Genomic DNA, 56,469 nt, shown 5'->3' with positions numbered 1-56,469 from the left:
AATCCTTTGAAGCGCGCCCCAGAGGGTTTGGAGGGCGTCTGTCTTCCTAAGCCGGAGGAATGGGTGGCCTTGTTCCGCGACGCTTCGTATGTGGTGACAGACTCCTTCCACGGCACTTGCTTCTCGCTCCTATTCGAGCACCCAATGATTGTGTTCGACCCGCCAAAATTCTCGGTACGTCTTAAAGATGTACTTGCTGACTTCGGTCTTGCTGACAGGCGCGTTACTGAGGACAACGATCCTATGCGCATTGCTGCAGAGCCTGTGGATTGGGTTTCTGTTAGGTCCAAGAAGGACGAATTCTCCGGCGAAGCCAAAGCTTTCCTTGATGGGGTTTTCGGGATCTCCGAGAGGGCTGACGCATGACGAGCCCTGACAAGACCTGCCTCGCTGCGATTGATGCAGATAAGGACGAACTCATGCTCTCTTCGTCTGGTGGCGCCTTCTCTGTTCTGGCTAGAAAGGTGATTTCGCATGGGGGCGTTGTGTACGGGCATGCGTTCGATGAGGGCCTGCATGTTGCTTGCGTGCGCGTTGATAGCCTCGACGGCCTAGCGTCCCTTCGAGGGTCAAAGTATGTTCAGAGCGACATGGGCAATGCCATGTCGCTTGTCAGGGATGACCTGAAGGCTGGGCGCGAGGTCCTCTTTAGCGGAACGCCCTGCCAGGTGGATGGGCTGCTTGCGTATTTAGGTGGCCCGCAGGATAGGCTGCTTACGGTGGATATCGTTTGTCACGGAGTTCCGAGTCAGCCATTTTTTAGCGATTGTCTGAAGTGGGAGTTCGCTGGCAGTCGGTTGGATAGCGTCAGATTTCGCGACAAGCGTGAGGGTTGGGGCTGCGGAGGCGGTACTACTACTACTACTACTACCCCTGTTTTTCATAGGCTTGTTACGAGGGAAAGGCCGTTTTCCCCAGAGATATCGTTCTATTACAGGCGTTTTCTTTCCGGTGACGTTTATCGCGAGAGCTGTTACCGGTGTCCTTATGCCGGCGGTGAACGTCCTGGAGACTTTACTATCGGTGACTTCTGGGGGATTGACGTTGACGCTTCGGGCCTTGATCCAAGGCATGGGATTTCCGTCATTATCGCCAATACTGATAAGGCCGAAGCTCTTGTACCGTACATAAAGGAAGAGGCGGCTTGGGCTGAACGACCGCTCGAAGAGGCTATCCGAGGCAACGACCAGCTTATGCACCCGACGCCGCGGCCCGAGGCGCGTGACATCGTGCTTGAGCGCTGGAAGAAGGAGGGCATCGGGGCCCTCGAGGAGGAGTATCGTCGCTCCACGTCGCTCTCCTCTAAGAAATGGATCACCAAGAGGGCCATCAAGAAGCTCGTGAAAGAGGTGTTTGGCAAATGAAGTCGCCTGAAGTATCCGTGATCGTGCCAGTCTACAATGCCGCGAGGTGGCTTCCCGCATCCTTCCGCTCCTTCGAGGGACAGACCTATACGAACACGGAGTGGGTGCTGATTGACGACGGTTCTGCGGACTCTTCCGCTGAGCTATGCTCCTCCTGGTGTAAGCGGGACCCCACCCATCGCCACTTGGTGCGTAAGGATAACGGTGGCGCCTCCTCTGCTCGCAACATTGGCCTTGCCGCCGCGACGGGCGACTACGTACTCTTCTGGGACAGCGATGACGAACAAGACCCAATGGCAATCGAGAAGATGGTGAAGGGTATTTCTGGTCCAGGCGATGTCGTCATCTGCTCCATACGTCGCGTGCTCCCCAACGGGTCTCACCGTGACCTCTTCAAATGCGAGCGCCATACGAGGAAGCCCGAGGGCGCTATTGATGAATGGTTGCGGGGGGGTGTCTTCCGGTCCGTACTCGAAGCTCATTCCACGAGCATTGCTTGTCGAAAACGGCATAAAATTCGAGGAGGGCGTCATCAACGAGGACGTGATGTGGACTGCGGAGGTGCTCGCAGCGGCAAGCACAGTCGTCTTCATCGGTGAGCCCCTCTACCGTTACATCGCACGTGAGGACAGCGTGACCGGGTCTTTCGACTCGAGATTCTCCGTTGTTTTCGACAATTGCCGCAAGCTTGAAAATTTTATCCAGGAGCGGTTCACGGAGCTTGAGGAGTCCTGCGCTTCCTACTGCGCGAATACCTGCTGGAGCGTCATCCTTGCTGCCTCGAGGGGCGGCAACAAGAGAAGATACCCAGATGTCTACGCGAGAGCCGTGAATGAGCTCTCCATTAGAGACAAGGACATCGCCAAATATTGCGCGACGCCCAAGGATCGCATACTCCGTCTTCTTGTGAAGTCTCGAGTATACGGCGTTTTGAAGAAATAACCGATTCGACCGCGAAGGAGGCCGAACAACCGTTGGAAAAGGAATTTCCCATACTCTACAAAAACGACTCGGAGTGCTGTGGCTGCAATGCCTGCTATACCGTCTGTCCAAAAGACGCTATCAGCATGGTACCGAACCGCCATGGTTTTCTGTATCCCAGGATAGACGAGGCTGTATGCGTGCGATGCGGCAGGTGCCTCAGGGTTTGTAATTTCAAAAAGAGGTTGACTTGATAGTTGTGTTTTATCATGCGATATGTGGTGTTGTATTGAGCGCCATAAGTGGCATGGCCGACGCTTGCGGCTCGTTGTTGATAAGGAAATCGGGTGGCTGGAGACGCTTTTTGTAGAAACCCGTTATTTTGGGTTTGAATGCGGCGGATATCGATACTTCTGTGGGCATGAGCCTGCGCGCATGGGGTCTTTCGATAGGGTTCATGTGATTTCGGGGCAAAACTCGGGAAGATTTTCCTTTGATTGCTGTGATTTACGGTGCTCGCCAAGCATCTCTTTCTGCGTTGATGTTGAGGCGATTAAGGAAAAGCAGGAGCCTTTATCCGGGTTCATCTTCGACAATCGTACGCCAGCGATTTCACCAAGTTATTCGTGGCAGGCGATTGCGTCGGATATGTTGCTGTAAGGGTGTCCCCCCAGCGCACGTTTAACGAAAACGGCCTTCGTTCTGGAATCTGAAAACACAATAACAACAGGTTCTAGGAAAGGACCAAGACTGCTATAGACATCAGGACTTCGTGGCCGATGAGGTGCTGCAGATGGTGTGGGACCGCGTCTACGAGGGCAAGCCGAAGCCGGTCGTGGGCGTGTACCGCCTGACGATGAAGTCGAACTCCGACAACTTCCGTGCGAGCTCCATCCAGGGCGTCATGAAGCGCGTGAAGGCCAAGGGCGTGCCCGTGGTGGTCTACGAGCCCACGCTGGACGCGCCGGAGTTCTTCGGCTCCGAAGTGACCCACGACCTGGAGGCCTTCAAGGCCGGCTGCGACGTGTTCGTCGCCAACCGCTGGAGCGACGATCTCGCGGACGTGGCGGACAAGGTATACACGAGGGATCTGTTTAAGCGGGACTAGGGGAGAGGATTCCCGACCGCGATTTTTAGCCTTATCTATGAGTCGCATTGTCAAGAAAGAGGTCATATCGGCTAACGCCGATATGACCTCTTTTGGTATAAGACTGATTCCTTTTGCAGCTGGTGAGCGATGCGTTGTATATAGCACGTTAAGCAACGAACTCCATTTTCCCTGCATTTAGCCTTGAGCATCAAGAACGGGACATCTCCCGTGCTGCAATCGACTGCGTCGGGCCTCTTGATCCAGTCCGACAGGCTTCCTCATGCGGGGCTTTCCTGAAGATTTACTCGGTGTCCTTGCAAAAGAATCGTATGCAATACCGAGAGGCGCAGGCTACTGTAATGTGTGCTGCTTTTCGTGTGTCCTCATTAAGCAAGTAGATACGAGAGTCGACTTAATTGAATTGCCCGATCCGGGCCTTGACCTTGGTCCATGGATTGTTGTTGTTGACAATCCCTGTGAACTTATATCTAGGCTTAGGACAGCCGTTCTGCAATTGGGTTATGACTTTGTAGCTGCTCCGGTTGAATATAGAGATAGCGTTCAGTTGAATCCCTCTGAAGTTGTTAAATCAACAATGGATTTAAAATCTCATGATCCATTACCTGCTTATATGGTTTTTCCAAATGGGATTCCACATTTTAATTCAGGAGTGTTTGTAAAGAATGTTCGTTATGCAAACCAAGCTGAATGGCGTATCGCCGTTAATAGGAATGAACGCTCATATGAGCCTCTAATTCTTAAGCTTGGCGATCTAACTGATATCGCTCATTTGACTAGGAGAACGGAGCTTGCTGAAGATTTGCAACGGGTGCGCGGTTGTTCGGTTCCCTATTTGACTCGGGGGTGCTTTGGAACGAAGATTTCTCAAGAACTATCTCAGGATCTCTTTGAGTTGGGAAATGATGAGGTCTTTATTACGCTGACGATTGGATAGCGCACAATAAGCGAGGATAGAGGTAATGGACTGGTGACCGCTCTTTGTTAAATAGACGCTAGGGGGTCGCCCCTACACCAACATTTTCGGCACGAATGCCTTTCACCGACTGGCAAAACGATTTACACCTAATTTTGGGATTCGTCTACAGGCAATTCGTTCGCCACTCGCCCGATCTCGCTACACTAATAACTGCTGCTACCAGGTAGTTTTCTGGCGCAGCTTCCATTGGCTCTTGCGAAGATCGGAGCGGTTATGTTTGCTGCCGCGTTCCACACCAGCCGTCACTACATCCTGTTTACTGTCATGGCCTGCCTATGCGTTTTGCTGGGCGGGCCTTCTTATGCCGCGGGCGCGGATAGCCTGTTCATCGCGGGCGCCACGTACTACGGGCCGGGCATATCGGGCCCCGGTTGGGCCTGGACCGATGACGAACATCTGGAGCTTAACGGCTACACGGGCGAGGCCATCGGCGCCGAAGGCGACCTGGTGGTGACGCTGACCGGGCAGAACACTGTTGTCGAGACGAGCGCGCTCGACGTGGACATCTCGCGTTGCGGTATGGAGGTGTGGGGCGATCTGACGCTCCGCGGCACCGGGTCGCTGGTGGCCACGGGCTCGCAGTGCGGGATCTACGTGTCGGGGACGCTCGCGGTGGACGGCTGCAAGGTTGACGCCCGGGCCGACGGTGCCGGCATCACGGATGCGCGGGTGGCCGGCGTGATCGCGGACAGTCTTGCCGTTCGCGGCCCCGGGCGCGTTGTCGCCTCGGGCGCGGGCTCCGGGGCGGGCGTGCACGCCTATGGCGTGTGTCTGCTGGGCGGGGCTGCCGGCGGAGGCGCGGCCGGGAAGCTTACCGTCGATGCGTCCTGGCTGGATGCGTCGGGCGCCGAAGGCGGCGTCGCCTGCCTGGGCGGGTCGCTTGCATCCGCTCGCTTTGTGGCGCCTACGGGCGGGGCCTTCGGCGCAGGCGGCGTGGTGGATTCCGGCGGGTCCGTGGCAGCGCATGTGACGATCGAGCCCGTAGATGCCACGGCGCCGGCGGGGGAGACCGGTGGGCCCGATGTGCCGGGCGATGGTCCGTCCGCCCCTGGCACCGACCCCGCTAACGGCGAGCCCGCTGCGGATCCCTCGGCAAACCCCACACAAAAGCCCGCAGCCGCGACTAAGGCGGTGACCACGCCCACAGTGACCGACACCACGGCCGCCAAGGCCTCTAGGCCCAAGGCCACCACCGCGACGACCGTCTCGCTCCCCAAGGCCGGTGATAACTGCTGGATCGCCGCATCCCTAACGCTAATCTTTCTCGGCATAGCGCTCCTATGTGCCGCGATTCGCTGCTAAGGCGCTCGATTTCCGGAAGCGAAGAGAAAATCGAACCGTCAAGCCCAAACCGATCCCTAGCAACATATCCGTGGCTAGATATAGTCCAGGCCGATGTTACCCTCCATAACTTCTGATTGTTGCCGTCTTGACGATTATGTATCTTTACATTACCTTCTGAAACATATGGCGCACCTTGTCCAGGCGGCTGTTTGGACGGCGGGGCTGGATGACCGGCTGACCGACAACGGCCTGATACCCTTTCAGTTCTGTAAGGCATACGCTCTGCCCGTTGGTGTAAAAGGCCAGATCAGTACGGTATGCCTGTATACAGCGGGCGGGAATCTCGCCAGTAAAGACAACTTCATCCTTTTTTACCTGGACCGTTTCGATGGTGGCACAGTATTTCGGTGCATCATGATAAGCCCTGGAAAGATATTCCCGGGGCGCATAGAGGGTGAAGGAGAGATAAGGTTCCAGCAGTTGCGTCCCTGATTCCTTCAATGCCTGTTCCAATACAATCGGGGCCAATGAGCGGAAGTCCGCCGGCGTGCTGACCGGACTGTAATAAAGCCCGTATTCAAAGCAAATCTTACAGTCCGTTACGTTCCAGCCGAACAAGCCCTGCTCCAGCCCGTAACGGATACCATCCCTGACAGCGTTTTGAAAACTCTGGTTCAAGTATCCCAGCGAAACCCGGCTCTCGTATTGTACACCGGAGCCAAGCGGGAGTGGTGTAACAGACAGTCCGATGGATGCCCAAAACGGGTTGGGCGGCACCTCGATATGGATGGTGTGGCTGGCTGCTTTGAGCGGCCGCTCCATATAAATGACGGTGGGTTCCTTTACCACTGTTTCAAGCTTGTATTTTTCCGACAGCAAAGCGGAAACAACCTCCAACTGCACCCGGCCCAAAAAAGAAAGAATGATCTCATGGGTGATGGAATCCACCTCGCAGCGCAAAAGCGGGTCAGTATCCGCAAGTTGCGTAAGAGCGTCCAGCAGCCGTTCTCTTTGCGCTGCCGTTTTCGGCGCAATCGACGTCCGCAGCATGGGGAGGGGGTCCTCACGCCACCTTTTACGAGGGAGCCGGGTTGGGTCCCCTAATACATCGTTTAACCTCACGCTGTCGCTGGGAAGGATAACAATTTCACCCGGATAAGCGGTGTCTGTCCGAACAATCTCCCCTTTGGATGGAATACGCATCTCTGTGATTTTCAGCTTTTCTCTCCCGGCCAGAGCCACCGTATCCCGCAGGCGCAGCGTTCCGCTGTATAGCCGCAAATAGATGAGCCGCTGGCCACAATCTGTATACTCCACCTTGAAAACGCTGCCGCATAGGGCGTCGCTCCCCTGTTCCCCAATCGGTTGGAACAGCCCTGTCACCGCATCCATCAACGGTTGAATGCCAAGGCCCTTTTTGGCGCTGCCATGATAGACCGGGAACAGGGAGGCGTCTTGAACCCGCCGCTGTTCCTCCTGCGCAAGTTCTTCCCGGCTGATTGGTTCTCCTGCGATATACTTTTCCAATAATTTATCGTTATTTTCGATGACCGCATCCCATGCTTCTATGTCGGTATTTTCCTCCAGGACTATTTCCGGGGACAGCGACACCGTCTGCTTGATGATAATATCGGCGGAGAGCTTATCCCGAACAGACTGATACACGCCCTGCAAATCAACGCCAGCCTGGTCGATCTTATTGATAAAGATAACGGTGGGAATGTCCATTTTCCGCAGGGCATGGAACAGAATACGGGTCTGGGCCTGCACACCATCTTTAGCGGAGATCACCAAGATGGCCCCATCTAAAACAGCCAAAGAGCGGTACACCTCCGCCAAAAAATCCATGTGGCCGGGCGTATCCACAATGTTGACTTTACATCTGTGCCACTGGAAGGAAGTGACTGCCGCTTGAATGGTAATCCCACGCTGCCGCTCCAAAAGCATGGTGTCCGTCCTCGTTGTCCCTTTTTCGACGCTCCCCGGTTCTGAAATGGCTCCGCTGGCATATAGCAGGCTCTCCGTCAAGGTTGTCTTTCCAGCGTCTACATGGGCAAGAATTCCAATATTGATTATTTTCATGTGATTGTCCTCCCTTTACTGCCCCGAAGGGCATAAAAATCCCCAGCAGTAAAATACTTTTACCGCTGGGGATGATAATTTGCGGACATACACATATACAGCATACACCTGTTTGTGAGTGCTGTTTTTGGGGATATGTCAAAATTGATAAGGCAAAAGTATTCTTAAATTGGGTACAAAAAACTAAGCCCCTACAAAAGGGACTATCATAATCCTTTGTTCCCACTATTTGATTATAGTTTTATTTAAGAATACCTTGCCGCATATTTTTTACTCCTTTTCTGGATTAAATCATTGTATCACATCAGTTTTTATCACATCAGTTTTAGGAAAGCAAGTACCTAAAAGAAATTTTTCTTCCCCTTATATGTAACAATCATACCGGCTTCCTAGCGTTCAGAATGTTTTCTGCTGTCTGCTGTGGTGTTTGGTTGGAATTGTCCAACCAAAAGCCGATCCGTGGTGTTGTCTGCATTTTACTAAATACAAATTCAATGTATACAGAAAGATATAAGGAGTGGGAGGGATTCCGCCGTAGTTGGCATTGTAGGAAAATCCAAAAGTTTAGATTTTCCCACAATGCTTATCTTTTGGTCTTTGGTTCGGAATAGTGTAGTGCTGGCGGTCTATCTCTTGTTTTCGGTTGCTTGCTTCCTTACCGTACATGAGCATTGTTGCAGGAATTATCCTGAAAGCATGCCCTAGCACCCTGTGCAGCAATGCCTACGACTTTGCGTTTTGTCCCGAGCCCTGCTACGACCGCTGGTTGACCTCGCCGATCCCGAGGACTGGGGTCCCAGTAACCGCATCCTCAAAAACTACCTGTCGTTTTCTTTTAGCCGCGCGGTGTTTTTAACCGAGCGCGACGCGGACCAGACCGCGCCGCAGCTAGCTACACGTTCGCGGTGCCGCAGTTCTATGGTGGCCGAATCCAGCTGCTCCTGCCGCTGTTCCTGACCGGCGACAGGCCCGAGCTGGCGCTGACCATCCAGCGCGAGGACGGCTTTTACGCCGCGCGCCCCTGCCTCAGACTCGACATGGCTTACAACACCGCGCGACTTATCTGCCGCCCCGAGACATCCTGGATTAAGCGATAAATGGTGGTTTAGCTGCGGGTTTGCCGGTTACCTTGGTTGCTTTGGTTTGGCTGGAGCCCACGAATTTAAAATCGAGGGCAAAAAGTTCTTGGTAAACCGCGCGCGGCTATGTTAGTATCTCTTTTGCCGAAAGGCGACGGGCGATTGGCTCAGGGGTAGAGCATATCCTTCACACGGATGGGGTCACAAGTTCGAATCTTGTATCGCCCACCATCAAAAGCACAGGTCAGAGGTGTTAAGCCTCTGGCCTTTTTCTTTTTGACACCAAGGATGACACCAAAACTGACACCAAAAATAAATCTTACTCGTCTAAGGCATCATTTTTGTCGCGCCCTTTTTGCTGATGCTATTGCATGTTTTGTATAAAACGCATGCGTACATTCATTGAATTCCCCATGTGATCCGCGCGCAAATGTGGAGACAGAGACCACACGCCCAGGGCTCCTTCCAGCGGATTTCTATCACACGAGGGATTTTCGGCAGAACTCGTCAAGCTATTGGTTTGCTTCCGGTACTTACCCGCATGATGGCCCAGTAGATAATCGGCCATGCCCGTGATCCGCACGGCCCGCGGCCGAAACCAGGGGAGGCGCAAATGGACGAAATCGTCTGCGCAAACACCGCATTCCGCTACTGGCGCTGCCCGCCGCAGGTGCGCGATCTCTACCCGCGCCTGCCCAACTCCGAAGACGACTGGCGAGCTCTATCCCAAGCCCCTTTCGTAACCGACGTCCTCAAGACCCCGATTATCGCTGTAGCTTCGCCAGGTTCTTGTAATCACCACTCGGGATTGCGCTCCACTATTCGCTGGGAAGGGGCATCGGATGCCGGCACAACAATCGACACTCATTTAGGCTTTAGTGTCACCAATCCGCTTAACACCTTATTTACTATGACGCGCTTCGTGTCTCAAATAGATCTCGTGCTGGCTATGTACGAACTATGCGGCTGGTTTTCTGTTTTCGAGCCAACTCCCGCTGCCGAAATGCAGCTAAAAATGGCAGAAGAGGAGAATCGCAATTCCTGCACGCAGGATCTGTTCGAACTTGGAGAGGGCGAAGACGAGGTTCCTTGGAAACGAGTTTATGCCCACGCAACCGTTAAGGTCCCAGATAATGAAGGCCAAACGAACAAGCGTGAGGATGGAAGAGAGGTTACGAAACTCAAAGGTACTTCTCTTTGGATGAGAAAGCCGCTTATCGAACTGAGCGACCTGCATCGATTCGCCGATAAGGTCAAAAGTCAAATGTGGGGAAAGCAGTTTTATGATGCCGCTCAACAGGTTATCGGCATTGCTGCATCTCCACTCGAGGTCGCGGGAGTCCTGCTCCTAAGTCGTTCTCGACGTCTAGGTGGTTCAGGTTTCAGATACGTGTACCTCAACGATTTAACCCCTCTATCCGAGGCAGCCCAAAGCATCGCAGGTCAAAAGGTCTGCTACGGCGACATCGTGATTGTAAACCCAATGCTAATGAAGGCAGTAATTATCGAGATTCAAGGTGAAGTCATCCATGGATCAGGCGCGGTACTTGACCACGATGCGGAACGTATGACTGCGCTCCAGAGCATGGGTTTCGACGTGTTCCTAGTAACCCACGATATGCTTAACGACAAAAAGCAGCTAGACACCATAGTCAAAAGCGTCTGCAGTCGTTTGGGGATTCGATATAAAGCCAAATCCGAGGCGATGAAGCGCGCCGAGACGCGACTGCGAGCAAATGTATTGTGCAACTGGTTGGAAATCGGGAATTAGCCGGCAACGAGATACTAGAACAACCTTGTTTGCCTGCCAGTGAACTGGTGCCATTTCAAAACCATGCCGGATTACGGGGCTGGACCCGGACCGGCCGTCCATACCCTGCATCTCACGAAATTCGCAAGTCGTCTACCTGCGGTTTTGATTTTACCGATTACGGCATGCCCGAGGGTTCCCGGCCTGGCCCCGTAAACCGGCATGGTTTTGAGATCGCCGGGTGGGCGGGGGCGCGATTGGTCCCGATAATGGGCCTGGTTGCGGCAGGATGGCCGTTGGGCGGGTGGCGGCCCGCGCCGCGGAAGCGAAAAAACGGCGGTCGGCGGGACTCGAGATGTCCCAAGGGCGCCGGAGAGGGGGCGGCGGCAACGCCGCCGCCCGCGGGGCGCGTCCCCGCGGGCCGGATCGGGCACCGCGGGCCCCTCGCTCCCGAGCCCGTCCCGCATCCCCGGCCCCGCAGCCGAAAGTTTTTCCGAGATTGTCCTTGCATCGGCGGGGGAGTTCCCGTATAGTACTTCTTCGCACGGGGGCGTAGCTCAGCTGGGAGAGCGCTTGACTGGCAGTCAAGAGGTCAGGGGTTCGATCCCCCTCGTCTCCACCCGAGCATTGAATAAGGCTCCAACGCAAGTTGGGGCCTTTTTTCATATCAATCGTCTTGCAGTTTGTCTTTACTTAGTGGCTGTTGAAGTAAATCCATCCTAAATTGCAAATATGAATGAAATTAACGCCCTACGCCATTGCAGGCCAAAATAAGGCGTCAACGCAATGTAAAGAGGCCAGGCGTGTTGCCCGGCCTCGAAATACTCTGGTGGGCCCTCCGGGATTCGAACCCAGAACCCAGGGATTATGAGTCCCCTGCGCTAACCGTTGCGCCAAGAGCCCTTATGTACTGTGATAATAATTTCAACAATGGAAATTCATTTCCCATCGGGTTAAATCACGATTTGAAATACTACCATGCACAAGCATGTCGCACAACGCACGATCAAGCCATGTTTTTAACACCCGGTATTCCCTGACAATCAAGATGCATCACAAGAAATATCACTGGATGGGAATTGTTCAAGCCATTATCCCAAGACTGCAAATAGAGTTAACCATCGGCGAACTGGTGCCATTTCAAAACCATGCCGGATTACGGGGCTGGACCCGGACCGGCCGTCCATACCCTGCATCTCACGAAATTCGCAAGTCGTCTACCTGCGGTTTTGATTTTACCGATTACGGCATGCCCGAGGGTTCCCGGCCTGGCCCCGTAAACCGGCATGGTTTTGAGATCGCCGGGTGGGCGGGGGCGCGATTGGTCCCGATAATGGGCCTGGTTGCGGCAGGATGGCCGTTGGGCGGGTGGCGGCCCGCGCCGCGGAAGCGAAAAAACGGCGGTCGGCGGGACTCGAGATGTCCCAAGGGCGCCGGAGAGGGGGCGGCGGCAACGCCGCCGCCCGCGGGGCGCGTCCCCGCGGGCCGGATCGGGCACCGCGGGCCCCTCGCTCCCGAGCCCGTCCCGCATCCCCGGCCCCGCAGCCGAAAGTTTTTCCGAGATTGTCCTTGCATCGGCGGGGGAGTTCCCGTATAGTACTTCTTCGCACGGGGGCGTAGCTCAGCTGGGAGAGCGCTTGACTGGCAGTCAAGAGGTCAGGGGTTCGATCCCCCTCGTCTCCACCCGAGCATTGAATAAGGCTCCAACGCAAGTTGGAGCCTTTTTTCATATAGGCACACAAGGTCAAAGGTGGCACCATGATCCTCCTGGTCGACAAGATCGAAAAAAGCTTCGGCGCGCGCGTCCTCTTTAGCGGCGCGTCCTTTCAGATCAACCCCGGCGAACGCTTTGCGCTCGTGGGACCCAACGGCGCCGGTAAAACCACCATGCTCAAAATCATCATGGGTATCGACAGCCCCGACGCCGGCCAGGTCCAATACTCCAAGGACTGTCAGGTGGGCTACCTCGAGCAGGAAACCAACCTAGAGCACAAGGACACGACCATCCTCGCCGAGGTCATGGCCGCCGCCAAGGAAATCCGCCGCATGGGTGAGCGCGCCAACGAGCTGCAAGCCCAGATCACCGAGCTCTCTGAGCAGGGCAAGGACGTCGACGCGCTCCTTAACGAGTACGGCCAGGTCCAGGACCGCTTTGAGCATCTGGGCGGCTACGAGCTCGAAAGCAATGCCCGTAAGATCCTGTCCGGTCTGGGCTTTAAGGTCACCGACTTTGAGCGCCCGTGTTCCGAGTTCTCGGGCGGCTGGCAGATGCGCATCGCGCTGGCCAAGCTCTTCCTGCGTCATCCCGACCTGCTGCTTCTGGACGAGCCCACCAACCACCTGGACCTCGAAAGCGTCCAGTGGTTGCGCGGCTTTATCGCCAACTACGACGGCGCCGTGCTCATCGTCAGCCACGACCGCGCCTTTATGGACGCCTGCGTCGACCACGTCGCCGCGCTCGAGAACCGCCGCGTGACCACCTACACCGGCAATTACAGCAGCTACCTCAAGCAGCGCGAGGACAATCTGGAGCAGATGCGCGCCAAGCGTGCCGCCCAGGAGCGCGACATCGCCCACATGCAGGTCTTCGTCGACAAGTTCCGCTACAAGCCAACCAAAGCCGCCCAGGCGCAGGAGCGCATCCGCAAGATCGAGCAGATCAAAAAGGAGCTCGTCATCCTGCCCGAGGGCCACAAGCACATCGACTTTAAGTTCCCCGACCCGCCGCGCTCGGGCGACATGGTCGTGGGTCTGGAGGGCGTGTCCAAGTCCTACGGCAACAAGCACATCTATAGCGATATCGCCCTCAAACTATACCGCGGTGAGCATGTGGCGCTCGTCGGCCCCAACGGCGCCGGCAAGTCCACCCTCATGAAGATCATCGCCGGCCTGGAGCCGCCCACTACCGGCGCGCGCGACCTGGGTACCAACGTGGGCGTGGCCTATTACGCCCAGCACGCGCTCGAGGGCATGACCGAGTCCAACACCGTCCTGCAAGAAATCGACACCGTCACGCCCAAGTGGACCGTGCCGCAGCAGCGCAGCCTGCTGGGCGCCTTCCTGTTTAGTGACAACGATTCTATCGAAAAGCAGGTACGCGTTCTTTCCGGCGGCGAAAAGGCGCGTCTGGCCCTGGCTAAGATGCTCGTGGCCCCCGAGGCACTTCTGTGCCTGGACGAGCCCACTAACCACCTGGACATCGACTCGGTGGACATGCTCGAGAACGCCCTACAAAACTTCCCCGGCACCATTGTTCTGATCAGTCACGACGAGCACCTGGTGCGAGCCGTGGCCAACCGCGTGATCGACATCCGCGATGGCAAGGTCACGGTCTATGACGGCGACTACGACTACTACCTCTACAAGCGCGACGACCTCGCGGCCCGCGCCGCCGCCGAGGCGGCAGGGGAGAGCACACCTTCCGCGGCCAAGCCCACCAAAGCCAGCGCCGCCCAGGCCGATACCCCCGCTGCGGCCCCCAAGCCTGCCGAGGGCAAAAAGACCAAGGAGCAAAAGCGCGCCGAGGCCCAGGCCCGCGCCGCGCTCAACAAAAAGCTCAAGGGCGTGCGCAACCAGCTCAAGAAGATCGAGGCAGAGCTGGACAAGAAGCGCGCTCGCTATGACGAGCTTATGGAATTGATGGCGAGCGAAGAGCTTTATGCCGATCAGGATAAGTTCAACGCCGCGCTGGGGGAATATAACGGCCTTAAGCAAGAGCTGCCCAAGCTCGAGGACGAATGGCTGGAGCTTTCCACCCAGATCGAAGAGGAGACCGCGCGTGAACTCTCGTAAGGCCGCTGCCGTGGCGATGAGCATCATCGCCATCGCTTGTCGCATCTGCGGCATCTTTATGAGCGCGATGACCGTGCTGCTGTGCTTTAGCGGCCTCACCGCCAAGCTGCAGATTGTGGGCTTTGTCGTCGAGCTTTCTCGCGCGCTGCCGAGCGCCATCGCCGGATACGGCGTCATCACATCGCCCTTTGGCGGCGTGTTCCGCCTGGATTACGCCATCGTGGCCGTCATCCTGTTTGTGGCCGACTACCTGCTCACGCGCGCCTCGCGCCGCGTCCGCTAGGGGAGCGCCATGTCCAGCAGCTACTTCATGAACCTGCTTGCCAGCGCCGTCGCCGTCATCGTGGGCATCGTGATCCACGAGAGCGCACACGCCGCCGCAGCCTGGGCGCTTGGCGACAAAACGGCCCGTTCGCGCGGCCGCGTCTCGCTCAACCCGCTCAACCATATTGACCCGTTTGGCACCGTCCTCCTGCCGCTGCTCATGCTCGCCGCCGGCGGCCCGGTGTTTGCCTTTGCCAAGCCGGTGCCCGTGTACCTCAACAACCTTAAGCATCCCAAGCGCGACGAGGTCTTGGTGAGCGCGGCAGGCCCCGCCTCGAACATCGCACTGGCATGCCTTGCGGCCGCCATCATGCACGCAGCATACGGCAACCTCTACACCAGCATGTCCTTTGCCGTAGCGTCCCAAATCATGAACTTTGGCGCCACCTTTATCGTGGTCAACCTGTCGCTCGCGTTCTTTAACCTCATCCCGATTCCGCCGCTTGACGGCTCGTCTATCATCGTGCCGTTCCTCAAAGGCAAGGCGCTCACCAACTACTACCAACTGCAGCAATACGCCATGCCCATACTCATCTTGGTGCTGTATCTGCTGCCCATGTGGACCGGCATCGATGTGATCGGCCGGTATTTCGACGTTACCGTGTATCCGCTCGCTGGGCAGCTGCTTAACTTCGCAATCGCCGGCATCTAGGGTAAACTTACAGGTCGACCGTGCAAAACGGTCGCAACATGCACCCAAACCGCGCCGCGAAGGCGCCGTCAAAGGAGGTCGAAGATGTCGTATCGCGTGTCGACGCAGGTCTACAGCGGACCGTTCGACCTGCTGCTGCAGCTGGTAACCCGCCAAAAAGTTGATATCGGTGCCATCTCGATCAGCGAGGTGGCCGAGCAGTACCTGGCCGAGGTCGAGCGTATTGAGGCGCTGGATCTGGACGTGGCGAGCGACTTTTTGCTGGTCGCGGCAACCCTTTTGGACATCAAGGCCGCCTCGCTGGTGCCCCAGGAGACCCCGCGCAAAGCCGACGACGATGACGAGATTGACGAAGACCTCGAAGAGCTCAGCGCGCTCGACGGCGACGCCCTGCGCGAGGTCCTGATCCAGCGCCTGATCGCCTACAAGCAGTTTAAGGGTGCGGCGGCGGCTCTTGGCGCGCGCATGCAGGCCGAAAGCCGCATGCATCCGCGCGTGGCCGGCCCCGACCCCGAGTTTTTGGGCCTTATGCCCGACTACCTGGCCGGCATTACCCTGCGCGGCCTCGCCGTCATCTGCGCCGACCTGGACGGCAAGCGCCAGACCTTCCTGCTGGAGGCCGAGCACGTGGCGCCGCATCGTGTGCCACTCGACCTGACGGTGGCCTCGGTCGACCGCTTTACCATGGCGCACCAAACCTGCACCTTCCGCGAGCTGCTGGACGGCGACGCCACCACCGAGCAACTCGTCGTCACCTTCCTGGCCATGCTGGAGCTCGCCAAGCGAGGCTCGCTCACCCTGAGCCAGGACGAGATCTTTGGAACCATCCGCATCAACCGCGTCGAGGGCGCCGAGGCCTACGTGCCCGGCGAGGGCCCCGAGCTCACCGAATAGGAGCGGCAACCATGTCAACCTTTTCTACGCTAGAGGCAAACAGCCTCAAAGGCGCCTTGGAGGCGCTCCTGCTGGTTTCGAGCGATCCCGTCAGTGCGCCCGCGCTGGCAGATGCGCTGGATATCGCCCCGGGCGAGTGCGCGTCGCTTTTGGCCGAGCTCAAAGTTGAGTACGAGGAGGCCAACCGCGGCTTTCAGCTGCGCGAGGTCGCCGGCGGCTGGCGCCTGTTTACGCATCCCGCCTACCACGATGTGGTCGAAGCTTATGTGCTGAGCTGGGATACGCAAAAACTGTCGCAGGCGGCACTCGAGACCCTGGCCGTCATCGCCTACCACCAGCCCGTTACGCGCGAGGTGGTCAAGGGCATCCGCGGCGTCAACTCCGACGGCGTCATCGCGTCGCTCGTTGACAAGGGTCTGGTGCGCGAGCTCGGTCGCGACCCCCAGCGCGGTCAGGCCATCATTTACGGCACGACCAACGCCTTTTTGGAGAAGTTTGGTCTGCGCTCCACCCGCGACCTGCCCGATCTGGAGCAGTTTGCCCCCGACGAGCAGTCGCGCCAGTTTATCCGCGAGCGCCTGAGCGGCCGCAGCATTCAGTCTACGCTCGAGGAGCAGGTCGAGGACCTAGACGAAGAGCGCGAGCTGCTGGATACCGATGTTGAGGATTTCGAGGCAGTCGGTGGCGAGGAAACACTTGCCACCGACGACGCTGCGGAGGATACGCATGACGAGGACTAGCGAGGCAGGGGAGACGCGTACCGCTGGCGCCACGGGCGCGCCCGCGATCGACCCCCAGCCCGTCTACCCGCACACCATGCGCCTGCAGCGCTTTTTGGCGCGCGCGGGCGTGGCGAGCCGCCGCGGCTCGGAGGACCTGATGACCGCCGGCCGCGTGACTGTCAACGGCCAGGTCGCGACCGAACTGGGCACCAAGGTCGATGTGGACCGCGACCATATCGAGGTTGACGGCATGCCCGTCAAGCTCAACCAGGGCGCCGTGTACCTGATGCTCTACAAGCCGACCGGCTACCTCACCACCATGAGCGATCCGCAGGAGCGCCCCTGCGTGGCCGACCTTGTCCCGCGCGACCGCTTTCCGGGCCTGTTCCCGGTGGGTCGCCTGGACCGCGACACCACGGGCCTTTTGCTCTTTACCACCGACGGCGACCTGTCGCAGGACCTGCTGCACCCCAGCAAGCACGTCTACAAGACCTACCAGGCGCTCGTGGACGGCCATCTGACCGATCGCGACTTGGAACCGCTGCGCCGCGGCATCGAGCTCGACGACGGCCTGTGCCAGCCGGCGATCTGCCGCGTCATTACCGCGCGCGAGGCCGAGGCCGTGGCTCCGCAGGGTGTGAAGCCTGGCACCACCGCCGTGGAGGTCATCATCCGCGAGGGGCGTAAGAACCAGGTCAAGCGCATGTTGAGCAAGATCCACCACCCGGTGATCCGCCTGCACCGCTGCAACTTTGCCGGCCTGGAGCTCAAGGACGTGGCCAAGGGCTCGTGGCGCGAGCTCACCGACCGCGAGGTACAGATCCTCAAGGCCGGCGGCATCCCGCCCAAGCAGGCAGGCGCCAAGCGCGGCGCTGCGCCGGCGACCAACACCGCGAGCCGCACGCGTCACCACGGCAGCCACGGCTCCGCGCCCAAGCGCAACACCTACCGCGAGCGCTACACGGGCTAGCCAGTCCGCCAAGCCGCAGCGCCCGCGTCCCACACCAGCACGTCAACCACCGAAAGGAAGCATTGCATGATCGTCGCCATCGACGGCCCCGCCGGTTCCGGCAAGTCCACCATCGCCAAGGAGATCGCCCGCCAGCTGGGCTTTAACAAGCTCGACACGGGCGCCATGTATCGCGCCGTCACCTTCGCCGCGCTCGACCGCGGCATCGACCTGAACGACGAGGCAGCCATCGATTCCCTCGCCGAGCAGATCGAGATCCGCTTTACTAACGGCACCGGCGAGGACACGCGCCTGACCATCGACGGCGCGGACGCCTCGGCTGCCATTCGCACCCCGCAGGTGGACGCCAACGTCTCCAAGGTCTCGGCCTACCCGGGCGTACGCGCGGCCATGCTCATCCATCAGCGTCGCGCCGCCGAGGACCGCGACATCGTGGCCGAGGGCCGCGACATCGGCACCGTCGTGTTCCCCAACGCGCAGGTCAAGGTGTTCCTGACCGCCGATCCGCGCGAGCGCGCCCGTCGCCGCGTGCTGCAGCGCCACCAAAACGACACCCAGCCGCTCACCGAAGAACAGCTCGAGGCCGAGGTCGACGAGACCCTCGACGCCCTCAAGCAGCGCGACAAACTCGACAGCAGCCGTGAGGTCGCGCCGCTCGTGCCCGCCGAGGACGCCGTGCATGTCGACTCCACCGCACATACCATCGACGAGGTCGTCTCGATAATCGAGGACCTCATCAACCAAAGGAGGTAGCTCATGCGCCTGTTTAAACAGACGCCCGAGGATTACTACAACGCGCCTTATGCCGAGTTCCCCGTGCTCATCCGTGGCACCGTCTTCGTGGTCATGGGCATCCTGTGGGTCTTCTCCAAGCTCATGTGGCGCTGGAAGGTAGAGGACAGCGACCTGCTGTTTGAGCGCCAGGAAGGCCGCGGCAGCGTGGTCATCTGCAACCACACCTCGATGGCCGAGCTCCTGGCTGTAGAGACGGCGCTGTTCTTTGGCGGCCGCCGCATTCGCCCCATTTTTAAGTCCGAGTTTGCCAAGAGCAAGATCGTGCGCTGGGCCTTTAGCCGCGTGGGCGGCATTCCCGTCGAGCGCGGCACCGCCGACATGAAGTGTCTGCGCGCCGCCCAGCATGCACTGCAACGCGGTGAGGACGTCCTGATCTTCCCCGAGGGCACGCGCATCCGCTCGCGCGAGATCAAGCCCGAGGTCCACGGTGGCTTTGCGCTCATTGCCCAGATGGGCAAGGCACCCGTCAACCCGCTCGCCATCTGCGGCTGGTCCGATATCACGCCTGCGGGCAAAAAGCTCATGCGCCCCAAAAAGTGCTGGATCCGCGCCGGCAAGGCCATCTCGCTATCCGATGCACCGGCCGAGCTCAAGCGCAAGGAGCGCCTGGCATGGTTTGAGTCCGAGGCCATGAGCCGCGTCTACGCCATGCGCGACGACCTGTGCGCCGAGCACCCCGGCAGGTTCTAGCCATGGGCGAGAACGTCATGAACACCGTCGAGGCTGCGCCCGGCAAGGCCGCCGCCCCCACCATCGAAATCGCAGCGCATGCCGGCACCTGCTACGGCGTGCAGCGTGCGCTCGACATGGCTCTGGCCGCCGCGCCGCAGGCAGGGGAGAGCGCTCAGGTCCACACGCTGGGCCCGCTCATCCATAACCCCATCGTGGTGCGCGAGCTCGCCGAGGCAGGCGTTGGTCTGGCAGACACCTTGGACGACGCCGCATCGGGCACCGTCATCATCCGCGCCCACGGTGTGGTGCCGCAGGTCATCGAGGCTGCTCGCGAGCGCGGCCTTACCGTGGTCGATGCCACCTGCCCCTACGTCAAGAAGGTCCATGTGGCGGCCGAGCGCCTGGTGCGCGAGGGCTACCGTGTGATTGTCGTGGGCGAGCCGGGCCACCCCGAGGTCGAAGGCATCCTGGGCCACGCCGGCGATGACGCGCAGGTCGTGAGTTGTGCCGCCGACGCCGACGCGCTACCACTCAAGGGCAAGGTGGGCCTGGTTGTGCAGACCACCCAAACCGCGCAGAACCTGGCCGAGGTAGTGGCCTCCATCACCCCGCGTGTGCAGGAACTACGCGTGATTAACACGATCTGCGCTGCCACGAGCGAGCGCCAGCAGGCGGCGGCAACTCTCGCCAACCGCTGTGATTGCATGGTCGTCGTGGGCGGCAAAAATTCGGGCAATACGCGCCGCCTGGCGCAGATTTGTGCCGATGTCTGCGAGCACACCCATCACATCGAGGAAGCTTCCGAGCTTGAGGCCGCATGGTTTGCCAACGCGCGCCGCATCGGCATCACCGCCGGAGCCTCCACCCCACAAGAACACATCGAACGCGCCGTTGCGCGCATCAAGGAGCTTTGTCGCTAATCATGGACCAGACCGTACCCGCATACGCCGCCGAGGTGGCCGATTACGGGCGCAGCCGCGACCCCGAGCCGGGTGAGGGCGCGCTCGTAAAGAACGTGCGTCCCGAATCGCCCGCATGGGATGTGGGTATCGAGCCGGGCATGCGCGTGCTCACGGTCAACGGCGAGCGACTCACCGACATGATCGTGTGGCTCTGGGAGGCCGACGAGGACACCGTCGAACTTGAGGTTCTCGACCCGCGCGACGGCACCGTCACCCCCGTTGAACTCGACCGTTTTCCCGGCGAGGACTGGGGCTTGGAGTTCGATGGCCCTATCTTTGACGGCATGCGTACCTGTGTGAACGCCTGCGTGTTCTGCTTTATGACCATGCTGCCCAAGGGCGGCCGCTCAACGCTGTATATTCGCGATGACGACTACCGCTTGAGCTTTTTACAGGGCAACTTTGTCACGCTCACGAACCTTTCCGACGAGGACGTGCAAAACGTTATCGACCGCAATATGAGTCCCATGAACGTGTCGGTCCATGCCGTAAGCCCCGACGTCCGCCGCCGCATGATGGGCCGCAACGCCCAGCGCGGCATGGACGTGCTCGAGGCCATCATGGCCGCCGGCATCGAGATCCACGCGCAGATTGTGCTGTGTCCCGGCATGAACGACGGCGAGGAGCTACAAAAGACCCTACGCTTTTGCGAGGAACACGAGCAGATCACGAGCCTGGGCATTGTGCCACTGGGCTTTACCAAGCATCAGAGGCGCTTTACCTGGTCATACAGCGACAAACCTGAGCTCGCGCGCGAAACCATTGCCATGATCCGTCCCTTCCAGGATCGTGCCTACAAGCGCTTTGGCCGCCACACCTTCCAGATGAGCGACGAGTTCTATCTGGACGCCGGCATCGAGCCACCCCAGGCCGATTTTTACGACGGCTACCCGCAGTATTACGACGGCATCGGTATGATCCGCTCGTATTTGGACGAGACTGACGATGTGCTCACCGCCGACGCCGAGCGTCTGGCCCGCGTCCGCGAGGCAATCGCCGGGCGCAACCAGCGCCTCCTGTGCCTCTCCGGCACCAGCGCGCGCGACACCGTGGCGCGCTTTGTGGAGTCGCCACGGGGCCTTGCCGGCACCGTCACCGCTATCGAAAACCGTTACTTTGGCGGCAACGTGGATGTGACCGGCCTCATCGTCGCCTGCGACATTCTGGAGCAGCTGCCGCAGGACCTCTCGGGGGTTATGCTCTTTGTGCCTAAGCTCATGTTCAACGCTGACGGCATGACGCTTGACGAGTATCATCGTGACGATTTACTCGCAAGCCTTGAAGCTCGCGGCGCCGAGGTTCATGTGGTGTCGACCATGCCGCATGAGCTGCTCGATACCCTGGAGCATATCCTTGGCATTGTGCCCGCAGGCTCTACTAATTCCGCTGACCCTACCCATTAAAGGAGTGCAGATGAAACCTATCGTCGCCGTCGTCGGACGCCCCAACGTGGGCAAGTCCACGCTCGTTAACCGCCTGGCCCAAACCTCGGACGCCATCGTCCATGAGTCCCGCGGCGTAACGCGCGACCGCTCCTACCACACGGCCGATTGGAACGGCCGCGAGTTCACCATCGTCGACACGGGTGGCATCGAGCCGCTCAAGAGCGATGACGTCTTTGCCACGTCCATCCGCGACCAGGCCCTCGCCGCCGCCGAGGAAGCCGCCGTCATCCTGTTTGTGGTCGACGGCCGCACCGGCGTCACCGAGGAGGATGAGTCGGTCGCCCGCATGCTCAAGCGCTGCGACAAGCCAGTCTTTCTGCTGGTGAACAAGCTCGACAACCCCGATCGCGAAAACGACAGCATCTGGGAGTTTTATTCGCTCGGCATCGGCGAGCCAACGCCGCTCTCGGCCCTGCACGGCCACGGCACGGGCGACCTGCTCGACGACATCGTTGCCCTGTTGCCCGAGGAGGAGGACGAGGTCGCCGACGAGTTCCCCGACGCGCTGAACGTCGCCATCATCGGCCGCCCCAATGCCGGTAAGTCCTCGCTGTTCAACCGCATCCTGGGTGCCGACCGCTCTATCGTGTCCAACATAGCCGGCACCACGCGCGACGCCATCGACACCGTCGTGGAGCGCAACGGCAAGCACTACCGCATGGTCGACACCGCGGGTATTCGCAAGAAGAGCACCGTGTACGAGAACATCGAGTACTACTCCATGGTCCGCGGCCTGCGCGCCATCGACCGTGCTGACGTGGCACTGCTCGTCGTCGACGCCTCCGTGGGCGTTACCGAGCAGGACCAGAAGGTCATGGGCTTGGCCATCGAACGCGGCTGCGCCATCGTCGTTCTGCTCAACAAGTGGGACCTGCTCGACGACGACCGCAAGCGCGAGGCCTGCATGGAGACCGTCGACCGCCGTCTGGGCGTCATGGCTCCCTGGGCCCAGTACCTGCGCATCTCGGCCCTGACCGGCCGTAGCGTCGAGAAGATCTGGGCGATGGTCGACGCCGCCGAGAAGACGCGCTCGCAAAAGATCACCACCTCGCGCCTCAACACCTTCCTCACCGACCTGCGCGAGTTTGGCCACACCGTGGTGGACGGCAAGCGTCGCCTGCGCATGCACTACGTGACCCAGACGGGCGTCAACCCGCCGACGTTTACGTTCTTCGTCAACCACAGCGACCTGGTCAACGACACCTACCAGCGCTATGTGGAGAACCGTATGCGCTCGACCTTCGATTTTTCCGGCACGCCCATTCGACTCTTCTTTAGGAAGAAGGAGCAAAAGGATGCATAATCCGATTCTGCTGACCGCCATCTGCGCCGTGGTCTCGTTCTTTATCGGAGCGATTCCGTTTGGCCTGATCCTGGGCCGCGTGTTCAACCACACGGATATTCGCAAGGCGGGCTCCGGCAACATCGGCACCACCAACGCCCTGCGCGTAGCCGGCCCCAAGGTCGCCGCGCTCACGCTGCTGCTCGACTGCTTGAAGGGCGCCATCTGCGTCCTTATCGCGCGTCCGCTCATCGCGAGCGTGGGCTATGGCTTCCCGGTGAGCATCATGGCTCCCGGTGCCGCCGGCGACTGGATGCTCGGCGTCATTTGTCTGGCAGCGGTGTGGGGCCACATATTCTCGCCCTACCTCAACTTCCGTGGCGGCAAGGGCATTGCCGTGGGGCTGGGCGTCATACTGGCCTGGTACTGGCCCATCGGACTTTCGCTACTGGGCATGTTTATCGTGGCCGTCGCCATCACCAAGTATGTGTCGGTGGGCTCGCTTGCCGCGGCCATCGGTCTTCCCATCGCCGCCTGCGCGATCTTTCCGTACAGCAGCCTGGGACTCAAGTTTTGTATGGCGATGATCGGCATCACCGTGGTGTGGGCCCATCGCGCGAACATCAAAAAGCTCATGACGGGTAAGGAATCCAAGCTCTCGTTTACCAAGCGCGTCACCGAGCCCGACGATAAGTAGGAGAGAGTCATGAATGTTGCGCTGATTGGCTCCGGCTCCTGGGGAACCGCCGTCGCCGGCCTTGCCGCCGCGCGAGCCGAGCGCGTGACCATGTGGGCCCATAGTGAGCAGACGGCCGCCGGCATTAACGGCGAACACCGCAACCCGCGCTATCTGGTGGACTACGTGCTGCCGGAAAACGTTGTCGCCACGACGGACCTGGCCCAGGCGCTCGACGGTGCCGATGCGATCATCTTTGCCGTGCCTTCGACGCACCTGCGTGGCGTCTGCCACCAGGCGGCACCCTTTATCGCCGCCGACACCCCGGTGCTCTGCCTTACCAAGGGCATTGAGCCCGAGTCCGGCATGCTCATGAGCGAGGTCATCGCCAGCGAGATCGGCAACGAGGCGCGTGTGGCGGCGCTCTCGGGCCCCAACCATGCCGAGGAGATATGCCGCGGCGGACTTTCCGCCGCCGTCATCGCCAGCAAAGACTCGCAGGTAGGGGAGACCTTTAAGGACCTGCTCCTATCCACGGCCTTCCGCATCTACCTGTCGCAGGACATGACCGGCGTCGAGGTTTGCGGCGCCATGAAAAACGTCATCGCCATCGTGTGCGGCATCTCCGCCGGTACCGGCGCGGGCGACAACACGCTCGCCCTTATCATGACGCGCGGCCTGGCAGAAATCAGCCGACTGGTGCACGCCCGCGGCGGCCAGGCCATGACCTGTATGGGTCTTGCCGGCATGGGTGACCTTATTGCCACTTGCACCTCCGAGCATTCGCGCAACCGCACCTTCGGCTACGAGTTTGCCCACGGCGTATCGCTCGACGAGTACCAGGCGCGCACGCATATGGTGGTCGAGGGCGCCGTCGCCGCCCGCAGCGTGAGCGAGCTCGCCCGTTCGCTGGGCGTAGACATTCCGCTCACCTTTGCCGTGGAGCAAACGCTCTACAACGGTGTTACTTTGGATAGGGCGCTCGAGATCCTTACCGACCGCGTCCCCTCTCAAGAGTTCTACGGACTCACCGACTAGCGCAGAAAGGCTACTACCATGGGTTCCATCAAAATCGCTCCGTCCGTCCTTTCGGCTGACATGGCCAACCTCAAGGGCGAGCTCGACAAGATCGCCGGCGCCGACTATGTGCACTTCGACGTCATGGACGGTCACTTTACCGGCAACCTCACCTTTGGCGTCGATATCCTCAAGGCCGTCAAGCGCTCCACCAAGGTGCCGGTCGACGCGCACCTGATGGTGTCGAACCCCGACGAGACCGTCGATTGGTATGCCGACGCCGGCGCCGATATGATCACCGTGCACTACGAGGCCTCCACGCACCTGCACCGCACGCTCACGCATCTGCAGCAACGCGGCGTCAAGGCCGGCGTGGTGCTCAACCCCGCCACCCCCGTCTGCGTGCTCGAGAGCATTATCGAGGTCGTCGACATGGTGCTGCTCATGAGCGTGAACCCTGGCTTTGGCGGCCAGAGCTTTATCCCGGGCACGCTGCATAAGCTCCACGAGCTCAAGGCCATGTGCGAGCGCCACGGTGTGTCGCCCATGATCGAGGTCGACGGCGGCATCTCTTCCAAAAACATCGCCGAGGTCGTCAAGGCCGGTGCCGATGTCCTGGTGGCCGGCTCCGCCGTATTTAAGTCCGAAGATCCCGCCGCCGAGGTTGCGCTGCTGCAGAAGCTGGGCAACGAGGCCGCACAGGAGGCATAAACCCTTATGACCGCAGGTCAAAACCGCATACCCGTGAATCTTGACTATGCCGCCTCGACGCCCATGCGCGCCGAGGCGCTCCTTGCGCAGCGCGAGTACGACGAAAGCGAGCTTGCAGGCGTCAACCCCAACTCGCTGCACTCGCTCGGCCGCAAGGCTGCCGCACGTCTGGAGGTTGCACGCCGCGAGATCGCCCGCAGCTTTGGCGCGCGCGTTCGCCCGTCCGAGATCATCCTAACCAACGGCGGTACCGAGGCCAACCAGCTGGCGCTCCTCGGACTTGCCGAGGGTGCTCGTCAGCGCGATCGTAAGCGCAGCCGTGTGATCGTGTCTGCGATCGAGCACGATTCGATTCTGGACAACCTGCCGCTGCTGCGTGCCGCCGGCTTTACCGTCGACCTGGTGCAGCCCTGCCGTGCGGGCTACATCGAGCCTGCCGCGCTGAGCGACTTGTTGGGCGACGACGTCGCGCTCGTGAGCATCATGGCCGCCAACAACGAGACCGGCGTGGTACAGCCTATCCGCGAGCTTGCCGCGGCTGCGCACACCGCGGGTGCCCTGTTCCACACCGATGCCATCCAGGGCTATCTGCATATTCCGCTCGATGTCAACGAGCTGGGCGTCGATGCCATGACCGTTGCAGCACACAAGATTGGCGGCCCCGTAGCCTCCGGCGCGTTATACCTAAAAAGCCGCACGCCGCTGCGCCCCCGCATCTTTGGCGGAGGACAGGAAGCCGGACGTCGTGCCGGCACGCAGGACCTGCGCACGCAGCTGGCCTTTGCCGCTGCCGCCTCGTCTCTGGCGCCCCATGTGGCTCAGGAACGCGAGAAGCTGCAAGCCCTTTCCGACAATCTCTACGCCACGCTTACGGCCCATCCACGCATTCACGCCACCATGGGCGACTACACGCAGTCCGACCGTCTGCCCGGCATGGTTTCGATCTACGTCGACGGCATGGACTCCGAGGAGCTCATCATCAAGCTCGACGCCGCCGGTTTTGAGGTTTCGGCCGGATCGGCATGCTCGAGCGGCAGCATGGACCCGAGCCACGTGCTCAGCGCCATGGGCATTGGTCGCGAGCAGGCGCTGGGCGCACTGCGCATCTCCTTCGATGACCGCGTGAATCCGAGCGATCTGGACGACTTTGCCCAGACGCTGCTCTCGATCGTAGGTGCCGCATGATCGTCGCCGAGCTCGAGCGTGCCCTGCTGGCACGCTATCCCAAGACGGACGCCGAGCCCTGGGACCACGTAGGCTTATCCGTTGGCGACCCCGACGACGAGATTCGCGGCGTTGCCTGCGCGCTTGACGCCACCAGGGGCAACGTGCAGCGCGCCTTGGAAGCCGGAGCCAACGTGTTGCTCACGCATCATCCCGTCTACATCAAGGCGCCCGAGTCGTTTTGCCCGCCCAGCGCAACGCGCCCCCAATGCAGCGCGGCGCTCTACGAGGCGGCCCGCCGCGGGGTGAGCATTATCTCGCTCCACACCAACCTGGACCGCTCGCACGAGGCACGTATCTGCCTAAGTAAGCTGTTGGACGCGGCGCCTGCAAGCTCGTTGGAGCACGTGGACGACCCCGAGGCCTGCGGCCTGGGCGCGCTTGCAACGCTCAACGACCCATGCACGCTGCGCGATCTTGCCGCCCGTGCTGCCACGGCTTTTGGCAGCGACCCACGCGTATGGGGCGATGCCGAGCGCCCGTGCCGCACCGTCGCCATTCTGGGCGGCTCCCTCGGCGACTTTGGCGAGCTTGCCATCGCCGCCGGTGCGGATGTCATCGTGACGGGCGAGGCAGGCTATCACGTGGCGCAAGATCTTGCCTTGCGCGGGCTGAGCGTGATCTTGCTCGGCCACGACCGCTCCGAGGAGCCGTTCGTGGATATCTTGATGAACTCTGCGGTTGACGCCGGGGTCGACCCCCGTCATGCGATTAAAATACTGAACCCTTGCCAATGGTGGACTGTGACAAAAGGAGAGAACTTATGAGCGCCGGCGCTACGCTACTCAAGCTGCAACAGATCGATTTGGAGCTCGCCCGCAACAAGAGCGAACTTGCCAATATGCCGGAGCTCAAGGAGCTCGCCTCAAAGCGCAAAACCTATGTAAAGCTTAAGTCCGAAATGACCAAGCTCTATGCTCAGCGCAAGGACCTCGACATTGAGCTGGACGATCTCAACACCACCGAGATCCAGACCAACAACGCCATCGAGGCCGCCAAGAAACGCCACTTCGACGGCTCTGACTACCGCGAGGTCCAGGATCTGGAAAACGAGCTCGCCACCCTGGCCAAGCGACTGGACAAGATTGAGCACACCCGCAAGGATGTCGTTGTCGCCCACAAGGAGGCGCTCGACCGTGAGGCTCGCGCGCAGGCCATCATCGCCAAATTTGAGGAGGGCGTGAAGGCCGACACCAAGGCCGCCCGTGCCAAGGCCGCCGACCTGCAGGCCCAGATTGATGCCGCCACCAAGGAGCGCACCGCGCTTGCCGCCACGCTGCCGACCGACGTGCTCACCGACTACGAGCGTTTGCTCAAGCAGTTCCGTGGCCTGGCCGTCGAGACCATCAAGGGCAACATCCCCACGGTCTGCCACACCGCGCTGCAGGCGTCGTCCATGAGCGACCTCAACCACGACGGTAGTGAGATTACGCACTGCCCGTACTGCCACCGCCTGCTCGTGCTCCCCAACAAGGAAGCCTAACAATGACGACGGCACCCGACAATTCAATGCAACTTGAGGGAAAAACGATCCTGCTGGGCATTACCGGCGGGATCGCCGCCTATAAGTCGTGCAATATCGTGCGCCTGCTGCAAAAGCGCGGCGCACGCGTCAAGGTCGTTATGAGCGAGCATGCCACGGAGTTTGTGGGCCCGCTCACCTTTCGCGCGCTCACGGGCGAGCCGGTCGCCGTGGGTCTGTTCGACGACCCCTCCGACCCCATCCACCATATCTCGCTGGCGCAGGAGCCCGACTTGGTGGTCGTGGCACCCGCGACGGCCAATATCATCGCCAAGATGGCCAACGGCATCGCCGATGACCTCATCTCCACTACGCTGCTTGCCACGCCGCGTCCTATCGTGGTCGCGCCGGCCATGAACAATGGCATGTGGAAGGCGCCGGCCACGCAGGCCAACATGACCACGCTGCGCGAGCGCGGTGTCCACGTTGTGGGTCCGGGTAGCGGCTACCTTGCCTGCGGCGATGTGGACACGGGACGCATGAGCGAGCCCGAGGACATCGTCGAGGCCGTCTGCAAGCTGCTCGACCCCGCTCCTCAGGACCTTGTGGGCAAGCGCATCGTGATCACCGCCGGCCCCACGCACGAGCCGATCGACCCCGTGCGCTTCATTGGCAACCGTTCATCGGGCAAGATGGGTATCGCCCTGGCGGGGGAGGCCGCGCGCCGCGGTGCCGCCGTCACGCTCGTGCTAGGACCAACATCGCTCGACGTTCCCCGCGGTGTAGCGTGCGTGCGCGTACAAACCGCAGCGGAAATGCTCCAGGCTGCGCTGAGCGCCTTCCAGACGGCCGACGCGGCCATTTGTGCCGCCGCCGTCGCCGACTACACGCCTGCGGCCCCGGCGGACCATAAACTCAAAAAGGCCAACGAGCGCCTGGATCGAATTGAGCTCGTCGAGACCGTTGACATCCTGGCCGAACTCTCACGCCAAAAGGGCGATCGCCGTGTGATCGGCTTTGCGGCCGAGACCGATAACGTCGTGGAGTACGCGCAGCGCAAACTCGTGCGCAAGGGTTGCGATGCCATTATCGCCAACGATGTCTCGCGCGCCGATTCGGGCTTTGGGACCGATACCAACAAGGCCTGGATAGTGAGTACAGCGGGCACGCAAGAACTTCCCGTTCTAACAAAACCCCAGCTCGCAGATACAATTTTGGACTTGCTTCAAAATTTGTAAAAAAGTTCTTGCACAAGGATAAAGTTTCGGGTTACTATACTCCCTGTTGCGAGCGAGAGTGGAGCAACAAACAAAAGCTTCGGGACGTGGCGCAGCTTGGTAGCGCACTTGACTGGGGGTCAAGGGGTCGCTGGTTCGAATCCAGTCGTCCCGACCAGAAGTTTGCAGGTCAGGCACCTAGTGCCTGACCTTTTTTATCAGGAATCATCAGGGAATCACCGGAGAATCACCGGCTGTTTTTTAGCCAATAAAGACACGCCCTTCTACCTGCACTTTTGTAGAATCTCGGTTTTAATGGATCCCCCCTTCACTTTCATTTCGAGCTTCATCTTTTGACCTCCTTGTATCATTTTGATATGCGTTAAGCGCCTCCGGCTCCGACAGGAGTTCTTGCAAATAGCTTATATATTCCCTGACCAAATTGTCGGGTCCGGCAATCTTCACTGTGTTTTCCATTCTGGCAATCCAGCCGAAGAACTGCTCGCTCTTGCGGACCTTCACGAAGGTCTTGGCAGTCTCGTCATCGGTCTTCGAAATCTCGGCGCCGTCACCGAAGCGGTCCAAGACGATCTCGACCTTATCGGCCCTCACGTCCAGGCGGGTAGCTATCTCCTCGCCGCCGAATCTGCCGAAATACTCGAGTCTGTCCTCATCATAGGCATGATGGTCGATCTCGGCGTTTCGGGTGGCCCGACTATCGGACACGCTTGCCTTACCCATGCGGTGCAAGCGGTACTCGACCATGTTCGAGTGGCCGTCGTCCCAGGCAGCCATGTAGTAGAAACCGTCCGCATGGTTGACCTCCACCGGTGTGAGCGCGTGCGGCCTGCCGCCCCTGGCCTCGCGTCGCTCGCCCTCGATGTTGCGCCGGTGGTAGGCGAACTCGACCTTCCGCTTGAGCCTCATGGCCCCGTGGATCACGTCGACGTTGCCGAAAACGCTGTCGGCATTCGTCTTGATGCGGCCCGGGACGTGAATCTTTCTCTCCATCAGTGCTCTGTCGTGGTCGCTGGCGAGCAGCTTGATGTTCGTCTCGAGCGCGGTGCTCTGCCTCACTGTCAGCGCCTTGTTGGATTGCGCTGCATCGACCATGAGCATGAGCTCGGGGAGTTTGAACTGGCGCCGGATTAGCGCGTACTCCACCGGGTTTCTCTGGTAGGAGCAGATGTCGCAGCCGAACTCCCTGAGCACCTCGATGTCGCGGTAGACGCTCTTGCGTTCCGCCTTGATCTCGTGCTGCTCCAACCTCTCGATGATCTGCCTCATGGACAGGCCGCGTTCGGCGTCCGTCTCCTCCTCGAGGATCTGGCGGACATAGAGGGTCTTGAGCTTGGCCTTGTTGTTGTATGTCACGGAGCGCTCACCGCCTTGGCGCTCGGATTGTCGGACAAACACAGGTTATCTTTCTACTGCAAAACCGCCGTTTGCGAAATGCAGGGCGTCCCATAGTGTCGCCTCCGGCCCTTAGCGGCAAATCCCGCTGAGCGGGAGCTTCTCGCTGTTCTCCACACGACATCCAAGCCAACTGTCCCGCCCTGCTTCACTAATTCCCCGCACGTTCGCACGGAACCCCGACACCGCCCAAGGGCCGCGATACTTTTTCGATTTCTTTCGGCAGCGAGAGGAAGGCTTCCGTGCCTGCCGAAACAAGGCACTGCGCTCCAAAAAGCTAACGCCGCGGGTATTAAGCCGACACCGCTACGGTGCCACCGGCCATCGCTGCGGGCACCTGCGGCGTAATCGCCCCAGAGTCCGCCATCTGGGCCATGCCGGCGAAGTCCTAGGCGACGGCGTGAGCGTGCGGCTCAGGGCGGCGTTCGCGCCGTCATTCTCGTGCGACCTCAAGAGAGTGCGTCGGCGCGGGCTCGACTAGGGCGAGCTCGCCACCGTCATCGACTTCATCGTCGAGAACGCCCCGAAGCGCTGGAGGAACTTCATAGACGCCGCATGCGCACGCTCAAGGGCGCATTGAGGGGCAGGGCTGAGGGCTTGAGGATCGGGGCTTGGGACTAGAAGGGGGCTCGGAAGTCGCGGGTCAGGATTCGAACATCGACCCACGCGCTTGGCGATTCTTACCAGTTCAGACGGCTTGCAGGCTATTCGCGCTGCGGGAGGGACTCGCACCACTGCAGCAATGCGCTCAACATAGCGGGCTTGTCTTGCACGAACTGTTCACGCCTCACACCGCGGCGCGGCTCAAAGCGAATGACGTAACCACTGTTGTCCAGGTACACGTCATAGCTTTCGGGGGCGCCGGGCAGGTTCAGCGCTACATGGCGCGTGCTGCGAATGCGTTGCGGCGCCTCCGTAAGAGACTCGTTGGGCAGCTGACCGCCGCATATCTCTTCTAGTGCGCGGAAGCGGCGTCCGAAGCTCAGGTAACCGTGGCAACCGCTGTCTGCATGCCCGGCACAGCAGAACTGCGTTTTATAACCCTTATCGTTCAGTATGCGCACATGGGGCTGCAGCTCGTGGTCGATCGCTACCAGGTGATCAGGGCGCTTGCCGCATTCGCATTCGCCCAAGGGCTTAAAGCACTTCGGGCACACGAACAGCATGCACTTCATGGTTTGCTCGGGAGTGAGCTCCCTGATTCCCAGGGCTGCGATTTCTGCCGCAGGGGCTTCGGGCTGCACGCAGGGGCAGCCGCTTGCGCGCAGAATTGCGTCGATGCGAGCCACGGTGGTGCGCTCCATTTTCAGGGCGATGGCTTCGTCGCGCATCGCGCCAAACGCTTCGATGTCTTTCGTAACTGCAGAAAGCGGGGTTCGCCGAGAGATGTACACGAATGCGTTCTTTTCCCTCGCAGCGGGTTCGCCCTCAATCTTCACCGTAACGCCGGCTTTTGCATAGGTGCCGTACTGCACGCCATTCGCTTTGTCCAGCGTCTGGACCTCGCCCCGCGTGAGACCATGCCACAGCACGCCTTCCACAAACGATCCTTCCATGCGCATGATGGTGGGACGGCCCTTCGCGTCGCACGCCAGCGTGTAGCCATAGAGCTTCGCCTTGGTTGCATAAACATGGTGACCGCCCTCGAGCTTTTTGGCAATGCGGTCATGGCTGATGTCAAAGCCATATGCAAAGTACGGAGTTTCCGCATGCACGCGGGTGCCTACGACGTGTTCGCGCGCGCCGAACGCCGGGCCAGAGGGGCGATTAAAGTTGTGCACGTCAAACTCAGGCAGGCTGTTGCACCAGTCGAGCAGGGTGCGCAGCAGGGCTTTGCGCTGCCTTTCGAACTCATCCAGCGTAAGGGAGTAGCTAAGGTCTGCCCGCAGCGCGGGGTCGCTGCTGCGCACCGCGCGGAACCCTTCGGGGACGTCGATCTTGTAACCGAACTCGCCTGGGGTCTTGATTGCCAAGTAGATGCGGTGAGACCCGCAGAAGGTGGCCTCACTCGCTTCCATCACCTGGTAGCGCTTAGAGCGCAGGATGCGTCCATGCTGCTGAAGGCCACGGGGGAAACGGCGTGCGTAGTAACCGGTGTAACGGCATGTGCAATCGGCGATCTGGTGACCTTCACCGCACACGAAGTCGGCGTATTCGCGTGCAGCGGGGAGGTCGATCTTGGCTGCGCCATACGCCGCCGACTCTTCTTGCGCGCGCAAGCGGTCCAGGCTGTCGGCGCGCATGTCGGACATCTGCGCCAAGGTTGCCTCATCAAGCTGCATCACGCGGCCGGCTTCGACCACGCGGTCGATGTAATCGTACTTTTCGGTGTACCTGCGCAGCGGGGTGCGCTCAGAGATGTAGACCATCGCCTCAAGGGTTGCGGGAACCACATCGCCTTCGCGCCCAACGGTCACCGTTTCCTTGCGGTAACAACCAGATGCAATGCCTTCGTAGCGGTCGAGAGACGCCACGTGAGAGCTATCGAGCGCCCACAGCGCGCCTTGCACATGCGACCCCTCGCGCTTGGTGATGGTGAGGTATCCGGCGGTGTCGAACGCCAGTTCATAGCCGTTCAGGGTCGCTTTGCCCAGCAGCACCGCGCCGGGGCAGCGGGTTTCAACTTGATGGATATCAAGGTTGCTACCGTACGCGAAGTTGATGATCGAGGGTGCAGTCTCGGGGTGACGGGCTGAGGCGTTGTTGCGCTTCTCGTTGTACTTCATGGTTCACGCCTTTCGGTGTTGTGATGGGCTTCGGTCGCTCGAGCTGATTGCAGCATACGACCTGAAGCCGAAAAGGCGTGAAAACCTGAGGTTGACATTTTAAGAAATAGAACGAAAAGGACGGCCATGCACGAAATCGCGCAGGCAGAAAGTGCTGTTCGAGGCGCATCCTGCGAAAGGATACCCGTTCAGAAGGGTTGTTGCCAGTTTTTATCGATTCGATTTTTTACGAGCGCACGAAGAGGTTGCGTTTAGAAAAACGCAAGGGCGGCTGTTTCGCCTGTAAGCAAACATGAAATCGGCCGCAGCGGTACCGCCTGGGAGGGCGGACGAGGGACTTGGCCGCAACCTAATCCCCGGGTGCGGCTGCTACGCTCACTACTTGAGAATCGTCGACCGCCCAGTATCTGCCATCCAAAAGTTTAAACACGATATAGCTGCCGTCTTTGCTTATTTCGGCGGCGTTTACGCATTTCTGAAGATCGGCGTGGCGCGCGTAGCGGCCGTCGAGCTTATCTCCATTTACAAGCACGACTTCAAGATTGAGACCCATCTTCTCATACATAACGATACGATCCGAATCGTCCACGCCCTTGCTTGAGTCGAAGTCGGGCCTTTGCCCACCGCGGCGAATCCCTCGTTCAGTCAATGCCCTGTCGATCCCGCCCTTTGCGTAGTCGCTCAGCTGGGAATAGATTCTGCCAGCGAGATCATCTGCCACGACGCGCTCTGGGTCCCCGCCTGACCGTTCCGCTCGAAACTCGCCTAATGCCGACAGCATCAGGTACACCTCATGCAATCGCAGCGGCAGGAAGATCGGGTGAGCCGTCGACTTCAGGCCGCCGCGGCTTGTCGGCTCGGCCTTGATGTAGGAGTCGCCAAAACGCACGCCGCCTGCCAGGGCGCTCAGGCGTTTTTGCACCGCCGTGCGCGAGCAGCCCAGGTACGCGGCGATCGCTTGCTGGGTCATTCCCTTATGCGCCGCTTTGAGCAGCATGAGATTTGCCTCGTCCGTGCCTATGAACGATTTGTCCAAGTTGTAGTGGCGCTTTTTTGGGGCGCCGCCGATCTCGTTGCCCTTTTCGAACAGCTCGTGCACGCTCAGGAACAATTCATGGCGGCCGTTGCTTTGGGGGCCTTCCTCTGAGTTGGCATAATCTGCCAGCGCCTTGCAAAACGAGCGATAGTTTTCGTCGGTGACGAAAATGGGCCACTGCATGTTGTGAAAGCGTGTGCCTTCACGTGTGTCGGCGAATTTCGCATACGCAGACTCAGGATCGCAACCGACCCTTTCCGCAATTTCCGCAACTCTCATGCCAATCCCTTCCGCAACCCAATCACACGCACGAAAAACCTATCAAGCCAGAAGATTGATGTGGCAAAAAAGAAGAAGAGGCATTACACCCCTCCTTCCGGACAGCCTGTATCCCGGTTCCCTGCCTGCCAGTTCGCCCTCCCCGAAACCCTCGGGGCGCTATGGGGTCGAGCCCCTCCGCATGGAAAATTCTATCGCGGCCATGCCCGCTATGCGTGTCACGCACACCACGCCAAACGTCAGGTTTACCAGCCGGGACTGAGCCCTCTTTCGAGAGCAGGGTTATATTAGCATCTACAAACTCGAAAAACCCTGCCGCATTTGAGGAGTACCAAGAAAACGGTCTACACCTTGAATATCAACCTCATCCGAACACCTCCCGCATTCACACGAACATGTACGGATGAATGCGGGAATCCGATACCCTGAGGGCCGGATCGGCCGGCCCACTAGGCACGAGCGGGACACGGTCCAGAGGATGCCGGAGCGCAGGGTCCCGTGCAGGGAGATCGCGGGGGAGCCGGGCAGGTCGCCCTAGACGGTGAGCGCCGAGGTGCCGTCGCGCCCACCCATGAAAAGAGGGTTTCTTTGCGGGCGCCGCATCCGCACGCCCCCGCAAAGAAACCCTCGCACTCGCATCTCTACCTGCGAACCCGCACGCGCCCTCGCGCACGCGCCGCGGCAGCTGCTAGTCGCGGTAGAACGAGCCCATGTAGCGGATGTACTCGTCCTCGGTGTGGTTGGCCTTCCAGTCGTGGACGGAGTCCTTGTTGCGCTGGCCGGCGATGACGGAGAGCTCCTTACCCAGCTTCTCAAAGGCCTCGTCGACGCACTCCTCGGGGGTGAGGGCGATCTTCATGACGGCCTCGCCCTGCGGGCCGCCGGGGAGGTTGGACAGCAGGCTGGGGGTTAGGGTGGTGCCGAGGGTGATGACCTCGACGTCGACACCGGTGCCCTCGCACTCGCAGGCCACGGCCTCGGTCATCTTGAGGATGAAGGCCTTGCCCGCGCCGTACTGGCCGTTCCAGGGGCTGGAGCTGATGCCGGTCATCGACGAGACGTTGATCACGGCGCCGCGGTCCTGGGCGGCAAAGATCCGCATGTAGTGGTGGAAGCACTTGAGGAAGGTCACGACGTTGACGTTGATCATGGCCTCGTGCTTCTCCCAGGGAGTGTCCTGGATCTTGCCGAAGCTGTGCAGGCAGGCCACGTAGCTCATGAAGCCCATGTCCAGGCCCTCGGTCGCGGCGAAGACGATCTCGGCAGCGTCGGGCTGGCTAAAGTCGGCGCGCACGACCTTGGTCTCCACGCCGTAGGTCTCACGGATCTCGCCGGCGAGCACGTTCAGCTTCTCCTCGCGACGGCCGACCATGACGACATTCATGCCGCCGGCGGCGATCTTCTCGCAGAACGCCTTGCCGACGCCCTCGGTCGCGCCCAGGATCAGGCCCCACTCACCGTACTTTTCCCTCAGGTTCATACTGCATCCTCTCTCTCGATGCCCATGCGGGCACCTCTCCTTTAGCGTGCGGCCGCTCAGCCGCATACGGTGCGCCATTATGCGCTGAACAAGAGGGGAGTGCGTTCACGACTTTGCGAACGAACCCGAAACAACGATGAACGGTTTCGGTCTATCACCACAATGAAACCCTTGCAGTATCAAGAGGGGAGGTGCTGGCGGGTGGAACCAAAAGGTGAACGCCGCCCTGGCGTGAGCGGCGTTCGATGTGGTTTTACCCGCCTTGGTAGCTATTCACCAGGAGGGCATTGCGACCTCCGGTCGCCTTTGCTGTATCCCCTTGTGTGCCCATGTACAAAGGGATGCATCGCTATTCTGCGCCGGTGCTCGACGTCACCGCTTCGGTAGGCTCGGCAAATACGTTTCTCGCAATGTTCATGGTCGGCGTGATGCTCGATGTGCACATCGATACCGAAGGCCTGGGACCTCATGCGCCTCATCGACTACGTTGCGGCGCGCGGCGCGTGGAGTCTGCGCGAACTCGGCTGCGTCGGCTTTTCCGGCGGTGCCATGCAGACGCTCTGCCTCGCTGCGCTCGACGAGCGCGTGCGCTGGGCGCTCATCAGCGGCTACCTCTACGGCGTGCGCGACGCGCTGCTCACCCTCAACAATAACTGTAGCTGCAACTACCAACATAGCCCTCGCGGCTACTTCCTGTGAGAGTTTTTTGTTAAAGCAACGGCGCGAGAGTCCTCGTGGCACCCAGCAGCGTCCTCCACATGTCTGGACTCTCTATGCTTACGCTGGATAGACATCGCCAGAACGGGTATAGTATCGAGAGTTTTGTCGTTTACCAGCGGGGGAGTCCTGTGGGCATCAAAAAGAAGATCAAAAAGGAGCTTATCGGCACCTCCGATTACCCGTCGAATAAGATTTTCACGATCTCCAATTTCATTACCTTCACGCGCCTGGTCCTCACGCTGGTCTTCCTGTACCTGTTTGTGACGGACAACAACCGTGTCGTCGCCATTGTCATCTATGCCATCGCGGCCTCCACCGACTGGATGGACGGTCAGATTGCCCGTATGACTAAAACGGTCTCGTGGCTCGGCAAGGTTATGGATCCCATCTGCGACCGTGCGCTGCTATTTACAGGCGTTTTAGGTCTCGTGGTTCGCGGCGAGCTTCCCATCTGGGTCTGCGTGCTCATCATCGGTCGCGATATCTACCTGGGCATCGGCACGCTCATCGTGCGCCACTACCACCGCCGCCCCATCGACGTAGTGTTTCCCGGCAAGATTGCCACGGCGCTGCTCATGACCGGCTTCTCACTCATGCTGCTGGGCTTTCCCACCGTGGACGGCTGGCATCTGCTGCCCGCCACGTTCACGGCCTTCCCGGGCCTCAACGGCAGCTCGGTACCGCTCGGCATCTTTTTTGTGTATGGCGGCGTCATCTTTTCCATGCTCACCGCTGTCATCTACTCCATTAAGGGTGGAGCGGCCATTAAACAGGCTGTTGCGCATCCAGAGGACGAAGACGTCGACTTTCTTAACCCCGAAATCGAAGACTAAGCCTTTGGGGTATTATTACGTACAGTTCATTCTTTGCGGCATGTCCGCGTTAAGTTAGGGGTTGTCATGGACAACATGGTTAACAATATGCCTCAAAACGATAAGACTGCCGACGCAACCTGCGTCTTCCGTGTGCCTTCGAGCGACGTTACCGTTCCCGATCTTATGGCGAACGTTCGCATCACTGCCCCCGTTCTGTCTATTGTCAAGGGGCCGCAGACCGGTGCTGCCTTTGAACTCGAGGATGATGTGACCACCATTGGCCGCGATCCGGCAAACGGCATTTTCCTCAATGACATGACCGTATCGCGTAGCCACGCACGCATTATTCGCGAGGGTCTGGATGCTCGCATCGAGGACTTAGGCTCGCTCAACGGCACGTGGGTTGATGGCGCCATCGTCAATGCCGCCCCGCTGCACGACGGATCTTCCGTCCAGATCGGTACGTTTACGCTCATCTACCACGAGAGCACGCCGGAGCGCATCGAAACCGGTGAGTAGGGCATGGCCGAACGCAACTATCTGAGTATCGGCCAGGTCGTCAATTTACTTCGAGGCGCATACCCCGATCTTTCGAACTCAAAAATTAGATTTCTAGAAGATGAGGGGCTCATCACCCCTCATCGTACGCCTAAGGGGTATCGCCAATACTCCAAGGAGGACGTTGACCGTCTAGAGGTCATTCTGCACCTGCAGAAGACGCGCTACATGCCGCTCAACGTGATCAAGCAACGCCTGGAAAACGCTACAGATCTCTCCACGCTTGCCTACGAGGTGGGCCTGCTGTCCGATGTTCCGCTTAAGACGGAGCCCAAGGAAACCAAGCAAAAGCTGCACCCCATCGAGACCATTCCGGATATGTTGGGCGTCGAGATCTCGTTTATTCGCTCCTTGGCCGAAAACGACCTTATTCGCATTATCAAGAGTCCGCAGAACCGCGAGCTCGTCGACGGGCGCGATTTTCCGATTATCCGCTACTGTTCCGAGCTGTCACGCTTTCATATCGAGCCGCGAAACCTTCGTCAGTACGTATCATCCGCCAACCGCGAGTCTTCGATGTTCGAGCAAGTGCTCGTGAGTATGCTTGGCATGGATACCTCCGATGACGAACGCGATGCCAAGCTCGAACGCGCGTTTAAGAAGTTACATGACCTCACCGAGGGCGTGCATACCGCGCTGCTCAAGAACCGCGTATTTGAGTCACTCAACGCCGTAGTCGAGGACGCCGATATCGATGCCCTCGATGAGGAGATCGCACGCTCCGAATCAACCAAGGCCAAAAGCGAAGAGGCATCTGCCTCCGCGGTCCCCGTGCGCGAGGAATCCCTCGTGCAGCCGCTTAAGGTTGTCGCCCCCTCGCACACCGGCACCGCCAGCGCGGACAAATAAACGCTTCTACAAACCAGCCTCCCATGAAAGGTCACACCATGTACGACTTCGAATCTCACATCGTCGACATCCCCGACTATCCCGAGCCCGGAGTCGTCTTTAAGGACATCACGCCGCTCTTTAGCAATCCCGAAGCGCTTAAAGCCATGGTCGACGCGCTAGCGGAGCATTTCTCCGGCATGGGCATCACTAAGGTTGTAGGACCCGAGGCTCGCGGTTTTATGGTAGGCGTGCCTGTTGCCGTGGCACTCGGCGCGGGCTTTGTTCCTGCACGTAAACCGGGAAAACTGCCACGTAAGACCGTTAGCCAGGAATACGAGCTCGAATATGGAACCGATTCGATTGAGATTCACGTCGATGCCATCAGCTCTAAAGATACCGTGTTGATTCTGGACGACTTGGTCGCGACAGGCGGAACCGTTGAGGCAACAGGTAAACTAGTGCGAGATATGGGCGCAAAACTCGTAGGTTATGGTTGTATCCTTGAGCTTGCGTTTCTTAATCCGCGCAAGAAGCTCACGCCTTCTAACGAGGACGTTGAGCTCTTTAGCCTGGTAACGGTGGACTAGCCGCTACCCTTAGATACCGGAAAGGAAGCTCCATGCGCACAGCAAACACGCACAAAAACATGGCACGCTGCGCTGCTACGGCAACCCTCGCTTGTGTTTTGGGCTTGGGCCTCGCGGCTCCTGCCTATGCCGATACCGCGTCCGATCTTGCCGCCGCTCGTACCAAACTCGAGCAGATCGGTACGCAAACCCAGCAAATTCATGAAGAACTCTCCGCTCAGACGCAGGAGCTTGATCAGACTGCAGGCGAGATCACGCAAAAGCAGCAAGAGATTGCCGAGGGTCAGGCAAAGCTTTCGAGCTACGTTGCCGGTGAGTACAAGACCGGCGGTCTGAGTCTCCTTCAGGTTCTGACGGGCGTCGACGATCTGGGCGATATGCTCAACCGTTTGTTCTACTACGGCAAGGTTTCCGACAAGCAGGCCCAGACCATTCAGGAGGTCAAGAACCTTAAGCAGCAGCTCACCGATAAGCAGGCCGAGCAGGAGAAGAACGTCGCCGCGACGCAGAAGAAGGTCGACGAACTCAACGCCCAGCAGGCTGAGGCCCAGAGTGTCGTGAACTCCCTGGATTCACAGCTGCAGGCCGAGCTTGCTGCCGAGGCCGAGGCGAACGCCGCGCTGCAGGCTGGCATAAATGCCAGCACCGCCGAAAAGGCCACGGTGAGCAACGACACCGCCGGTACGACCGAGAACACCAACAATGGTGGCGGTACGACCAACAACGGCGGCGGCAACACGCCTGCGCCCGCGCCCGCTCCTGCTCCCACGCCGCAGCCCTCGACGCCCGCCCCGGCACCGGCCCCTTCCGCGCCGAGCCAGTCCGTTGACGGCGGCAGCGTTGTCTCTCGCGCTTATAGCAAGCTTGGTTGCGCTTATTCATGGGGCGGCATTGGCCCGAACAGCTTTGACTGCTCCGGCTTTGTAAGCTACTGCCTCACCGGCCGCTACTGCCGCCTGGGCACTACCGGCACCTTCATGGGTTGGCCCCGTGTTTCTGATCCTCAGCCGGGCGACGTCGTTGTTAACTCTTACCACACCGGCATCTACATTGGTAACGGCCAGATGATCCATGCTTCCGACTACAGCACGGGCGTTATCATCAGCTCCGTTGCCGCTGGCATGAACAACAATTATATTTTCGTTCGCTATTAAGTTTTTTAACTCAGCTAACGAAAGTGGACCTCGTATCCTTTGGGAGCGAGGTCCATTGTTTTATCTCGACCGCCCATTTTGTGTGTAAACTACAATCTAGTTTTGAATACTAGATATGCGCAGCATCTGTCCAAAAGATAGCTATAATTGTTGAGGAACAACTAGAAAGGACCCTCAATGAGCTGGGCACTCATCTCAGATTCGAGCTGCAATCTTCGCGATTGGCAACCAACCGCACCTTATACCACCTTTGCATTTGCACCCCTTAAGATCCGAGTGGGGGAGCGTGAATTTGTCGACGATCTCTCGCTCGATGTTCACGAGCTTAATGTTGCCATTCAATCGGAATCCAGCGCATCATCGAGCTCCTGCCCAAGCGTAGGGGAGTGGGCTGAGCTCTTTAAGCTCGCCGACAAGACGATCTGCATGCCCATCTCCGAGGGCGTCTCGGGAAGCTACAATGCCGCGGCCACTGCGCGTGACATGGTGCTTGCCGAAGAGCCCAATCGTAAGATTCACCTGGTTAATTCGCGCGCAGCAGGCGGCAAGATGGACCTGATCTTCTTACTGTTTGATCACTATCTTGCAAGTAAACCGGATGCCTCCTTTGAGGAAGCCTGCGCCTACTTCGATAGCTTGGAGCAGAACAGCAAGATCCTCTTTAGTTTATGCAATTACGAAAACCTTGCGAAGGCCGGACGTATCCCCAAGGCGGCCGGTGTTATTGCCAACAAGCTCAACATCCGCATTTTGGGCACGGCGAGCGAAGCGGGCGAAATTGAACTCGTTGGGCATACGCGTGGCGAAAAGAAGATGCTCACCAAGATTGTCGACACCATGGAGGCCGAGGGTTTCACGGGCGGCGAGGTCATCATCGATCACGTTGAGAACGAAGCTGGAGCCCAGGCGCTTGCCGACCGCATTGTGGAGCAATGGCCGGGCTCCAAGACTATCATCATGCCTTGCAACGGCCTAGATTCCTATTACGCCGAGATGCATGGTCTCATCATCGGCTACGGCATGGGCATGGCTTCGGGCCGATAATGTCCAGCTGGACAAACGCGCGGGCGGGATAAGGAGCCACTGGCTCTTTATCCCGCCCGCGTTATACGTCGCCTAGCTATTAAACCCATTGAACTTGAGGTAGCTCATCAGGTACGCCTTCGATACAAAAGACGAAACCGCACTACGTACGAGCAGCGATTCGCGCGTAACCTGATGTGCGGTATCGGGCACGGGAGTCTGCTCAAGAGAAAAAGCCGCACGAATCGATGCTTCAAGTTGATCGACTACATAATCGAAAGCCGTCGGAGCGTCGTAGCTCAAGCGCTGAATATTAAAGAGCGCCTGAACCGCAGCGATGGGCAGCACCTGCTTAAAGATACAAATGGCGATGAGACGCGCAATCTGCTCACGGCCATACTGCTTTTTAACCGGAGCAGGAACGAGGCCGACCTTTACGTAGTTATTGATCATCGAAGGCGTGATAACGGGCTGCTCTACGCAAATCGAAAGCGGCTCCATCCACAGCGCAACATATTCAATAACCTGATCGCGATAGAGTGTTACGTTGGGCAGCTGGTCATAGCGTGGCAGGCTCAACGCATTGAGTTTACCCACCATATCGGACTGAATAAATGCATCTGGCAGCACCGTCGGCTGAATATCCTCCGGCTTAATGCTGACCGATGTATCGGACATCGGGATAACATGTTTGACGTGGTTCATAAGAGACCTCCGTTCGTTTTCTATATTGTATTCTAGAATATCTAGTTTTGCATACCACATAGCCGCTAAGTAAAAGTGGTTGGACAGCACATGATGCACCGTCCAACCACTTTGCAAAAAGATAGCAACCTTACATAAGATATATTATCGTACTTATCCTCGTAAGAAGGCGTATGCGCTGGTAGCCGCTATGGCTCCGTCCGAAACGGCGGTCACAACCTGGCGTAAACGCTTGGAACGGATATCGCCGGCAGCAAACAAGCCCGGCGTGCGCGTGGCCATCGAGTCGTCGGTAACGATACCGCCGTCAGGCGCCAGATCCACCAGATGCTGTACAAGCTCGGTATGGGGCTGTGTTCCGGCAAAGACAAAGATGCCAAACGAACCTGGATCGAAGGACTCGGAATAGTTATCACCGGTGGCGTTGTCCTTAAACGTGATGGTTGTAGGCATGGCCTCGCCCAATAGCTCCACAATACTAGTTTGGTACCTAACAGAAATATTATCTTTAGCGAGCACCTTTTGAACCACGCCATCGGGAGCACGGAACTGATCGCGGCGCAAGACGATGGTCACGCTGCTGGCAATTTCTGATAAGAACAGGGCTTCCTCGCAGGCAGCATTACCGCCGCCAATGACAAAGACCTGTTTGCCACGAAAGAACATGCCGTCGCACGTCGCACAATACGAAACGCCGCGACCGCGATACGTATCCTCGCCAACAAAACCAGCAGAGCGCGGCGTGGCGCCCATGCAAGCGATAACACTCGAGGCCAGCGTATCGCCCGTATCGTGATGCACCGTAAACAGCGCCGCATCCGCATCGTAATCGATACCCGTAACCATGCTCCATGCAACCTGTGCTCCCAGGCCCTCTGCATGTTGCTGAAAACGCTCGCCGAGTTCGGCACCGCTCAAGAGCGGAATGCCCGGATAGTTCTCGACCTCATTGGTTGTGGCGATCTGTCCTCCCGACATGCCCTGTTCAATCACGGTCGTCGTTAGATTGGATCGCGCAGCATAAATGGCTGCAGCATAGCCCGCTGGGCCGCCGCCGATAATCGCAACATCGATCGGCTGATTGGTAGTCATGGAGTGTCCTCTCATCGAAACATTGGTGTTCTTTGCGCTCATACCCAAATTTAGGAGAACATGACAGTCATGCACTACAATGATTCTTTGCGAAACAACGATGAAGGGGAGTTATCGATGGATCAAACGCAGATGGGCAATGACGCTCCCCTGCCCACGCAAAGCGCCCCCCAATCGGAGCAATTGATGCCGTCACCCGGACAAAAGCCCTTAGTGACCATTGTTCACGCATCGGTTGGTTCGGGACACAAAGCGGCAGCAAACGCTATCGCACAAGCATTCGAGCTTATACGCGGTACCAAGGGCATACCGCAGGATGTCGAGATTGAGGTCTTGGATATCCTCGATTTTGGACGCATAAAATTCGACGGCAACAAAACGGCCGCATCGTTTACCGGCGCCACGCGCCCAATTTATGACTTGACCTGGCGATATACCCTTACCGGACACCTGCTTTGGGGCGGCGGCACGGCATGGTCGCGCATTATGTTCCCCGCATTTAACGAATACGTTCGCACTCGTAGGCCTATTGCCGTGGTCGCTACACATATCACGGCAGCCAACGTTGCGGTTGGTGCGCGCGTCATTACGGGCATCGACTATCCCGTCATTTGCGTGCCGACCGATTACGAGGTCGAGGGCTGGTGGCCCCATAAGGACACTGACTTATTCTGCGTGGCAAACGAGTTTATGGCCGAGACGCTCCGCCCACGCAAGGTTCCCGAGGCAAAGATACGCATTACGGGCATCCCTATTCGCACTGGATTTGACACGGATTACAATCGTGAGGAAGAACTCGAGAAGTTCAATCTCCCTATCGACAAGACCATTGTGCTGGTAATGGCCGGCGCCAGTTTGCCTCAACCGTACGTTCGCTTTCGCGCGGCGATGGACCACACCCTCCCCTTCCTCCGTAGCTTCGAGGATATGCACTTTGTCTTTTTGCCGGGCAAGGACACGGAATACGCCACGCGCCTGAAAACGCTCTTCGAAGCCATGAAACTCGAAAACGTCACGGTTCTTGACTATGTCGATGACATGGCAGCGCTCATGCACGGCTGCGATCTGGCAATACTCAAATCGGGCGGACTCACTGTTACCGAATGCCTGTGTGCACACCTGCCGATGATTCTGTTGGGCAAGTCCTATGGCCAGGAAAAGGCCAACACCACCATGCTCACCGACTTGGGCGCCAGTATGCATGTCACCACCGCACGCGAGCTCATTGTGACGCTGCGCCATCTCCACGATCATCCCGAGTCGCTCAAGGCACTGCTCATCAATGGCGAAGTGCTACGCCGTCCACACGCGGCCGAGGACATCGCCATCGCAACCATGGAACTTACAGGCAAGCCCCAAAAGCGCAAACGAGCCTTCTGCCGCTTCTACTGGGGCGGAAAACCCGCGCATATCCGCTAGGCGAAAGTCCGCTGCTCGGCGGGAGCCGCCCATATATCATTCCATGCTCAAACATTCTCGCTGCGCTGCGAAACTGCGCGTGGAACGATATATGGGCGGCTCCCGCCGAGCAGCTACGTTTACGTGCTAGCAGCTATGCCAGATTCCCCACCATTAGAATCTGCAAAGGCCAAACCGGAAAATGGAAATACAGTAAGCCGACACGACAAAGGTGGCGTCCCTTTGTCGCGTCGGCTTACTAGAAAGATTGTTATATCTCAAGCATGCAGCCCTTTCGCCTGAGCCCCATACATATCGTCCCGCGCGCAGTTTCGCAGCGAAGCGAGAATGTTTGAGCACGGGATGATATGTATGGGGCTCAGGCGAAAGCGGAATCCATGCGCCCCTGCGATGCGAGAATGTTTGAGCATGGAATGATATGTGTGAGAGGCGGGCGGGAGGGATACGAGCGCCCCCGCGAGAATGTTTGAGCATGGGATGATATATAGGGCCCTCCCACGGGTGAGCGGACGGAAGCAACTAGGCGACGCCGCTGGAGCCGAAGCCTCCGTTGCCTCGGTCGGTTTCGTCTAGTTCGTCTACCTCCACGAGATTGACCGTGGGAACTTCTTGGATGACGAGTTGAGCGATTCGGTCACCCTTGTTGATCTGGATTTCATTGGATGAATCCAGGTTGATAAGGATGACTTTAAGCTCACCTCGATAGTGGGCGTCTATAAGACCGGGCGTGTTGACTATAGACAGACCCTGCTTAATAGCCAGGCCACTGCGAGGCTGAACGAAGCCAGCGTATCCATCGGGCAGCGCGATCGCAAGGCCGGTAGAGACCAAGCGTCGCTCGAAGGGCTTAAGGGTACAGTCCTCATTGGCACGGAGGTCCAAACCGGCATCTGTGGGATGGGCGTATTTGGGAAGCTCGATCGTAGGGTCGAGACGCTTAATGTTGACCGTAATGTTGGACATAAAATCACCTTAGCTTGTCAAGCTCCTGCAAAAACTCATCGATGTCTTTGAAATCGCGATAGACCGAGGCAAAGCGAATGTAGGCCACCTTGTCGATCTTGGCCAAGCGCTTAAGCACCATGTCGCCCAGGTCGTGGGACGTAACAGCCGTCAGCGTACGGGAACGCAGCTCCACCTCGATGTCATCGATGAGCTCATTGAGCTTTTTCGTGTCGATGTCGCGCTTAATCGTAGCGCGCATTAAGCCGACCAGCAGCTTATTGCGATCGAACCGCTGCCTTGACCCGTCAGATTTGATGACCTCGATGGGGTCTTCGCATCGCTCGAATGTTGTGAAGCGATAGTTACACGAACAACATTCACGACGGCGTTTAATGGTGTTATTAGATTCCTGCATACGAGAATCGACAACACGGGTATGTGCATTGCCGCATCTGGGACAGCGCATGGTACCTCCTCCAAAACGATAACAAGGGTACCATGTGCCGGAGTTTAAATCTTACGAACGCGCAGGAACTTTAAGAACGTCACCCGCATCGAGTGACCCATGCTCCAGATGATTGACACTGCGAATTATGTCAGATGTCTCCTGTGTAGAAAGACCGTCAACAGAATGCTCCTGAGCAAGCGACCACAGGGAATCTCCGGACTGAACACGGACGGTCTCATAGGTAACGTTAGATGCCGACTCGGCATATGCGGCGTGACGAGCGCTGAAGATCGAGGTAGCAAGTACAAAGAAAAGCGTGAGCGCAACGGCCAGGGCGACAATCGTCGAGGCCTTCAGAGCAACGGGGGCCGAAGTCGTGGCGACGCACTGGCTGCGGACGGGCTTGCCAGGCAGTGTTTGAAAACCAGATCGGCCGCCTTTGACAACCGTGAAAGCCGGCGCCGCAGGCGTCTCGAGCTTAAGGGCGAGGTTTCCCTGGACCATATCCGTTGCATTCATCATGCTCTCCTCTCGCGTTTTTTGACGAGAACTGTTTTATCAAGCCGCGAGGACAAAAAAGTCTAGCGCGGGAACGAGTGTTCGGTTATTATTATCTTCGAACAGTTGTTCCTGTCAAGCAAACATAGAACATTTGTTTGGGTTAGGTAGAGAGGAATCCCTGATGGCTCGCAAAATTACCAAGCGACAGCAGCAGATTTACGACTTCATCAAGGAGTATCAGCAGGAAAAGGGCTATCCGCCCAGCGTGCGTGAGATGGCTTCGGCTGTGGGTCTTTCCTCCCCTAGCACCGTACATGCACATCTCTCCGCACTGGAAGCACGCGGCCTGCTCAAACGTGACGCCACCAAGCCTCGTGCCCTAGAGCTCTTTGACGAGGACGGAGCCTCCGTCTCCATCTCAAAGTCCGATGAGCCCACGGCACCCCGCGGAACCGTATCGCTACCCCTCGTGGGCCGTGTCGCCGCGGGGATCCCCATCCTTGCCGAGCAGAATATCGAGGACACCTTTACCATCCCGACCGAGATCGCAACGGACCAGGGGTCTTTTATCCTCGAGGTCCACGGCAATTCGATGATTAACGTCGGTATCCTTAACGGCGACTATATCATCGTTCGCGAACAGAAGAGTGCCATGAATGGCGAGATCGTTGTGGCCATGATCGATGGCTCCGCAACGGTCAAAACGTTCTACAAGGAGCAGGGACGAGTTCGCTTGCAGCCCGAAAACGACACCATGGAGCCCATCTATGCGACAAATCCGACGATCCTGGGCAAGGTTGTTGGATTGATGCGCCGGTTCTCGTAATGCAAAACCGCATCACGGTCTTTGATACCATTCGCGGATTTACCATGCTGTCGATGGCAGGATTTCATGCTTGCTACGATCTTGCCTATCTTTATGGTTGGGATATGCCCTGGTTTACTCAGACCATCTTCCAAGACATCTGGCGTGCCAGCATCAGTTGGGTATTTTTGTTTATTGCCGGCTGGATGTGCACCCTCTCGCGCAACAACATCAAGCGTGCCGTCAAATATGCCGCTGCCGCTTTTGTTGTATGGGTCGCGACGACGCTCGTCTCAGTCGATGACTCGGTGAACTTCGGCATCATGTTCTGCATGGCGGCCTGCACCGCCATTGTCGCGCTCGCGCGTCCGGTGATCGTTAAAGTGCCGTCGGTATGGGGTATAGCAATTTGCCTCACACTTTTTACCCTTACCTGGAGCATTCCTAAAACGGTTTATCCTATCCCCTATTTAGCTTGGCTGGGTTTCCCAAGTCCAGACTTTGTCTCTGGTGATTACTATCCAGTCATACCATTCTTATTTATGTACCTTGCAGGCTTCTTTGCCGCCCACACGACTCAGGAAGCAAACTATGAGGCGCCGGGATGGGCCTATGCGAATCCCATCCCGGCGCTCGCAAGTCTCGGGCGCCATGCGCTGCCGTTCTACCTGCTTCATCAGCCGGTTATCTTGGGTGTACTGGAGCTGATTTACTCTGTTCGATAACGCTCGAGACGCGGTGCGATACGGGCTGGAAGCTTTGCCACAATACGAACGCCGTCCTCGAGGTATTCCTCGTGCAGAAGGGTTCCCTGTTCGTGCACAAGCGTGATTAACGCGCCCTCTCGATACGGGATATCGGCCGAGAGCAACACGTCCGTAGCGGCCGCTTCACGAGCGATGCGATCGACTAAGTCATCAAGGCCCTCACCCGTCTGAGCCGAGAACAATACCGCCTCGGGATAGCGCCGGCGAAAGCTCAAGCGGTCGACGCTATCGAGCAGATCGATTTTATTGAACACGGTAAGCGTCAGGCGCTCACCGGCACCAATCTCGTCAAGAACACGATCAACCGCCTCAAGCTGACGCTCGTAATCCTCATCGGAAGCATCCACAACTTTAAGAACCAAATCGGCGCCGAGTACCTCGGAAAGCGTAGATTTAAACGCGTCGACCAGGCCATGGGGCAGCTTTTGAATAAAGCCAACGGTATCAGTGATCGTCATGCCACGGCCACCGGGTAAACGATACGAACGCGTCGTAGGATCGAGCGTGGCAAACAGCTTATCCTGCGAAAGTACCGTGGATCCCGTCAATCGATTAAGCAACGTCGACTTACCGGCATTGGTGTAGCCAGCCAACGCTACGCGAAACGCCGGCGATTCAATACGGCTTTTCGATTGCACATCACGACGTTGTTCAACCTGTTTCAATTCGCGTCGAAGCGCAGCGATCTTATCGCGAATCAGGCGACGGTCGACCTCGAGCTGGCTTTCACCCTGGCCAAAACGCGATCCAATGCCGCCACGCGTCTGTTCCTTAGCAAGGTGGCTCCACATACCTCGCAGACGAGGCAGCAGATACTGCAGCTGAGCCAGCTGCACCTGTAAGCGACCCTCACGCGTCTGAGCATGCAGGCCAAAGATATCCAAAATCAACGCCGTACGGTCAATAATCTTGACCGGTTCGCCCACGGCTTTCTCAAGATAGGACTGCTGTGAAGGAGTCAAGTCGTCGTCGAAGATTACAACATCCGCATCCATACGATGCACCAAACCGCATAGCTCCTCGACCTTACCGGAGCCGATAAACGATTTGGGATAAGGTTTAACCAGACGCTGAGACAAGCGTGCCACGCATTGGGCTCCAGCAGTGTGAGCCAAGCGCTCGAGCTCGTCGAGCGAACGGTCGAGCGGCCAGGCGTTATCGCGCCACTCAACACCAACCAAGACGGCACGCTCAGGTTCAGCTGCCGTGGGAACCAAGGGAAAACGTGCCATTAGGCAGCCTCGATACGACGGTAGATATCATCGACGACCTCATCGATCGTAAACTCATCCATATCGAACCACACGATGCGATCGTCACGCTTAAACCAGGAAAGTTGGCGCTTGGCATAGCGACGTGAGCGCATCTTAATAAGCTCGCGGGCCTCGTCCATGGTAATAACGCCTCGCAAGGCATCAATAATCTCTTTGTAACCGATTGCCTGCATCGACGTGAGTGCATCACCCAGGCCCTGGTCCATAAGGCCACGGACCTCATCAACCAGCCCCTGCTCAAACATAAGGTCGACACGCAGGTTAATGCGCTCATACAGCACTTCACGGCTACGCGTCAGACCAAACCACAAAGCATGATAACGCTCACGTGGAACGCTGAATTTCGACTTCTGCTGGGCATACGACACACCGTCATCGTGCATCTCGAGCGCACGGATCACGCGGCGCACGTTATGGGGATGAATCACGGCAGCGGATTCCGGATCACGCTCGGCAAGCAGGGCATGCATAGCTTTCTCGCCAATACGCTCGACAAGCTCCTGATAGCCCGCGCGGCGTTCGTCCTCGAGCTCTCCCGAAGGAAAATCCATTTCATCGAGTGCAGCCTTAAGATACAAGCCCGTGCCGCCGCAAAAGACCGGAAGCCGTTGCTCACCAAGCAAACGCTCGATATGCGCCCGGGCATCAGACTGATAGAGCGCAGCAGAATACGCGACGCCCGGGTCCACGATATCGACAAGACGCAGGGGCACCGAGCACTCCTCGGGCATCATCTTGGCCGTACCGATATCCATACCGCGATAGATTTGCATCGCGTCACACGATAACACTTCAGACGACAGACGAGAGGCCAGGCGGTCGGCAACATCACTCTTGCCGACCGCCGTCGGACCGACGATCGCTACGGCAGAAAGGTTTGTGCCGGGGAAAACCATTAGCGAGGCTCACCCACAACGGAGCCAGACAGATACCACGTCTTGGCGACATCCACATCGACGTCGACGATTTTGCCGATAAGCTGATCGATGCTATAGCCAGCGGGAATCGGCGCATGCACTGTCTGGTTCTTAGGACTTTTACCAAGAAGGACAGCGTCGTTTTTCTTGCTCGTGCCCTCAATAAGCGCAGGCACCACGGTGTGAAGCTCGCCCTGGTTATACTCGTATGCCGTCGTCTCGATAACCTTGACCAGACGGTTAAAGCGCTCAAGGATAACCTCATGCGGGGTGGGATCATAGATCTCAGCTGCCGGGGTACCGGCGCGCTTGGAGTAAATAAACGTGTAGGCCTGGGCATAGCGCACCGTCTCGGCAAGCGAGAGCGTCTGCTCAAAGTCTTCCTCGGTCTCGCCCGGGAAGCCCACGATGATGTCGGTCGAAAGCGCAATTTCAGGCATACGGTTACGAATGCGATCGACCAGGCCCAGATAATCCTCGCGCGTGTACCGACGATTCATCTCTTTAAGGATACGCGTGGAACCCGACTGAACGGCTAGGTGAAGCTGCGGCATAACGGCAGGTGTCTCGGCCATAGCATCGATGGTCTCGGGAAGCAAATCCTTGGGGTGCGAAGAAGTAAAGAAGATACGCTCGACGCCCGTATCACCCACGGCGCGCAGCAGGTCGGCAAAGCGCGGCTTGCCAAAGAGATCGCGACCGTAGGAGTTAACGTTTTGTCCCAGCAGCGTAATCTCGCGCACACCCTGACGCACCAGACCCGTCACCTCGTCGACAATCTCCTCGAAGGGGCGGCTCTTCTCGCGACCACGGACGTACGGCACGATGCAGTACGTGCAGAAGTTGTTGCAGCCCGTCATGATGGGCACCCATGCATGATACTGCGTCTCGCGATGCCACGGCATACTCATAGCGTCCGTATCTTCATGCTCATTCGTGCGGATATGGCGCTTGCCATCCATAAACGCCTCGGCGATAAGCTCCGCCACGTGCGCAATCGAATGCGTACCAAAAATAACGTTGACGTTATCGACGTTGGTGAGCAGGCCCTCGCCATCGCGCTGAGCGATGCATCCACCCACGGCGACCACACGCTTGCCCGAAGGAGAAGGAGGAAGACTCTTGCAGGAATTGCACTGACCGTACAGGCGCGTATCGGCAGCCTCGCGCACACAGCACGTCATGAATACGACAATATCGGCATGCTCCGGATCGAGCGCTATAAGACAGCCATAGGAATCGAGCAAACCGCTCACGCGCTCGGAGTCGTGCTGATTCATCTGGCAGCCGAATGTGCGAATAAAATAGGTTTTACCGGCAAGAATATCGCGTACGAAACGCTGGTCCATGAGCTTACATCCTAACGATGATATCGACGGGGCACAAAGGTGCTACAAACGTGCGAAAACTCGCTTACGCAACAGGCTTAACGTCGTCCATGACGACATTGTCCATAGCAGCCCGATTAATCTGGTGAACGTAGATAGAGAGACGGATTGCCGTGCGAGACTCCCCGTTAATGAGGATGTCAGAGAACACCGGCGCACAAGAGACATCAAAGCCAGTCGGAATCAGAAAACCTCGCGCAATGGCAACGGCCTTTATGGCCTGGTTGACGGCGCCGGCACCGACACACTGAATGTTGACGGGAACGCCATCTTTGACCATACCGGCAATGGCGCCGGCAACGGACGCGGGCGATGATTTGCTTGATACCTTCAGGCAATCCATGAAGAAACTCCTGCGTTTAAAAGTACGTTTTAACTGCAATAACTGTATCGTACCGAGCGGACTCGGTAAAGATGCTACTCCTCTTTGGCAAGATCGAACGTCACGGTGATGCGATCACGTGAAACGCGAATCTTAGGGTCGCCGCACAGATTGAGGTAATATCGGGCGGCGAGGTCGTTGAAGTCGCGCTCGACAGCACGCGAAAACTGCGCCATGTCATCCTTGGCAATGCGGAGGCCTCGACGGTCCTTGGCAAGATCGACTGGAGCCGGCAAATGCGTGGTGGAATCGCGCTCGCGCAGCAGACGCGCGCACACGCCGCGAACGGGCTTAATCTGTCCTGACAGAATACGGTGGGCAGTACGCTCGGACATCTCGAGACCCAGCCCGGAGCAAATCCGAATAAAGTCCTCGGCATCCGAAGCGAGACCTAAACGATCGATAACCGGAAGCTCACACTCGTCATCGATAAAGAGCAGGCGTGACGTATCGAGACGACTGGAAGCCTGGGCGTACAGGGTCGCCGCGATCTCGGACGGAGAGCCCAGATACACGTCGCAGTCGCGCAGCTCCTCAAGGGCAAACTCGCAGGCTGCGCGAATGATGTTGTGAGGACCGCGAGCGCATACATAGCGGCCGTCTTCGTCTTTAACCGCCTGAGGCCAGCTCGACTGGTCGGCGCGCTCAGCCAAGCGATCGGTATCAACGCACACCTTAAACGCTGAGCCCAAATCGACGCCCGATGTAACAACGCGCGCCTCATCGGTGTTCTGCTTGATAGAGAACAGCGCCATACCACGACCGTGAACACCCCAACGGTCCATCTTCATGCTCTCGAGCTTGGAGGTTACACGGGCATCGAAGATACGCTCCTGCATATCCTGCGGCACACCCGAACCGTTATCCAGGAAGAGGAGGGTACGAACACCCTCCTCCTTGGTCGTGGCTAGATAGACCTTATCGGCTCCGGCATCGCGAGCATTACGCAGCATCTCGATGACAATGTCCTCTACATGCTGAATGTCATGCTTGGCCTGACGGCGCTCGGCTTCCGAAACGCGGAGGCGGACATACCCCTCGCCAAGGTTTTGCTCGACGCGAAGGTTGCCCTCCCCCGACATCGACGCGATAAATGAGATGAGCTCGTTCGCGTCGTTCATGTTATTTAGCGATATCGACGGCACGGCTCTCGCGAATCACGACAACGCGCACCTGACCGGGATACTCCATCTCTTCCTCGATCTGATGGGCGATATCGTGCGCAAGCACCGTGGACTGGGCATCGGAAATCTTGTCCGGCTGAACCATGACATGGACCTCGCGACCGGCCTGCATAGCATAGGTACGCTCGACGCCGTCATGAGAGTTGGCAATCTCCTCGAGCTTCTCAAGGCGCTTGATGTAGCTCTCGGCCGACTCGCGACGGGCGCCGGGACGAGAAGCGGAAACAGCATCGGCAGCCTGGACCAGAACGTCGAGCACCGTGTTGGGGTCGACATCGGCATGATGGGCCTCGATTGCGTGGACGATAACGGGCTTCTCGCCATAACGGCGGGCAAGCTCGGCACCAATCACAGCATGCGGACCCTCAACGTCGTGGTCGATGGCCTTGCCCAGGTCATGCAGAAGACCCGCGCGCTTGGCGGTCACAACATCCAGACCAAGCTCGGAGGCCATGATGCCGCACAGGTCGGAGACCTCAAGCGAGTGCTGTAGCACGTTCTGACCAAACGAGGTGCGGTAGCGCAGAGCGCCCAGGGTTTTGACGATCTCGGGATGCAGGTCGTGGATTCCGGTATCGAAGGCGGCCTGCTCGCCGGCTTCGAGCACACGCTGCTGAACCAAGTCAGCGGCCTTGTGGTACATCTCCTCGATGCGGGCGGGGTGAATACGACCGTCGGCAATGAGGTTCTCGAGCGCCACGCGGGCGGTCTCACGACGGACCGGATCAAAGCTCGAAAGCACGACAGTCTCGGGGGTGTCGTCGATCACAAGGTTGACGCCGGAAACCTGCTCGAAAGTACGGATGTTACGACCCTCGCGACCGATGATGCGGCCCTTAAGGTCATCGGAGGGAATATGAACGGACGTGACGGTGACCTCGGCGGTATGGTCGGCGGCACAACGCTGGATCGCCAGGGAGAGAATCTCCTGAGCAGTCTTGTGGCACTCGGCACGGACCTGTTGCTCGGACTCACGGATGATGGTGGCCGCCTCATGGGTAACCTCGCCGCGGACCTTGTCGAGCAGCTCCTTGTGAGCATCCTCGCGCGTAAGGTCGGCAATACGCTCGAGCTCGGAGGTCTGCTTGGCGCAAAGCTCCTCAAGTTCGCGAGAGCGCTTCTCGACCTGACCGGCCTGGCTGGACAGCTGATGCTCGCGCTTATCGAGCGCATCGTTGCGTCGGTCGAGCGATTCCTCGCGCTGCATCACGCGATTTTCGAGCGCGCGAATCTCGCTCTTACGCTGCTTGTCCTCGGCCTCGGCGGCCTGTTTGTTCTTGATGATCTCTTCCTTAGCCTCGAGCAGAGCCTCTTTTTTGAGGGTCTCGGCCTGACGCTTAGCATCACCGATCAGGGACTCTGCCTGCGCGTGTGCCGACTGAATCTTTTCTTCGGCCTCGTGAAGACTACCCTGCTTGGCGGTGCGCATGTAGGCAATGGCGACGATGGCACCCAAAACAATGCCAACGAGCGCTGCAATGATAGGCGGCATGCTCACTCCTTTTTATGGATTCGTTACACAACAAAGCGAACCGTCCATACGAACGGCTCGCGACATTTGAGTAATATGGGCGCAGCTTATGCGGGTCGGATACAGATAAACATATAAACAAACTCATCGCAGATGAGCACATATCACAATGCAAATGACAGTAATTATCCTACGTTGAACCGCAACAACTGTCAAATTAACGCACCCAGCACGGCGCCTATCGAGCGGTAAACGGCAGGAGCGTAACGTGCGCATGCTTAAACGTCGCATTTCTCGCTTAAGGCATCAAGGCGCGCCTTAACGGCATCGGCGGCAATGTGATAGGAAAAGCCCTTGCCCATCAAAAATCTGACGAGCTTTTCGAATGCACGTGCCTCGGGAACGCGACGCTTAGCGAGCAAAGCCGATGCGCGAGCCAAGTCGTCATCCTCGGCAAAATAAGCCTCGGGATACCCTGGAATCTCATCAAGTGCAACATGGCGACGCTTGAGTTCAGTCTCGATTTTGCGCTGTCCCCAACCACGACGCTTACGCTCCTCGATAAAGTACGAGCAAAAGCGGTTCTCATCTAAAAAACGATACTCGATGGCACGATTGACGGCAAAGTCGATCGCGGGCTGTCGAAAGCCATAGCGCGCCAACTTATCGCGCACCTCGCCTGTAGCATGATCACGACGCGAAAGCATCTCGGTCGCCATGGTGAGCGCACATTTGCATTCGATAAGCAGCACCGCCTCGCGAAAGTCATCCCAGTCGCAGGGAAGATCGAGACGGTTCTGAACGTACACACGTGCCACACGCACGGGAATCCAAATGGACCGTTCAAAACCGCCCTCCAGATCGCAATCGATATGTGCACAGGGCTTTTTAGACGCATAACCGCTCGAGAACGAGGAGGCCGTCTTCTTATCCGGAAAAACGACCCTAGCCTCGGTCACCGTATACGACATGTCGCCATCCGTTACTCGTCGTCATCGTCGAGCATCGCGGAGCCATCGATGGCATACAGCTCGTCAAACTCCTCGGGGGCGGGCTGATCGGTCAACTCAACCTCGGAGGGGGCATCATCGTCATACTCAAGACCGCAGGCAAGGCGAACCTTGTGCTCGATCTCGTCAGCGCAATCGGGATGCTCGCGCAGGAA

General features: G+C 58.4%; 54 protein-coding genes, 5 tRNA genes and 2 pseudogenes (2 of these 61 running past the window's edge). 42 read left to right on the top strand and 19 right to left on the bottom strand.

All coding sequences use genetic code 11. The features are described 5' to 3' along the window. The 8 genes and pseudogenes from ACTNA2_RS01915 to ACTNA2_RS01880 all read left to right on the top strand — a co-directional run. Positions 1–366: the 3' portion of a polysaccharide pyruvyl transferase family protein gene (locus tag ACTNA2_RS01915; RefSeq protein ID WP_441048435.1), read on the top strand. Its footprint begins 768 nt before the window's first position; only the last 366 of its 1,134 coding nucleotides appear in the window; its start codon lies beyond the left edge, outside the window; its stop codon occupies positions 364–366. Next, positions 363–1,364, top strand: coding sequence for a Coenzyme F420 hydrogenase/dehydrogenase, beta subunit C-terminal domain (locus ACTNA2_RS01910; RefSeq protein WP_441048434.1), 1,002 nt, complete (start codon positions 363–365; stop codon positions 1,362–1,364). Before ACTNA2_RS01915 ends, ACTNA2_RS01910 begins: the two co-directional genes overlap by 4 nt. Next, positions 1,310–1,705: pseudogene (locus tag ACTNA2_RS01905) on the top strand (glycosyltransferase family 2 protein); the annotation flags it as partial. The gene ACTNA2_RS01910 and the pseudogene ACTNA2_RS01905, both read left to right, overlap by 55 nt. Positions 1,706–1,748: 43 nt before the next feature. Continuing rightward, positions 1,749–2,306: a hypothetical protein gene (locus ACTNA2_RS01900; RefSeq protein WP_441048469.1), complete on the top strand. Its 558-nt coding sequence runs from the start codon at positions 1,749–1,751 to the stop codon at positions 2,304–2,306. Then, positions 2,234–2,539 (top strand): NADH-quinone oxidoreductase subunit I, encoded by a 306-nt coding sequence (locus ACTNA2_RS01895; RefSeq protein WP_441048433.1) that lies wholly within the window; start codon positions 2,234–2,236, stop codon positions 2,537–2,539. The genes ACTNA2_RS01900 and ACTNA2_RS01895 overlap by 73 nt, the downstream gene beginning before the upstream one ends. 539 nt (positions 2,540–3,078) lie before the next feature. Further along, the gene (locus tag ACTNA2_RS01890) at positions 3,079–3,393 is read left to right on the top strand and encodes a UDP binding domain-containing protein (RefSeq protein WP_441048432.1); all 315 of its coding nucleotides are present in this window, start codon (positions 3,079–3,081) and stop codon (positions 3,391–3,393) included. Positions 3,394–3,655: 262 nt separating this feature from the next. After that, a complete protein-coding gene (locus ACTNA2_RS01885) occupies positions 3,656–4,330 on the top strand; it encodes a hypothetical protein (RefSeq protein ID WP_441048431.1) in 675 nt (224 codons plus the stop codon). A 255-nt stretch (positions 4,331–4,585) separates the two neighbouring features. Further along, positions 4,586–5,674, top strand: a complete 1,089-nt coding sequence (locus ACTNA2_RS01880) for a hypothetical protein (RefSeq protein ID WP_441048430.1) — start codon at positions 4,586–4,588, stop codon at positions 5,672–5,674. 144 nt (positions 5,675–5,818) lie between these two features. Here the strand turns inward: ACTNA2_RS01880 and tet(W) are convergent, their stop codons facing one another. Next, on the bottom strand, positions 5,819–7,738 hold the full coding sequence (gene tet(W) / locus ACTNA2_RS01875) for a tetracycline resistance ribosomal protection protein Tet(W) (protein WP_441048429.1): 1,920 nt from the start codon (positions 7,736–7,738) through the stop codon (positions 5,819–5,821). Positions 7,739–8,622: 884 nt separating this feature from the next. Between tet(W) and ACTNA2_RS01870 the strand changes: the two are divergent. The 4 genes and pseudogenes from ACTNA2_RS01870 to ACTNA2_RS01855 form a co-directional block, all read left to right on the top strand. Then, positions 8,623–8,835 (top strand): annotated as a pseudogene (locus tag ACTNA2_RS01870) (DUF3825 domain-containing protein); the annotation flags it as partial. Positions 8,836–8,973: 138 nt separating this feature from the next. Next, positions 8,974–9,048: transfer RNA gene (locus ACTNA2_RS01865), tRNA-Val, on the top strand. Positions 9,049–9,430: 382 nt separating this feature from the next. Further along, positions 9,431–10,588 carry a hypothetical protein gene (locus tag ACTNA2_RS01860; protein WP_441048428.1) on the top strand — a complete coding sequence of 386 codons (1,158 nt, stop codon included), beginning with the start codon at positions 9,431–9,433 and terminating at the stop codon, positions 10,586–10,588. A gap of 525 nt (positions 10,589–11,113) precedes the next feature. Continuing rightward, positions 11,114–11,186: transfer RNA gene (locus ACTNA2_RS01855), tRNA-Ala, on the top strand. A 208-nt stretch (positions 11,187–11,394) separates the two neighbouring features. On the opposite strand, the gene ACTNA2_RS01850 is transcribed toward ACTNA2_RS01855, so the two are convergent. After that, positions 11,395–11,470, bottom strand: a tRNA-Ile gene (locus ACTNA2_RS01850). 707 nt (positions 11,471–12,177) lie between these two features. On the opposite strand from ACTNA2_RS01850, the gene ACTNA2_RS01845 reads away from it, so the two are divergent. From ACTNA2_RS01845 to ACTNA2_RS01750, 20 genes are all read left to right on the top strand, one after another. Further along, positions 12,178–12,250 (top strand) — tRNA-Ala (locus ACTNA2_RS01845). A gap of 75 nt (positions 12,251–12,325) precedes the next feature. Continuing rightward, positions 12,326–14,359: an ABC-F family ATP-binding cassette domain-containing protein gene (locus ACTNA2_RS01840; protein WP_441048427.1), complete on the top strand. Its 2,034-nt coding sequence runs from the start codon at positions 12,326–12,328 to the stop codon at positions 14,357–14,359. Beyond that, positions 14,346–14,642 (top strand): hypothetical protein, encoded by a 297-nt coding sequence (locus tag ACTNA2_RS01835; RefSeq protein WP_164473297.1) that lies wholly within the window; start codon positions 14,346–14,348, stop codon positions 14,640–14,642. The genes ACTNA2_RS01840 and ACTNA2_RS01835 overlap by 14 nt, the downstream gene beginning before the upstream one ends. Before the next feature lie 9 nt (positions 14,643–14,651). Next, positions 14,652–15,335, top strand: coding sequence for a site-2 protease family protein (locus ACTNA2_RS01830; protein ID WP_441048426.1), 684 nt, complete (start codon positions 14,652–14,654; stop codon positions 15,333–15,335). Positions 15,336–15,419: 84 nt separating this feature from the next. After that, positions 15,420–16,229 (top strand): segregation and condensation protein A, encoded by an 810-nt coding sequence (locus tag ACTNA2_RS01825; RefSeq protein WP_441048425.1) that lies wholly within the window; start codon positions 15,420–15,422, stop codon positions 16,227–16,229. 11 nt (positions 16,230–16,240) lie between these two features. After that, positions 16,241–16,969 (top strand): SMC-Scp complex subunit ScpB, encoded by a 729-nt coding sequence (gene scpB / locus ACTNA2_RS01820; RefSeq protein WP_441048424.1) that lies wholly within the window; start codon positions 16,241–16,243, stop codon positions 16,967–16,969. Continuing rightward, positions 16,956–17,921: a pseudouridine synthase gene (locus ACTNA2_RS01815; protein ID WP_441048423.1), complete on the top strand. Its 966-nt coding sequence runs from the start codon at positions 16,956–16,958 to the stop codon at positions 17,919–17,921. Before scpB ends, ACTNA2_RS01815 begins: the two co-directional genes overlap by 14 nt. Before the next feature lie 66 nt (positions 17,922–17,987). Next, positions 17,988–18,674 carry a (d)CMP kinase gene (gene cmk, locus ACTNA2_RS01810; RefSeq protein WP_441048422.1) on the top strand — a complete coding sequence of 229 codons (687 nt, stop codon included), beginning with the start codon at positions 17,988–17,990 and terminating at the stop codon, positions 18,672–18,674. 3 nt (positions 18,675–18,677) lie between these two features. Next, a complete protein-coding gene (locus ACTNA2_RS01805; RefSeq protein ID WP_427793511.1) occupies positions 18,678–19,406 on the top strand; it encodes a lysophospholipid acyltransferase family protein in 729 nt (242 codons plus the stop codon). Positions 19,407–19,408: 2 nt separating this feature from the next. After that, positions 19,409–20,308 carry a 4-hydroxy-3-methylbut-2-enyl diphosphate reductase gene (locus tag ACTNA2_RS01800; RefSeq protein WP_441048421.1) on the top strand — a complete coding sequence of 300 codons (900 nt, stop codon included), beginning with the start codon at positions 19,409–19,411 and terminating at the stop codon, positions 20,306–20,308. A 2-nt stretch (positions 20,309–20,310) separates the two neighbouring features. Further along, positions 20,311–21,753 carry a DUF512 domain-containing protein gene (locus ACTNA2_RS01795; RefSeq protein ID WP_441048420.1) on the top strand — a complete coding sequence of 481 codons (1,443 nt, stop codon included), beginning with the start codon at positions 20,311–20,313 and terminating at the stop codon, positions 21,751–21,753. Positions 21,754–21,763: 10 nt separating this feature from the next. After that, positions 21,764–23,098: a ribosome biogenesis GTPase Der gene (gene der, locus ACTNA2_RS01790; RefSeq protein WP_427748050.1), complete on the top strand. Its 1,335-nt coding sequence runs from the start codon at positions 21,764–21,766 to the stop codon at positions 23,096–23,098. After that, entirely contained in the window at positions 23,091–23,774 is a 684-nt protein-coding gene (gene plsY, locus ACTNA2_RS01785; RefSeq protein WP_441048419.1) for a glycerol-3-phosphate 1-O-acyltransferase PlsY, read from the top strand. Before der ends, plsY begins: the two co-directional genes overlap by 8 nt. Positions 23,775–23,783: 9 nt before the next feature. Continuing rightward, positions 23,784–24,791 (top strand): NAD(P)H-dependent glycerol-3-phosphate dehydrogenase, encoded by a 1,008-nt coding sequence (locus ACTNA2_RS01780; RefSeq protein ID WP_441048418.1) that lies wholly within the window; start codon positions 23,784–23,786, stop codon positions 24,789–24,791. An 18-nt stretch (positions 24,792–24,809) separates the two neighbouring features. Next, positions 24,810–25,481: a ribulose-phosphate 3-epimerase gene (gene rpe / locus ACTNA2_RS01775; protein WP_441048417.1), complete on the top strand. Its 672-nt coding sequence runs from the start codon at positions 24,810–24,812 to the stop codon at positions 25,479–25,481. 6 nt (positions 25,482–25,487) lie between these two features. Further along, complete coding sequence (locus tag ACTNA2_RS01770; protein ID WP_441048416.1) at positions 25,488–26,666, top strand: cysteine desulfurase family protein; 1,179 nt, start codon at positions 25,488–25,490, stop codon at positions 26,664–26,666. Further along, positions 26,663–27,472, top strand: coding sequence for a Nif3-like dinuclear metal center hexameric protein (locus tag ACTNA2_RS01765; RefSeq protein WP_441048415.1), 810 nt, complete (start codon positions 26,663–26,665; stop codon positions 27,470–27,472). The genes ACTNA2_RS01770 and ACTNA2_RS01765 overlap by 4 nt, the downstream gene beginning before the upstream one ends. Then, positions 27,469–28,188 (top strand): zinc ribbon domain-containing protein, encoded by a 720-nt coding sequence (locus ACTNA2_RS01760; RefSeq protein WP_427726754.1) that lies wholly within the window; start codon positions 27,469–27,471, stop codon positions 28,186–28,188. The genes ACTNA2_RS01765 and ACTNA2_RS01760 overlap by 4 nt, the downstream gene beginning before the upstream one ends. 2 nt (positions 28,189–28,190) lie before the next feature. Further along, positions 28,191–29,405 (top strand): bifunctional phosphopantothenoylcysteine decarboxylase/phosphopantothenate--cysteine ligase CoaBC, encoded by a 1,215-nt coding sequence (gene coaBC, locus ACTNA2_RS01755; protein ID WP_441048414.1) that lies wholly within the window; start codon positions 28,191–28,193, stop codon positions 29,403–29,405. 80 nt (positions 29,406–29,485) lie between these two features. Next, a tRNA-Pro gene (locus ACTNA2_RS01750) sits at positions 29,486–29,562 on the top strand. Positions 29,563–29,696: 134 nt separating this feature from the next. Here ACTNA2_RS01750 and ACTNA2_RS01745 read toward each other — a convergent pair. The 4 genes from ACTNA2_RS01745 to ACTNA2_RS01730 form a co-directional block, all read right to left on the bottom strand. Continuing rightward, the gene (locus tag ACTNA2_RS01745) at positions 29,697–30,758 is read right to left on the bottom strand and encodes a helix-turn-helix transcriptional regulator (protein ID WP_441048413.1); all 1,062 of its coding nucleotides are present in this window, start codon (positions 30,756–30,758) and stop codon (positions 29,697–29,699) included. A 743-nt stretch (positions 30,759–31,501) separates the two neighbouring features. Next, positions 31,502–33,523, bottom strand: a complete 2,022-nt coding sequence (locus tag ACTNA2_RS01740; RefSeq protein ID WP_441048412.1) for a gamma-glutamylcyclotransferase family protein — start codon at positions 33,521–33,523, stop codon at positions 31,502–31,504. A 349-nt stretch (positions 33,524–33,872) separates the two neighbouring features. Continuing rightward, positions 33,873–34,838 (bottom strand): hypothetical protein, encoded by a 966-nt coding sequence (locus ACTNA2_RS01735; protein WP_441048411.1) that lies wholly within the window; start codon positions 34,836–34,838, stop codon positions 33,873–33,875. A gap of 688 nt (positions 34,839–35,526) precedes the next feature. Further along, positions 35,527–36,318 carry a 7beta-hydroxysteroid dehydrogenase gene (locus tag ACTNA2_RS01730; protein ID WP_441048410.1) on the bottom strand — a complete coding sequence of 264 codons (792 nt, stop codon included), beginning with the start codon at positions 36,316–36,318 and terminating at the stop codon, positions 35,527–35,529. A 435-nt stretch (positions 36,319–36,753) separates the two neighbouring features. Here ACTNA2_RS01730 and ACTNA2_RS01725 point away from each other — a divergent pair, with 435 nt between their 5' ends. From ACTNA2_RS01725 to ACTNA2_RS01695, 7 genes are all read left to right on the top strand, one after another. After that, entirely contained in the window at positions 36,754–37,017 is a 264-nt protein-coding gene (locus tag ACTNA2_RS01725; RefSeq protein ID WP_441048409.1) for a hypothetical protein, read from the top strand. 149 nt (positions 37,018–37,166) lie between these two features. Further along, positions 37,167–37,871 (top strand): CDP-alcohol phosphatidyltransferase family protein, encoded by a 705-nt coding sequence (locus tag ACTNA2_RS01720; protein WP_441031238.1) that lies wholly within the window; start codon positions 37,167–37,169, stop codon positions 37,869–37,871. 66 nt (positions 37,872–37,937) lie between these two features. Continuing rightward, complete coding sequence (locus ACTNA2_RS01715; protein ID WP_215694092.1) at positions 37,938–38,372, top strand: FHA domain-containing protein; 435 nt, start codon at positions 37,938–37,940, stop codon at positions 38,370–38,372. A gap of 3 nt (positions 38,373–38,375) precedes the next feature. Beyond that, a complete protein-coding gene (gene ftsR / locus ACTNA2_RS01710; protein WP_154516382.1) occupies positions 38,376–39,260 on the top strand; it encodes a transcriptional regulator FtsR in 885 nt (294 codons plus the stop codon). A gap of 38 nt (positions 39,261–39,298) precedes the next feature. Next, complete coding sequence (locus ACTNA2_RS01705; protein ID WP_195838556.1) at positions 39,299–39,829, top strand: adenine phosphoribosyltransferase; 531 nt, start codon at positions 39,299–39,301, stop codon at positions 39,827–39,829. A 32-nt stretch (positions 39,830–39,861) separates the two neighbouring features. Further along, positions 39,862–40,983, top strand: a complete 1,122-nt coding sequence (locus ACTNA2_RS01700) for a coiled-coil domain-containing protein (RefSeq protein ID WP_441048408.1) — start codon at positions 39,862–39,864, stop codon at positions 40,981–40,983. A 177-nt stretch (positions 40,984–41,160) separates the two neighbouring features. Continuing rightward, positions 41,161–42,027 (top strand): DegV family protein, encoded by an 867-nt coding sequence (locus ACTNA2_RS01695; RefSeq protein ID WP_441048407.1) that lies wholly within the window; start codon positions 41,161–41,163, stop codon positions 42,025–42,027. A gap of 72 nt (positions 42,028–42,099) precedes the next feature. Here the strand turns inward: ACTNA2_RS01695 and ACTNA2_RS01690 are convergent, their stop codons facing one another. Continuing rightward, positions 42,100–42,711, bottom strand: a complete 612-nt coding sequence (locus ACTNA2_RS01690; protein ID WP_427726793.1) for a DUF1836 domain-containing protein — start codon at positions 42,709–42,711, stop codon at positions 42,100–42,102. 153 nt (positions 42,712–42,864) lie between these two features. Then, complete coding sequence (locus ACTNA2_RS01685) at positions 42,865–43,803, bottom strand: NAD(P)/FAD-dependent oxidoreductase (protein WP_441048406.1); 939 nt, start codon at positions 43,801–43,803, stop codon at positions 42,865–42,867. A gap of 186 nt (positions 43,804–43,989) precedes the next feature. On the opposite strand from ACTNA2_RS01685, the gene ACTNA2_RS01680 reads away from it, so the two are divergent. Further along, the gene (locus ACTNA2_RS01680; RefSeq protein ID WP_441048405.1) at positions 43,990–45,222 is read left to right on the top strand and encodes an MGDG synthase family glycosyltransferase; all 1,233 of its coding nucleotides are present in this window, start codon (positions 43,990–43,992) and stop codon (positions 45,220–45,222) included. Positions 45,223–45,741: 519 nt separating this feature from the next. Here ACTNA2_RS01680 and dut read toward each other — a convergent pair. The 3 genes from dut to ACTNA2_RS01665 are packed head-to-tail and all read right to left on the bottom strand — an operon-like array spanning position 45,742 to position 47,134. Then, a complete protein-coding gene (dut, locus tag ACTNA2_RS01675) occupies positions 45,742–46,185 on the bottom strand; it encodes a dUTP diphosphatase (protein ID WP_441048404.1) in 444 nt (147 codons plus the stop codon). A 4-nt stretch (positions 46,186–46,189) separates the two neighbouring features. After that, positions 46,190–46,633 carry a transcriptional regulator NrdR gene (nrdR, locus tag ACTNA2_RS01670; RefSeq protein ID WP_427717459.1) on the bottom strand — a complete coding sequence of 148 codons (444 nt, stop codon included), beginning with the start codon at positions 46,631–46,633 and terminating at the stop codon, positions 46,190–46,192. 51 nt (positions 46,634–46,684) lie between these two features. Further along, positions 46,685–47,134, bottom strand: coding sequence for a LysM peptidoglycan-binding domain-containing protein (locus tag ACTNA2_RS01665; protein ID WP_427717462.1), 450 nt, complete (start codon positions 47,132–47,134; stop codon positions 46,685–46,687). Positions 47,135–47,297: 163 nt separating this feature from the next. On the opposite strand from ACTNA2_RS01665, the gene lexA reads away from it, so the two are divergent. Both lexA and ACTNA2_RS01655 read left to right on the top strand, forming a co-directional pair. Beyond that, the gene (lexA, locus tag ACTNA2_RS01660; protein WP_427717464.1) at positions 47,298–47,942 is read left to right on the top strand and encodes a transcriptional repressor LexA; all 645 of its coding nucleotides are present in this window, start codon (positions 47,298–47,300) and stop codon (positions 47,940–47,942) included. After that, positions 47,942–48,646 carry a heparan-alpha-glucosaminide N-acetyltransferase gene (locus tag ACTNA2_RS01655; protein ID WP_427748033.1) on the top strand — a complete coding sequence of 235 codons (705 nt, stop codon included), beginning with the start codon at positions 47,942–47,944 and terminating at the stop codon, positions 48,644–48,646. Before lexA ends, ACTNA2_RS01655 begins: the two co-directional genes overlap by 1 nt. On the opposite strand, the gene hflX is transcribed toward ACTNA2_RS01655, so the two are convergent. The 8 genes from hflX to recA all read right to left on the bottom strand — a co-directional run. Beyond that, the gene (gene hflX, locus ACTNA2_RS01650) at positions 48,631–49,920 is read right to left on the bottom strand and encodes a GTPase HflX (RefSeq protein ID WP_441048403.1); all 1,290 of its coding nucleotides are present in this window, start codon (positions 49,918–49,920) and stop codon (positions 48,631–48,633) included. The two genes, ACTNA2_RS01655 and hflX, sit on opposite strands and share 16 nt — an antisense overlap. Then, positions 49,920–50,858 carry a tRNA (adenosine(37)-N6)-dimethylallyltransferase MiaA gene (miaA, locus tag ACTNA2_RS01645; protein ID WP_441048402.1) on the bottom strand — a complete coding sequence of 313 codons (939 nt, stop codon included), beginning with the start codon at positions 50,856–50,858 and terminating at the stop codon, positions 49,920–49,922. Before miaA ends, hflX begins: the two co-directional genes overlap by 1 nt. Next, the gene (gene miaB / locus ACTNA2_RS01640; protein WP_441048401.1) at positions 50,858–52,228 is read right to left on the bottom strand and encodes a tRNA (N6-isopentenyl adenosine(37)-C2)-methylthiotransferase MiaB; all 1,371 of its coding nucleotides are present in this window, start codon (positions 52,226–52,228) and stop codon (positions 50,858–50,860) included. Before miaB ends, miaA begins: the two co-directional genes overlap by 1 nt. A 64-nt stretch (positions 52,229–52,292) precedes the next feature. Then, the gene (locus ACTNA2_RS01635) at positions 52,293–52,610 is read right to left on the bottom strand and encodes a stage V sporulation protein S (RefSeq protein ID WP_118079896.1); all 318 of its coding nucleotides are present in this window, start codon (positions 52,608–52,610) and stop codon (positions 52,293–52,295) included. A 74-nt stretch (positions 52,611–52,684) separates the two neighbouring features. Continuing rightward, positions 52,685–53,770 carry an ATP-binding protein gene (locus tag ACTNA2_RS01630; RefSeq protein WP_441048400.1) on the bottom strand — a complete coding sequence of 362 codons (1,086 nt, stop codon included), beginning with the start codon at positions 53,768–53,770 and terminating at the stop codon, positions 52,685–52,687. Between the two features lies 1 nt (position 53,771). Further along, complete coding sequence (gene rny / locus ACTNA2_RS01625; RefSeq protein ID WP_154516337.1) at positions 53,772–55,325, bottom strand: ribonuclease Y; 1,554 nt, start codon at positions 55,323–55,325, stop codon at positions 53,772–53,774. A 257-nt stretch (positions 55,326–55,582) separates the two neighbouring features. Further along, positions 55,583–56,275 (bottom strand): regulatory protein RecX, encoded by a 693-nt coding sequence (locus ACTNA2_RS01620; protein WP_441048399.1) that lies wholly within the window; start codon positions 56,273–56,275, stop codon positions 55,583–55,585. Between the two features lie 11 nt (positions 56,276–56,286). Beyond that, positions 56,287–56,469: the 3' portion of a recombinase RecA gene (recA, locus tag ACTNA2_RS01615; RefSeq protein ID WP_154516331.1), read on the bottom strand. Its footprint extends 966 nt past the window's final position; the window shows 183 of its 1,149 coding nt (coding positions 967–1,149); the start codon falls outside the window, past its right edge — the gene reads right to left on this strand; its stop codon occupies positions 56,287–56,289.

Source organism: Collinsella sp. HCP28S3_E9, assembly GCF_052065455.1.
GTDB lineage: Bacteria > Actinomycetota > Coriobacteriia > Coriobacteriales > Coriobacteriaceae > Collinsella.
This window is presented reverse-complemented; position numbering and strand designations above follow the sequence as displayed.

Bases quoted from the DNA above. Each gene is read 5' to 3' on its own strand.
- ACTNA2_RS01910 (WP_441048434.1), top strand. From the start codon at position 363: ATGACGAGCCCTGACAAGACCTGCCTCGCTGCGATTGATGCAGATAAG.
- ACTNA2_RS01890 (WP_441048432.1), top strand. From the start codon at position 3,079: ATGGTGTGGGACCGCGTCTACGAGGGCAAGCCGAAGCCGGTCGTGGGC.
- ACTNA2_RS01885 (WP_441048431.1), top strand. From the start codon at position 3,656: ATGCGGGGCTTTCCTGAAGATTTACTCGGTGTCCTTGCAAAAGAATCG.
- ACTNA2_RS01880 (WP_441048430.1), top strand. From the start codon at position 4,586: ATGTTTGCTGCCGCGTTCCACACCAGCCGTCACTACATCCTGTTTACT.
- ACTNA2_RS01860 (WP_441048428.1), top strand. From the start codon at position 9,431: ATGGACGAAATCGTCTGCGCAAACACCGCATTCCGCTACTGGCGCTGC.
- ACTNA2_RS01840 (WP_441048427.1), top strand. From the start codon at position 12,326: ATGATCCTCCTGGTCGACAAGATCGAAAAAAGCTTCGGCGCGCGCGTC.
- ACTNA2_RS01830 (WP_441048426.1), top strand. From the start codon at position 14,652: ATGTCCAGCAGCTACTTCATGAACCTGCTTGCCAGCGCCGTCGCCGTC.
- ACTNA2_RS01825 (WP_441048425.1), top strand. From the start codon at position 15,420: ATGTCGTATCGCGTGTCGACGCAGGTCTACAGCGGACCGTTCGACCTG.
- scpB (WP_441048424.1), top strand. From the start codon at position 16,241: ATGTCAACCTTTTCTACGCTAGAGGCAAACAGCCTCAAAGGCGCCTTG.
- ACTNA2_RS01815 (WP_441048423.1), top strand. From the start codon at position 16,956: ATGACGAGGACTAGCGAGGCAGGGGAGACGCGTACCGCTGGCGCCACG.
- cmk (WP_441048422.1), top strand. From the start codon at position 17,988: ATGATCGTCGCCATCGACGGCCCCGCCGGTTCCGGCAAGTCCACCATC.
- ACTNA2_RS01805 (WP_427793511.1), top strand. From the start codon at position 18,678: ATGCGCCTGTTTAAACAGACGCCCGAGGATTACTACAACGCGCCTTAT.
- ACTNA2_RS01800 (WP_441048421.1), top strand. From the start codon at position 19,409: ATGGGCGAGAACGTCATGAACACCGTCGAGGCTGCGCCCGGCAAGGCC.
- ACTNA2_RS01795 (WP_441048420.1), top strand. From the start codon at position 20,311: ATGGACCAGACCGTACCCGCATACGCCGCCGAGGTGGCCGATTACGGG.
- der (WP_427748050.1), top strand. From the start codon at position 21,764: ATGAAACCTATCGTCGCCGTCGTCGGACGCCCCAACGTGGGCAAGTCC.
- plsY (WP_441048419.1), top strand. From the start codon at position 23,091: ATGCATAATCCGATTCTGCTGACCGCCATCTGCGCCGTGGTCTCGTTC.
- ACTNA2_RS01780 (WP_441048418.1), top strand. From the start codon at position 23,784: ATGAATGTTGCGCTGATTGGCTCCGGCTCCTGGGGAACCGCCGTCGCC.
- rpe (WP_441048417.1), top strand. From the start codon at position 24,810: ATGGGTTCCATCAAAATCGCTCCGTCCGTCCTTTCGGCTGACATGGCC.
- ACTNA2_RS01770 (WP_441048416.1), top strand. From the start codon at position 25,488: ATGACCGCAGGTCAAAACCGCATACCCGTGAATCTTGACTATGCCGCC.
- ACTNA2_RS01765 (WP_441048415.1), top strand. From the start codon at position 26,663: ATGATCGTCGCCGAGCTCGAGCGTGCCCTGCTGGCACGCTATCCCAAG.
- ACTNA2_RS01760 (WP_427726754.1), top strand. From the start codon at position 27,469: ATGAGCGCCGGCGCTACGCTACTCAAGCTGCAACAGATCGATTTGGAG.
- coaBC (WP_441048414.1), top strand. From the start codon at position 28,191: ATGACGACGGCACCCGACAATTCAATGCAACTTGAGGGAAAAACGATC.
- ACTNA2_RS01740 (WP_441048412.1), bottom strand. From the start codon at position 33,523: ATGAAGTACAACGAGAAGCGCAACAACGCCTCAGCCCGTCACCCCGAG.
- ACTNA2_RS01735 (WP_441048411.1), bottom strand. From the start codon at position 34,838: ATGAGAGTTGCGGAAATTGCGGAAAGGGTCGGTTGCGATCCTGAGTCT.
- ACTNA2_RS01730 (WP_441048410.1), bottom strand. From the start codon at position 36,318: ATGAACCTGAGGGAAAAGTACGGTGAGTGGGGCCTGATCCTGGGCGCG.
- ACTNA2_RS01725 (WP_441048409.1), top strand. From the start codon at position 36,754: ATGTGCACATCGATACCGAAGGCCTGGGACCTCATGCGCCTCATCGAC.
- ACTNA2_RS01715 (WP_215694092.1), top strand. From the start codon at position 37,938: ATGGACAACATGGTTAACAATATGCCTCAAAACGATAAGACTGCCGAC.
- ftsR (WP_154516382.1), top strand. From the start codon at position 38,376: ATGGCCGAACGCAACTATCTGAGTATCGGCCAGGTCGTCAATTTACTT.
- ACTNA2_RS01705 (WP_195838556.1), top strand. From the start codon at position 39,299: ATGTACGACTTCGAATCTCACATCGTCGACATCCCCGACTATCCCGAG.
- ACTNA2_RS01700 (WP_441048408.1), top strand. From the start codon at position 39,862: ATGCGCACAGCAAACACGCACAAAAACATGGCACGCTGCGCTGCTACG.
- ACTNA2_RS01695 (WP_441048407.1), top strand. From the start codon at position 41,161: ATGAGCTGGGCACTCATCTCAGATTCGAGCTGCAATCTTCGCGATTGG.
- ACTNA2_RS01690 (WP_427726793.1), bottom strand. From the start codon at position 42,711: ATGAACCACGTCAAACATGTTATCCCGATGTCCGATACATCGGTCAGC.
- ACTNA2_RS01685 (WP_441048406.1), bottom strand. From the start codon at position 43,803: ATGACTACCAATCAGCCGATCGATGTTGCGATTATCGGCGGCGGCCCA.
- ACTNA2_RS01680 (WP_441048405.1), top strand. From the start codon at position 43,990: ATGCCGTCACCCGGACAAAAGCCCTTAGTGACCATTGTTCACGCATCG.
- dut (WP_441048404.1), bottom strand. From the start codon at position 46,185: ATGTCCAACATTACGGTCAACATTAAGCGTCTCGACCCTACGATCGAG.
- nrdR (WP_427717459.1), bottom strand. From the start codon at position 46,633: ATGCGCTGTCCCAGATGCGGCAATGCACATACCCGTGTTGTCGATTCT.
- ACTNA2_RS01665 (WP_427717462.1), bottom strand. From the start codon at position 47,134: ATGAATGCAACGGATATGGTCCAGGGAAACCTCGCCCTTAAGCTCGAG.
- lexA (WP_427717464.1), top strand. From the start codon at position 47,298: ATGGCTCGCAAAATTACCAAGCGACAGCAGCAGATTTACGACTTCATC.
- ACTNA2_RS01655 (WP_427748033.1), top strand. From the start codon at position 47,942: ATGCAAAACCGCATCACGGTCTTTGATACCATTCGCGGATTTACCATG.
- hflX (WP_441048403.1), bottom strand. From the start codon at position 49,920: ATGGCACGTTTTCCCTTGGTTCCCACGGCAGCTGAACCTGAGCGTGCC.
- miaA (WP_441048402.1), bottom strand. From the start codon at position 50,858: ATGGTTTTCCCCGGCACAAACCTTTCTGCCGTAGCGATCGTCGGTCCG.
- miaB (WP_441048401.1), bottom strand. From the start codon at position 52,228: ATGGACCAGCGTTTCGTACGCGATATTCTTGCCGGTAAAACCTATTTT.
- ACTNA2_RS01635 (WP_118079896.1), bottom strand. From the start codon at position 52,610: ATGGATTGCCTGAAGGTATCAAGCAAATCATCGCCCGCGTCCGTTGCC.
- ACTNA2_RS01630 (WP_441048400.1), bottom strand. From the start codon at position 53,770: ATGAACGACGCGAACGAGCTCATCTCATTTATCGCGTCGATGTCGGGG.
- rny (WP_154516337.1), bottom strand. From the start codon at position 55,325: ATGCCGCCTATCATTGCAGCGCTCGTTGGCATTGTTTTGGGTGCCATC.
- ACTNA2_RS01620 (WP_441048399.1), bottom strand. From the start codon at position 56,275: ATGTCGTATACGGTGACCGAGGCTAGGGTCGTTTTTCCGGATAAGAAG.